Consider the following 57,671-nt stretch of genomic DNA (forward strand, 5'->3'; position numbering starts at 1 on the left):
CCAAAGAGCTGGCGAAAAAGCTTGCTGTGTTGCGCCAAGCGAACTCAATCACGATGCGATTTACCGTGAAAGAGCTGGTTTCTTTTGGTCGGTTTCCTTATTCAAAAGGCAATCTCACCAAAGACGATCATGCGGTTATTGCACAAGCCATTAACTATTTAGACCTTCAAGATATTCAAGATAAATACTTGGATGAGTTAAGTGGCGGTCAGCGTCAGTTGGCGTTTATCGCCATGGTGATTGCTCAGGATACGGACTACGTTTTCTTAGATGAACCGCTGAACAACTTGGATATCAAGCACTCATTGCAGATCATGAAGGTGATTCAAAGGCTTGCTCATGACATGAACAAAGCAATGGTGGTTGTGATTCACGATATCAACTTCGCGGCGTGCTATTCCGATGTCATTCTGGCGCTTAAACAAGGCAAAGTGGTGGCAAGTGGCGCGGTTGAAGAGGTGATTAAGGCAACAACATTGGAAGACATCTACGAAACACCATTTAACATCATTGAGTTAAATGGCAAACGCATGTGCACTTACCATTAATCTGAACCAACTTGTTGCCTTTAACGAACTGCAATAGATAGGCGAGCTTACTTAGTGAGCTCGTCTATGATTGGACAGCGACTTTTTGCATCGCCAGGACAAGCCGATACCCAACCTTCCAACTGTTTTTTAATTTCCATCAGGTGAGCAATTTTCTCTTCTACTTCGCGCAGTTTATCCATCGTTCTTTCTTTCACTTCGCTGCTTTTACGGTTTGGATTATGCGCAAGCTGGACGAATTCTTTACATTCTTGAAGTGAAAATCCTGCGTTTTTTGCTCGTGAAACTAAGTTAAGTTCTTGAATATGATTATCCGAATACTCGCGATAGCCAGAATCACTGCGTGCTGGTGGAGAGATGATCCCTTTGTCTTCATACAAACGAATCGACTTTGATGACAGTCCAGTTAGCTTCGCGACAGCGCCAATATTCATGTTTAACCTCCACATTCGAGATAACGCCGATGCCGTTAATTGTCGTTGTGTATCAGCGCGTTAAACATATTGTTTTTACGCAGCGTTTGATTTGCAACCCGATGGCATTGGCTTGATGTTTAACGCGAGTATATACCCATGTCGTTGACGATATATACCCCAAAAGTGCGTAAGTAGGTTGGATAGACGCATTGTTGAGCGTTCCCGTCACTCTTTTACGATCTCATGGGGCGGCACACCGAACACTTTTTTAAACGCATTAGTGAAATTAGAAGGATGGTGATAGCCCGCTTCGTACGCGGCTTCAGTAATCGACACTAAACCACGCTCCAAATGTACTCTTGCGATCTCAAGACGACGATAACGGATATAACCATTCACCGTCATATTGAGTGACTGTTTAAAGCGGCGTTGTAGGTTAGACACACTCATCGAGAATACCTCTGCAATGTGTTCGAGGCTCAACTCTTGTCCAAGGTGCGTTTCGATATAGCTGACAATGTTTTCCACGCGTGAATCACTATGACGTTCGGTGATTTTATCTCGGTAACTGTTGGTGTTTTGAGGGCAAAAATCCTGTGGCATTTGTTGTGTTGCGTGAAACAGAATTTGATAAATCAAACTTTCGATTTCGAGCTTGTCTTGGAAACGATGCGGTGTATCCCGGTTGGTGAGTTCGGTGGCAAGAATAGTTAACGCCTGATTAAGCTCTAGGTGGTAAAAGGCTTGGTGCGTTTCAAAGAAGGCAGTACTGCAACACGACTCTTCCGTACGGGACTCTAACCATTGCGGCTTTACAAGAATATTAATCTTGTTGATCTGATTGTTTTCAATAAGCGAACGACGAAAGTTAGCAGGATGAATGAGATTCACCACCACGCCTTGAGGTGTATCACTGGCATCGAGATCGAACTGTAAATCGTCGTAACCGAAAGAGAGTTTTCCTTCGAGAAGAATGGTTATCAACAACGAAGTGTGCGCGGTAGAGACGATATTGGAGTCAACCAATTCAATGCAGCGCCCACCATGCACAAAAATCTGGTCATTGTACTGATAAGACAAAAACTTCCCTTCAGCCAGTTGGGTCTGGCATGGTTGCCCTTGCGTCACAATTAACTGCTTTTCCGTGGCTTCCAGTTTTTGGGTCATAGCTATTTTGCCAAGTTTAGTTCGTTTGGCGGTGACTTCCTGCATTTGACGTTTCCTCATAACACTTGTGCGATTTCGCATAACTGAATCGCCTTTGTATTTATAAAACACCTGCTTATTATACCTGAGAATTATTATCATTAATATTTAGGAATGTACTTATGGAAAGCCCAGCTTGCTCATCAATCAAGCTTTCAAGCCTTTGCCTTGCAGTGGGAATGGCATTGGCAAATCCCGTTTTAGCTCAAGAACCTGACTCTCATTTCGAAGAAGTCGTGGTATGGGGAACGAAAGTTTCCAGCAATACCGAATCGATGTTCGCGGACGATATGTCATTAAAGCAGGCCGATCATATGTCGGATCTACTGCGTGATATTCCGGGCGTTGATGTGGGTGGCACTCACTCAGTCAACCAGCGCATCACGATTCGCGGCTTGGGTGAGACTGACTTGGATATCCGTCTGGATGGCGCGTCACAACACGCGAGTATGTTCCACCACATCGGTAACTTAACGCTGAACCCCGATATTCTTAAGTCGGCAGATATTCAAGTGGGTAACAACTCAGTGACGCAAAATGGGTTGGGTGGTTCGGTGTATTTTGAAACCAAAGACGCACGTGATTTGCTTCGTTACGATGAAACTTTTGGCGCGCGTGTATACGGTGGTTTTGCATCTAACGACAATCAACAAGGCTCATTAACGTTATACGGTTTGCTGTCAGAAAACATAGATGCAATGGTTTATGGCCACTATGTGACGCGTGACGATTTCAAAGATGGAAACGGCGACAAGACGTTCGGCTCGGCAGGGGACGTTTACAACATTCTTGCGAAGCTTGGTTACGAGTTTAATGACATTCACCGCTTCGAACTTTCCTACGATATGTACCGTGACAGCGGCGATTACAGTCCTCGCCCTGATATGGCAGGTAGTGCAAACAATGGCTTGTCGAGCAAGTTGCTGATCCCAACGGATTACGATCGCGATACCGTCACGCTCAGTTACGAGCTAAGAGGGGAGCAGCACCAAGGTAACGTGACGCTTTACAACACCGAAACCGAAATCAAACGTGATGAAACGGTTATGGCACCGCGTTGGCCTTCGAACCGCTTGTCAAAGAACACGGCTAAGAACCAAAACCTCGGCTTAAATGCGAAATTCCAATCGGATTTTGCTCTCGCTCAGTTTGATAACCGAGTGACTTATGGCTTTGACTACATGGATAAGACGTCATCTAGTTACTACGGCAGTAGCAAGTTTATGGATGAATCGGCTGTTTCAACGGCGCTGTTTGTTGAAGATCAGTTCTTCTTTTCGGATGCCTTCTTTATTACTGCGGGTCTGCGTTTTGATGATTACAAACGTAAAGCGGAAACAGGCACAAGCAATTTTGATGACGTGACTTGGGCATTGGCTGCAGAGTGGGCGGTGACACAAGACTGGACACTGTTTGCGAGCTCGCGTTCACTGTTTAAAGGTCCAGAGTTGATGGAAACGTTCATCGCGTATCAAGACGTTGCGTACCTCGATGAAGGCATGAAGGCGGAAACGGGCCAAAACACCCAAGGTGGTCTGCGTTTCAACAAGACGTTGGATAAACACTTCTTCGGAGCCAATGTGACGGTTTTCCAAACAAATATTGATGATTACATTGCTGATAAATACCAAGATGCGACTCAAACCTACCTGATTTACAACATCGGTGACGTTGAGATCAAAGGCTTTGAAGCCAGTGCGTCCTACGGGTATGACAAATTCAACAGTAAGCTTTCTTACTCGCAGTCTGATACCAAAAACAAGAACACTGGCGGCCCAGTTGCAGGTGGAAATGGTCGCAGTATCGACATGGGTGACAGCATTGCTTTAACGCTGGATTACCAATCTGATTCGCTAGAAACCATCTTTGGTTGGACATCCATGTTTGTACTTGAAGAAGACAATGTGTTTGATGGCCAGCCTGCTAAAGATAGCTACGATGTGCATAATCTGTACGCTCAGTGGGTGCCGTCAAACGTTGATGGCTTATCGGTAACGTTCGGTATCGATAATATCTTCGATGAGGTTTACACATCACATGCGTCACGTTCGGGCACGGTACGCGGCTTCACGCTAGATGATTACGAACCAGGTCGCAACTTCAAGCTTTCAGCGGCTTACCAATTCTAAAACCTATTCATAAGGCTCTCGAAAGAGGGCCTTTTTACACGAATAAGCAAAGTGACAATATGATCAAAGAAACGACCCAGATTGAAAGTGAACACGCGAGCAAATACTTAGTGACGCTATGCCGACATTTCGCACGTAAAGTGCCTGCAACGTGGGATGAACAAAGTGGCTTGGTAACATTCCCTGCTGGAAAGGCAGAATTCAGTTTAAATGGGCTCTGTCTCATTATTGCGTGTGAAGCGGATTCTGAAAAGCAGTTGGAGCAAGTGAAGGGCATTATCGAATCGCATGTCGAAATGTTTTCACGTAGAGAGACGCTCGAGCTTGATTGGATTCGATAAAAACGAATTTTAGACAATAAAAAAGCCCGCAGTGTATGACTTGCGGGCCTTTCAAAATACGAGTTTTATTGGGCTTTTTCAGGCTCTAGGCTTTTTTTTTCCTGCTGCATTTTAGCTAGGAAGTACACGTTAACACATGCAATAAAGCCGTTTGTTAGCACTACTGGCCACGAATCAATCATCAGTCCGTAAGCAGTGAACAGTGCACAGCCGATAAAGTTAAGGATACGAAGCTTAACAATATCTTTCATAGTTAGCGAAATTGCGACCATGATTGAAGCTGCGTAGCCTAAAATCTCAACCATATTCATTTCCATTATTTGACCCTCTTTAAATCTGCCGAATTTGTCGGTACCAATTCTTCTCATCTTGAGATTAGCGAGGAAGCTCCATGCCTCGAATGGTCTTTATTTTTGTATTGGCCGTACTATATCAATGGAAAAACCGTGATGAAAGCCTCAAATCAAGGTTAAGAGAAGGTTAGCGATTACGCAAACGTTTAGGGAGAAAATTACTGATAACTTTACTTATTATGTTGATTGATAATAACGATGGGATTGATAGCTCAAACGCAGTTGAATATATGGGCATATTATCCTAATATTGCAAATGAGAATTATTTTTATTTGTGTCGTTTTTATGATGTATTTTTCTGCTAGTTTAGTTGTTTTATGCGCTGTTGCGCTTCGGACAAAACCTAATTCATGGTGTGTAGGTTTGCACATGGCTTTACACATGATGTTAGCCCTGTTTTTCCAACCTATTTATCTCGTTCAGTATCTAATTGTGACGTTCTTTTCTTCTCCTTTACTAATAAAGTTATCAACTCGCTCAAGTCTCTACAGTATTTTGTTTGCGTTTTTACCGCTTTTGATCGCAACTGGCAGTATCGCTTTTAGTTAAGTGACTTTGATAACTCCGTTTTTTATCAGACCGACTACACTTGTTTAGAAATAAGTGACGCATTTCATATAATTAATTGATATTGCGCCGCTAGGATATGTGTCCCATTTTTGTGACAGATAGTAACTTTCACTTGTTTTGGGATGTGGAACGCAATAAGTCGATTGTTTAATGAGTTGATAGTTAGTTTAATCAACCAACGATGTGCAAAACACCACATATATTCAACTAAAAACTATGCAATAGGTTAATGGGAAACGTTGGCCATTAGCGGAGGTCAGATGAGTACGCAAACCGTGCCGCAAAACGCGATTGTAAATGCTGTCAAAGGGGAAGTTTTGGTATTGGATCTTACAGGTAAGATCCGAGTGGTAAGCGCCGGAGATGCGTTAAATACAGGGGATGTCATTGTCACAGAAAACAATGCGTCTTTGGATGTTCTAATCAATAACGAGCTCTATCTTGTCGACCAAAACTGTGTCGCGTGTCTTCCCGAGCCTTCATCAGAACAACCGGAAACTTTGGTTCAAACCCCGGTTGATGGCCAAATTGCTTTCGACCCGACGGCGATTGATAGTGCTAATTTTGACGCAAATGATGTTGCTGCTATCCAACAAGCGATTTTGGAAGGTGCCGACCCGACGGCAATTCTTGAAGCAACGGCCGCTGGTGGCGATGCGTCTGGCTCGGCAAATGCTGGCTATGTGACGGTTGAATACAACAACCCAGAAATGCTTGCCTCTACGTTTTTCGAAACCTCTGCAGCACGCACTGGAGTGCAAGATCGCGAAGAAACCGATGACATCAACGTCACCATTTTTGCTGATGGTGGGCAATCTCTTGAATCGGAAGTAACCGAAGGTTCGATTTCCCTTACGACTTATCCTCAATCTATTGCAACCAGCGTATCCGTTGAGGCGGGCGATCTCCCGCTTGACCCTAGCTCATTTGTTCCATCTGCTGCTTCACTAGAATCGCTACTGGCCGAATTGAACACCGATATTCAATCTGGTGGTAAAGCTGTCGAGTTCTCATACGACGAAGCGCAAAATGCCATCATTGGTGTTCAAGATGGCAATGAAGTCCTACGTATTGAAATTGAAGCGACTTCGCTAGGTCGTGATATCGAGTTGGAGGTGACGACCACCATAAGCCAAGGCATTGACCATGTTGCGTCTGTAGATGACGGGCAGGTGTCGATTGTTGGTGACCGCATCAGTATTGAGTTTGAGATGACGGGCACTGATATTGGTGGTAACAGCATTCGTACGCCAATTGATTTTGTCACGACGATTATCGATGGTGATAATCCAGCGCCGCAAGACATCTCGTTTGAGAATGAAGAATCTTCATCGACGCCAATTACGGGGACGTTTGTCGAAATTGGCAGTGACCAGTTGGCTTCAGTCACTTTTAATCAGGAAAGTTTGTCGCAATTTGATGGTTTGTTAACTGATAACCAAGCGACGGTTGCGACCTTGTCTGAAGATGGCAGTAACATCACGTTAACCGTAGCTGGTACGGGAGAGGTGGTATTAAGCATCACGTTAAACACCGACGGCACGTACCAATTTGAACAGTTCAAACCGCTTGAGCAGACGAATGATAGCGATACGATAGCGCTTTCCCTTCCAACGACGATCGTGGATTTCGACCAAGATACGGTCAGTAATACCTTTGTGATTACAATTGCTGATGGCGATAACCCTGTCATTAACAATGTCACAAGCTTGTCTTTAGACGAGTCTGGCGTCGAGCAAGGTTCTCTACAAGGCATCGCGATTACTAGCGGTACCGGATCAATTTCGGCAGCCGCAGGCAGCGATATTATTGATCACTTCGAAGTAGAACCAACGGAATTTAATGTCTCTGGCGAGTTGCAATCGCAAGGGCAAAATGTACTTCTTGAACTCATTTCTAATGTCAACGGCGTTCGTACTTACGAAGGTTATATTGAGCTTGATGGTGTGCGCATTACGGTATTCGACATCAGTATCGACTCACCGTCTCAAGGCGAATATCAATTCAACCTCTATGAACAGCTGGATCATACTGGCGCAAACGACGAATCGTTAACGTTCACCATTCCAGTTTATGCCGTTGATGCCGACGGAGACCGCTCTTCTTTGACGCTCGGTTCGAATGATGCCAAAGCCGCAGAAATCGTCATAGAAGTTAAAGATGATGCGCCTTCTATTGATGGTGTAGAAGCTTTAACGGTGGATGAAGACGACCTTGCGAGCATCGGCTCGGATCAAAATGATTCTGTTTCGGTTGACGGCAAGTTCACCACGACAGAAGGCTCCGACCGAGTGGTGAGTTATCAACTCGACGCATCGACCAATCCAATTGATGGCTTGACTTCACATGGTGAAGCCGTTGAGCTGGTAGAAACCTCAAATGCCGACGGCAGTTTCACTTACACCGCGACAGCAAACGGCAACTCAGTATTTACGCTGGTGGTGAATGTTGATGGTTCATACAATTTTACGTTGGAAGGCCCAATCGATCACGCTAGTGGCAGTGATGCGTTAACACTGAATTTCCCGATTACAGCGACGGATTTTGATGGCGATACCAGCACCATGGTTTTGCCTGTCACCATTCAAGATGACGTTCCTACGATTGAGAATGTCGTGCCTCTCACTGTGGATGAAAATGACTTAATTACGAATGGTGGACAATCAAACGCACTGTTGGTTGAAGGGCAGTTCACGACCACGCAAGGCTCAGATGGTGTGGTTCAGTACCAGCTTGAAACAGGTTCAGACCCGCTAAACGGTTTGACCTCCAACGGTCAAGTTATCACGTTGGCCGAAGTCAGTAATGCCGACGGTAGCTTTACCTACACGGCGACGGCAAACGGCAATCCGGTATTTACGTTACAGGTAAACAGTGACGGGAGTTACTCGTTTGAACTGCAAGGGGCTGTTGATCATGCTCCAAATAGTGACACCTTAACGTTGGACTTTTCCATCATTGCGACGGATTTTGATGGCGACATGAGCAAAATTACGTTGCCAGTCACCATCGTTGACTCATTGCCAGTTGTAACGGATTTTGAAGCGATCAGTGTTGATGAAGACGATCTGGTTGGTATCGGTTCTGACCAAAACGACCCAGTTTCAATTGATGGCCAGTTTACGACCACTGAAGGTGCAGACAGAGTCGTGAGTTACCAGCTTGACTCGAATGCGACACCTGTTGATGGATTAACCTCACAAGGCGTAGCCGTCACAATGACGGAAACGGCTAATTCTGATGGCAGCTTCACCTATACGGCAACAGCAGGGACAAATCCGGTTTTCACATTAACCGTCAATCCAGACGGCAGCTACAACTTTACCCTTGAAGGTGCGATTGATCACGCAGCAAACAGCGACAGCTTAACGCTCAACTTCCCGATCACAGTGACCGATTTTGATGGAGACACGACTTCCGCCGTTATTCCTGTCACGATTACCGATGACCAACCGACTATCACAAATGTTGAAGCAATCAGTGTTGATGAAGACGACTTAGCGAACATCGGTTCGGACCAAAATGATTCACTTACGATTGATGGTCAGTTCACGACAACGCAAGGTTCTGATCGCGTGGTGAGTTACCAGTTAGATACCTCTGTAGATGTGGTTGCAGGGCTCACCTCGCAAGGCAATCCAGTGACGTTGATAGAGACTGCCAATCCTGATGGCAGCTTCAGCTACGTTACGACCGCTGATGGCAACCCTGTCTTTACGTTGGTAGTGAAAACGGATGGCAGCTATAACTTCACACTGGAAGGCCCAATCGATCACGCTATTAATAGCGACGAGTTAACACTGAACTTCCCAATTATTGCGACTGACTTTGATGGCGATACAACTTCTGCCATCATCCCAGTGACTATCGTCGACGACAAGCCAGTCATCACGAATGTGGATGCAATCCAAGTTGATGAAGATGACTTGACGGGGATTGGTTCAGACCAAAGTGATGCACTTTCCATCAACGGTCAATTTGCAATAACGCAAGGTTCTGATGGTGTCGTTAGTTATCAATTGGATGCTTCTGCCGACCCTGTCGCAGGGCTGACGTCTCAAGGCATCGCGGTAACGATGACTGAAACGGCCAACCCAGACGGCAGTTTTACTTATCAAGCCACCGCGGGTGGTAACGCCGTCTTGACCTTGATTGTTAACGCAGATGGTTCTTATAACTTTACGCTAGAAGGCCCTATCGACCATGCCAATGGTAGTGACGAGCTAACTCTGAACTTCCCAATTATTGCGATCGATTTTGATGGTGACACCAGCTCAGCGGTGATCCCAGTGACCATCGTAGATGACCAACCAACTATCACAAACGTCGATTCTATTACGGTTGATGAAGACGATTTATCGGGCGTTGGTTCTGCTCAAGATGGCGTTGTTTCTATTGACGGTAAATTCACTACAACAGAAGGCTCTGATCGAGTGGTGAGCTATCAACTTGATTCCTCGACGGATCCTGTTGCTGGCCTTACCTCACATGGCGAAGCGGTTGTACTCGTAGAAACGGCAAATGCTGACGGCAGCTTCACTTACACTGCGACGGCAGATGGCAATCCAGTATTTACGTTGGTAGTGAATGTGGATGGCTCTTACAACTTCACGTTGGAAGGCCCAATCGATCACGCTATTAATAGCGACGAGCTAACGCTGAACTTCCCAATCATCGCAACGGACTTTGATGGTGACACCAGCTCTGCGGTGCTCCCAGTGACTATCGTCGATGACCAACCGACCATCACAAACGTCGATGCCATTACAGTGGATGAAGACGATTTAATGAGTATTGGCTCTGCTCAAGATGGCGTTGTTTCTATTGATGGCAAGTTCACCACAACGGAAGGTTCTGACCGAGTGGTGAGCTATCAACTCGATGGTTCGATGAACCCTGTAGCAGGATTAACGTCGCACGGCGAAGTTGTTGATTTGGTTGAAACAGCGAATGCAGATGGCAGCTTCACTTACACCGCGACCGCTAACGGCAATCCTGTCTTTACGTTGGTGGTGAATACCGATGGTTCATACAACTTTACGTTGGAAGGCCCAATCGATCACGTGACTGGTAGTGATGAACTGACGCTGAATTTTCCAATCATCGCGACCGATTTTGATGGCGATACGTCATCGGCAACCATCCCTGTAACCATTGTTGATGACCAGCCAACAATTAACGATGTTCAAGCGATCACCGTTGATGAAGATGACCTCGCGCAGATTGGCTCGGCTCAAGACGGTTCAGTATCGATTAACGGACACTTCACCACCAATCAAGGTTCTGACGGTGTTGTGAGCTACCAATTGGATGCCAGTGCGACGCCTATTGATGGGCTTACTTCGCAAGGTGTTGCGGTGACATTGAGTGAAACGGCAAATCCAGATGGTAGTTTCACTTATACGGCAACCGCAGGAAGCACCCCTGTCTTTACGTTAATTGTTAATCCAGATGGCAGTTACAACTTTACGCTCGAAGGTCCAATTGACCATGGGAGTAACAGTGACGAACTGACGCTTAACTTCCCAATCATCGCGACGGATTTTGATGGCGATAGTAGTGTCATGGTTTTGCCTGTCACTATTCAAGATGATGTTCCTACGATTGAGAATGTCGTGCCTCTCACTGTGGATGAAAATGATCTCATTACGAATGGTGGGCAATCAAATGCGTTGTTGGTTGAAGGGCAGTTTACAACCACGCAAGGCTCAGATGGTGTGGTTCAGTACCAGCTTGAAACAGGTTCAGACCCGCTAAACGGTTTGACCTCCAACGGTCAAGTTATCACGTTGGTTGAAGTCAGTAATGCCGACGGCAGCTTTACCTACACAGCGACGGCAAACGGCAATCCGGTATTTACGTTGCAGGTAAACAACGATGGTAGTTATTCATTTGAACTGCAAGGTGCTGTTGATCATGCTCCAAATAGTGACACTTTAACGCTAGATTTTTCTATCATTGCGACGGATTTTGATGGCGATACAAGCCAGGTCACGTTACCAGTCACAATCGTTGACTCGTTGCCAGTAATCTCTGCTGTTGATGCTATCAATGTTGATGAAGACGATCTGGTCAATGTTGGCTCAGACCAAAACGACCCAGTTTCAATTGATGGCAAGTTTACGACTACTGAAGGTGCAGACAGAGTCGTGAGTTACCAGCTTGACTCGAATGCGAAACCTGTTGATGGGCTCACCTCGCAAGGCAATCCAGTGACGTTGATAGAGACTGCAAATCCTGATGGCAGCTTCAGCTACGTTGCGACAGCAGATGGCAACCCTGTCTTTACGTTGGTCGTGAAAACGGATGGCAGTTATAACTTCACACTGGAAGGCCCGATCGATCACGCTATTAATAGCGATGAGCTAACGCTGAAATTCCCAATTATTGCGACTGACTTTGATGGCGATACAACTTCTGCCATCATCCCAGTGACTATCGTCGACGATAAGCCAGTCATCACGAATGTGGATGCAATTCAAGTTGATGAAGATGACTTGACGGGGATTGGCTCAGACCAAAATGATGCACTTTCCATCAACGGCCAATTTGCAACAACGCAAGGTTCTGATGGTGTCGTTAGTTATCAATTGGATTCTTCTGCCGATCCTGTTGCAGGGCTGACGTCTCAAGGCGTCGCGGTAACGATGACTGAAACGGCCAACCCAGATGGCAGTTTTACTTATCAAGCCACCGCAGGTGGTAACGCCGTCTTTACCTTGATTGTTAACGCAGATGGTTCTTATAACTTTACGCTAGAAGGTCCAATAGACCATGCCAATGGTAGTGACGAGCTAACTCTGAACTTCCCAATTATTGCGATCGATTTTGATGGTGACACCAGCTCAGCGGTGATCCCAGTGACCATCGTAGATGACCAACCAACTATCACAAACGTCGATTCTATTACGGTTGATGAAGACGATTTATCGGGCGTTGGTTCTGCTCAAGATGGTGTCGTTTCTATTGACGGTAAATTCACCACAACAGAAGGCTCTGATCGAGTGGTGAGCTATCAACTCGACGGATCGACGAACCCTGTAGCAGGATTAACGTCGCACGGCGAAGCGGTTGTACTCGTAGAAACGGCAAATGCTGACGGCAGCTTCACTTACAGTGCGACGGCAGATGGCAATCCAGTATTTACGTTGATAGTGAACGCTGATGGCTCTTACAACTTCACGTTGGAAGGCCCAATCGATCACGCTATTAATAGCGACGAGCTAACGCTGGACTTCCCAATCATCGCAACGGACTTTGATGGTGACACCAGCTCAGCGGTGATCCCAGTGACTATCGTCGATGACCAACCGACCATCACAAACGTCGATGCCATTACAGTGGATGAAGACGATTTAACGAGTATTGGCTCTGCTCAAGATGGCGTTGTTTCTATTGATGGCAAGTTCACCACAACTGAAGGTTCTGACCGAGTGGTGAGCTATCAACTCGATGGTTCGATGAACCCTGTAGCAGGATTAACGTCGCACGGCGAAGTTGTTGATTTGGTTGAAACAGCGAATGCAGATGGCAGCTTCACTTACACCGCGACCGCTAACGGCAATCCTGTCTTTACGTTGGTGGTGAATACCGATGGTTCATACAACTTTACGTTGGAAGGCCCAATCGATCACGCAACTGGTAGTGATGAACTGACGCTGAATTTTCCAATCATCGCGACCGACTTTGATGGCGATACGTCATCGGCAACCATCCCTGTAACCATTGTTGATGACCAGCCAACAATTAACGATGTTCAAGCGATCACCGTTGATGAAGATGACCTCGCGCAGATTGGCTCGGCTCAAGACGGTTCAGTATCGATTGACGGACACTTCACCACCAATCAAGGTTCTGATGGCGTAGTGAGTTACCAATTGGATGCCAGTGCGACGCCTGTTGATGGGCTTACTTCGCAAGGTGTTGCGGTGACATTGAGTGAAACGGCAAATCCAGATGGTAGTTTCACTTATACGGCAACCGCAGGAACCAATCCTGTCTTTACGTTAATTGTTAATCCAGATGGCAGTTACAACTTTACGCTCGAAGGCCCAATTGACCATGCGAGTAACAGTGACGAACTGACGCTGAATTTCCCAATCATCGCGACGGATTTTGATGGTGACACCACTTCTGCCACGATTCCTGTGACCATTGTTGATGACCAACCAGTGATCACAAATGTTGCGCCAATTACGGTCGATGAAGATGACTTGAACAACATTGGTTCTGATCAAAAAGAAGCGCTTTCCATAGACGGTAAGTTCACTACGACTCAAGGCTCGGATAGTGTCGTCCGTTATCAGCTCGATGTGAATGCGATGCCTGTTGATGGGCTTACTTCGCAAGGTATTGCCGTAACCATGACTGAAACTGCAAATGCAGATGGCAGTTTTACTTACACAGCAACCGCGGGTGCGAATGCTGTGTTTACGCTCGTTGTAAAACCGGATGGCAGTTATAATTTTACCCTTGAAGGGACACTTGACCATCCAATCGGTGCAGATGAGCTAACGCTGAATTTCCCTATTATCGCGACCGATTTTGATGGCGACACCACGAGCGCGACGATTCCAGTCACGATTGTTGATGATCGACCAACACTCGATGGTATCGACGCAAACAGCGTACTAACAGTCGACGAAGATGATTTGCCAACCGTGGGTTCTGATGGCAATGAACCAACGAGTATTATTGGTAAGTTTGTCGCGACAGAAGGTGCGGACCATATCGTCGAGTACCATATCGTTGACTTGAAGACGCCAGTTCAAGGCTTAACGTCTGGTGGGCAATCACTGACTCTCGTTGAAGTTTCTAATTCAGGTGGCGTATCCGTTTATGAAGCCATTATTGATGGAACAACAACACCTGCATTCCGAGTGACGTTGGATGTTTCTGATGGCAGCTACAAGTTTGAACTACTTGAGCCACTCGATCATCCAACCGCGAATGGTCAAAACGACATCGTCATCAACCTTCCTATCGCAGCGACGGATTTTGATGGTGATGTTTCGAATACTCTCACGTTGCCGATCACTGTTGTGGATGACGTACCAACCATCGACGGTTTGGCTCAGGGTAGTGAACAGACCGTCGATGAGGACGACCTACCGCAGGGTACTGACCGTACTCAAGACACCATCATCGGTGGTACCTTCGATGTAACAGAAGGGGCAGACCAAGTCACCTCGATTCAACTGAGTGATTTGACGACGCCAGTTAGTACATTGATGTCTGGCGGAGAGGCAATCACCTTAGTCTTAACGTCCAGTACTGGCGGGGTGAATGTTTATCAAGGTATCACGGTTAATTCTCAAGAAGTGGTGTTTGAGTTAACTCTGAATGCGTTAAATAGCTCCTATGAGTTTGATCTTAGAAAACCACTTGATCATCCTGATGGCAATCAGCAAAACAACATTATAATCGAACTGCCAATCACCGTGACTGACGGTGATGGCGATGTATCACCAGTGTTCACGTTACCGATTACGGTGGTAGACGATGTACCCGTGGTAACGAATATAGACAGTTTACAAGTGCATGAAGATGATTTGCCGCTGGGCTCAGACGAGACCAAGGAGCCTCTAACGGTTTCTGGTCAGTTTGAAGTGACCAGCGCGGATGGTATCGACTCATTTGTTCTGGATCTCAATTCCAATCTACTGCCTGCACTTACTTCTGGCGGCGAGAGCATCGCGATTACTCAAGACGCTACAGCGTCAACGAGTGATGCTTTGGTTTATGTCGGAAAAACCGCTGGTGGCGACACCATTTTCACGCTGACATTGCATCAAGACGGACGCTACGATTTTGAATTGTCTGGCGCGCTCGATCATGCGACGAACTCTGATGACCTGACCATCAATCTGCCGATAGTGATTACGGACGGCGATAACGACTCCGTTAACGCGACGTTGCCAGTCACTATTTTGGATGATAAGCCGACAATTGAAGCTATTCGTCCTGGAAGTCACTTGTCCATTGATGAGGATGACATTCCGAACAAAGGGTCGGATGGTCAAGGTGATCATATTATCGGCGGACATTTTGATGTCGTTGACGGTGCAGATTCTATCGTTAGCTTCCAATTGGAGGATCTTGTCTCACCTGTTGCTGGGTTAACGTCAGCAGGTCAGCCACTAGAGCTTGTTGAATACTCAAACGCGAATGGCGTGATTGAGTACCGTGCGTACGTGCAAGGCACTACCGATATCGTGTTTAAACTTACGTTAAATGCTGGAGAAGATAGGTATCAATTTGAATTATTTGCTCAGCTAGACCATCCAAATGGCAATGGTGAAAACGAGCTAGTGATTGATTTCCCTGTGAATGCCACGGATTTTGATGGTGATGTGTCGAACACGATTAGTTTGCCAATTACCGTTGTTGATGATGTGCCGTCTATCACTGGGGTGGATAACAGTAGCCAGTTGACGATTGACGAAGATGATTTACCTGCTGGCTCTGATACTTCTGGCTTACTAGTGTTAGATGGACACTTTAACGTTGTTGCTGGCGCTGATGAAATCGTCAGTTATCATGTTTCTGACTTAGCTGGCGCGGTCGCTGGTTTGCAGTCAAATGGTCAAGATGTGGAACTAAGACTGGTCTCTGAAGCCGACGGTGTAAGCACCTATGAAGCGGTGATTGTGGGCACGAACACGCAGATTTTCACCCTAACGTTGGATGCAAAAGACAATAGCTACCAATTTGAGTTAGTGGGTCCTGTGGATCATCCTGCTGGCGCGGGCGAAAACAGCCTAACGTTAGATATTCCTATTTCTGTTACTGACTTCGATGGTGATACATCGGCATCTGTAAACTTGCCAATTACCATTGTGGATGACGTGCCGGAAATCAAAACGGCGACGCCGTTGTTCTTAGATGAAGATGACTTGCCTTCAGGCTCAGAGCTGAGCAAAGACAGCCTAGAGGCAAGCGGCAGCTTTGATAGCGTAGAAGGTGCGGATACGATAGTTTCTTACCAGTTAGATTTGTCTGGCAACCCAATCAGCGGGGTAACGTCAGGCGGACAAGCGGTCACGCTCGTACAAACTGGTGTGAATAACAACAACTACACTTACCAAGGTCAAACGCCAGATGGAAAATCGGTATTTACTCTGGTGTTAAATGCTGACGGAACATACAAATTCACGCTAGAAGGCGTACTGGATCATGGTGTTCAGGGCGAAGATTTACTGACGCTCAATCTGCCTGTGTTTGCTACGGATGTGGATGGCGATACCGCTGGTATCAATCTTCCTGTGACGATCACAGATGATGTTCCAACGATTTACGATAGTTCCATCACTCGCGTTGAAGGGCAAGGAACGCGAACCGTTCAACTGTTCCAAGATCCTGTAGAAGGCGACTTAAATTATGGTGCAGATGGTAGTGAGCTGACCTCATTTAGCGCAGACGATTCAGGTATCTATTTCAAACAGAATGGAATAGATATGACAACCGTTGATCTTAACGGCAGTAATCAAACGGTTTTTGTACATAAAACCTTAAACGGCGTTGACACTGAAATTGGACGTTTGATTGTTCGAACTGATGGCTCTATTAGCTTTAGACCAAATGACGATCTTGATCATACCGATGCGGCTTCAATCGATTTCACAGTTCATGTTATGGCTACCGATGGTGACGGCGATACGAGTACCGCCGATCTCGACATCTCCGTGACAGACAGAAATGCACAAATCGATACCTCATCGGTGTTGTCTTTCGAAGATAAAGGCCGTGACGGTTCTATCCTTGGTACTGAGAATGCCAATACGCAAGATAACTTATCGGGTCTAGATACTACGCCAGCGAAAGTCGATCTAGTGATTAACTTGCACGACCTCGATAGAAATGAAAGTCTAGGCGATATCACGATTCGCGATGCGAGCACGCACAACGGCACGTTCTATTATCGAAATGCCAATGGTGAGTATATTGAACTTACGCCAGTCAATGGCTCTGTTGTGTTGGACGGTTCGAATGTCATTCAATCATTCAATGGTGAGTTCGTTACGCTTGAGAACCTCTATTTTGTACCCGACCGCCATTTTGCGACAGGCGATAGTGGCATAGATCCACGTATCCGAGTTGAGATCCTTAATAACGGTGTGTCTGACCACATCATCAATGGCAGGCTCAACATTCAAGTGGAAAGCGTTGCAGACATCGCGACGTGGACGGCAAACAGTACCTTTAACTACACGGTTGATGAAGATGGTAACAACGTTTCTCTGAACATCAGCGCGCAAACTCAAGACAGCAGTAATCCAGAAAGCATCGTGTACGAACTTGTCTTTACCCAAGGTGAGGGCAACGCAACGCTAGTTTACTCAGATGGCAGTGCCATCGCGCAAACGGGTGGGGTATACCTTGTTGATGCAAGTCGAATTGGCGATGTTCAAGTCGATCCAATTGATAACTTCTCGGGTGAAATAAAAATTGATGTCACTGCGATCACCACGGAGAGCGTGAATCCACTGACAGGTAAAGAAACGGCTCGCTCAGAAACGGAAACCATCGTCATTGATGTCTCTCCAGTCGCTGATGCTGGCAGCTTTACCGTTAATCGCATCAATATTTTCGAGGATAACGCTCGCACTCAAGATACGGTCGATCCGGTTACTGACCACGATCCACTTCAATTAAGCGAAGTGATTTCAATGAAACCATCCGCGGATATGGATGGTTCAGAAGAGCTGTTTGTTCGCATCTCGAATTTCTCTATCGACGGCGTGACGCTTGTTTGGCTCGATGGTGTGAATCCTTCACAGATTGTTGAAGTGACGGATGGCAACGGCAATGTGCTGTATTACGAAATTCCTGAGTCACAGCTGACGAATGTAGAAGTGCTGCCACCACTGCACAGTAACGACGATTTCACCTTCAACGTAGAAGGCATCGTAAAAGACAACGCATCGCTATCAACAGGTTCCGCGCAAGATGTACTTTCACTCGGGAACAAAACCGTCATTGTTGATGTGAAAGGCGTAGCGGATATTCCAATCGTTGAACTCAATGATAAGTCAGGTATTTGGCAAGAGTTTGATGATGGTAACGTACGTGGCGTTCAAACATTTGTGGATGAAAATGGCCAAGTTGATATTTCGTTCAGCATTCTTTCTGGAGAATTCAAAGACAACCCTAACGACCACTCTGAAACGGTAACGGTACTGCTTTCCAACATTCCTGATGGCGTTGAGATATTTGATAATGATGGCAACTCGGTCGATTTAACGTTCGTTGGGTACGATGGTAATAACCAGCCAATCTATGAAGCGAATATTACGCAAGCAAACATCAACTCGGGCATTGTGATTAAACCGGAAGCATCGTCTACCGAGAATATTCACATTACAGCAACCACGATCGTTACTGAAAACGATGGTCATACGCGCACCTCAACTGGGGAAATTCGTGTGATTGTTGGCCCTGTGATTGACGCAAGAAATAACTATACCGTGGTTTCGGAAGGTGACGAAGATACGCGCTTCAACATCGACTGGAAACCAACGACCAGCCAAAGTCCAGATGCCGATGAGTTCTTCTCAGAAGTGACGATTTCTGGCTTCCCTCCGAGTTGTACCGTGTTCGTGGATGGTGTAGCGCAAACGCTCGTCGCTGGTACGTTAACATTAACACCGCAAGCCAATGAATCGGAGCAAGACTTCTCTGCTCGCGTTACGCAGAGTGGTTATGTTCAAGTTGAGTTGGAACAAGATTCCAGTACCGACTTTGATTTGAGCACAACGTTGACCGTGAAAGAGATTGACCATGAGTACGTTGATGCGGCAAATCCAGGACAAGGGATTGCAGAAGCGGTGATTACAGGTTCGGTTCACGTTCAAGTGAATCCGGTTGTTGAACCAGAAGATACCTCTGGTGCGATAGGCGATCAAACGCGCTTGCTGGTCACAGAAAGTAATGGTACTGCGATAGACGTTGTTAAATCGGATGCGCAAGGTGCAATCGACTTTACAATCAACACCTCTGCGGGTGGCCAAGCTGGTGCAAACATCATTAAATATCAAGAGTTTGATGCTTCTTCGGATGAGGTGGTAACTGAACTGGTTGTTCAGTTGCACACGACCGATCCTGCCATTCTTAACCAGCTAGTCATTATCGGAGCACTGAATGAAGGTGACGGCCGTTGGACGATCATTGATGAGGAGAATTTCTGCATCAAAGCGCCATCTGGCCTTGATTTGACGCCGAACGACGACACTGACAATGGTGATAACGGCGGTTTATCGCAAATTGGTTTGACGATTTACGCGCGTGTGAATGACTTAGGTGAAGATTCGGTTGAAAAAGACGCAACTGAAATAAGACAAACGGACGTGATGTTGGAGTTTCCAACGGTTCTTACTCCGCAAACCAGTGTCGCGGCCGAAATTGACGTGACCGATGACGTACAAATTGAAGGCTCAGAAGACAACTTTGTCGATCTTGGTGCTCAGCTTACTTCCAAGATTGATGTGATCAATCCTGATGGTGTGGAAGACGTATTGACCATCGTCATTGACCCATCTTCACCTGGTATTCCGCCGGGCCTAATCATTACCGGTACGGACGTTGATTTCATTAACGGCAAATACGTATTCCAAGCGGATATCGACGCAAGCGGAAACATTGTTGGCCTTGAAGGCTTAACGATGCGCGTGGCTGAAGATTATGCTGGCGACTTCGTTTTGCCAGTGAGATTTGTGACTAAAGATACGGGCTCTGCAGATGAAAAATCGTCCACAGAACTGATTCCGGTGCAAATTCTGCCAGTTGCTGACGTGCCAAGCTCGGCAGGCGACCAGCCGTTGGATCGCAACATCACGCCAGATGTCACAGTCGATATTACTGGAACACTTGGTCTTGATGCGAACAAGCAGCCTGTTGATGATCTCAATAACGATGTTCCAACCGCTGATGGTGTTGGTTATGAAGATGGATTAATTCAGCTTAATTTGAACGTCGATTTTGCAGATGGCTTCAACAACACATTAGGCGGTAGAGAAACGTTAACCAACATCAAGTTGACGCTTGATGACACGACACTGGGTGAGTTTGTCGATAGCAATGGCAATAGTTTGGGCACGAGTATCGAATTCAATGAAGCCGATATTTTAGCGGGAGCGTTGGATAACGTTCTGTTCAAACCGAGTGAAAACTACCCGGTTGGTGGTGGTCAAAATACGGTGAAAATTAACATCGAAGGCGAAATCACAGACGTTGCCGTGTTTGACCAATCGACATTGATCAATCCGGGCGATAACGTAGATGTACGCACCTTTACCGACGACGTAACATTTGAAGTCACGCCTGTCGTGGATGACATCGTGATTACGGGAACCGATCCAAGTCAGCCTATCGTCGTGACGGGTGATGAAGATACGTTGATTTCACTCAACCAGTCAGGTACTGGCGTTACGATCAGTCTGACCGACGATGATGGCTCTGAAAGCTTTGTTTCACTTAAGCTGACTGGTATTCCGAATGACTTTGTTGTTGAGTCTAATTCATCCGATTACATTGTGAAAAACGCAGGTAATGGCGAGTGGAGCATTCAAGTTAAAGACTTGACGCAAACTTCCATCGACTTGAGTGATATTCAAATTAAGCCGCCAAAACACTTTAGTGGTGAAGTTGAAATCGGTATCTCTGTCTTCATTCAAGAAGAACTGTTGAAAGTGCCTACCGAGCGAAACAGCAACTTTACGTTAGTCGTTAACCCGATTGGCGACGACGTGGATGTTAACCCTGATACCCAAGTCTCAGGCAACGAAGGCGAAGACATTACCATCAACGTGAATGCGCTGGTGGTGGATAACAAAGAGTCGATTGGCGACGGTGCAAATTATCAAGAGAATGATCCAGAAACATTGAGGATTGAGATTTCAAACGTACCAGATGGTGCGAGCTTGTCACTTCCAGATGGAACGACATTTGTTGATCAAGGTAGTGGTGTTTTTGTCCTTGAAATCAATGCACAAGACCTAGATCAAATCGTCTTTAACTCTGGTGATAGAAACGACAATTCTTGGGCTGGCTCGCTTCATTTTAAAGTGCAAGCGGTCGATACCGGCCTGGACGGCAGCCAAAGCTTGGGTAATGCGGAAGAGTTTGATGTGTCTGTCGATGTTACAGCGGTAAACGACAGACCTGACTTCGTTAATGTTGTCGATGTGGAAACACCTGAAGACAACGCCTTATTGCTAAATAGCTTCGGTATCTCTGATGTCGATGCGGTACTTGATAACCCGAATGCAGAGTATGTTCTTAATGTAGCGGTAGATAGCGGGTATCTCGCATTGAACGCTAACGTTATCTCGAAATATGGTTTGACGGTTCAGGGTGACGGTACAGGAGCAGTTGAGCTAAAAGGTTCAGTCGCAGATCTCAACGCCGCCATTGCAGAAGGATTGATTGAGTTCAACCCTGATCTCAACTTCTTCGGCGATGTTACTGTGAACATTACAGTCGATGACCAAGGTAACGAAGGCATTGTTATTAGTGGTGTTGATGACACTTTAAACACCAACAGCAGCAGTTTTGTGATTGATGTTACAGCCGTGAACGATGCGCCTGAAACGTCGCCAGTTACCTTGACCAGTATTGGTGAAGACAGTGGTGTATTTGCAATTTCTGCATCAGATTTGCTTGTGAATGCCACTGATGTGGAAAACGACAACTTGACGGTGAGTAACGTTCAACTTGTGGACCCTAGTTCTGGCTCTTTGGCGTTTAACGCAGCCACAGGGAATTGGGAATTTACGCCAGCGCCGGGTTACAACGGCCCTGTCGAGCTGACTTACGATATTACGGACGACGGCACAACAAATGGTGTATCCGATCCTAAGACGGTATCGGGTTCTGCATCTTTTGAAGTGTTCGATGTAAACGATGCGCCTCAAACATCGGAAGTGACGCTTTCTTCGATAGAAGAAGACAGCGGCGCTGTAAGCATTACCGCCTCGGAGCTATTGGCAAACGCGACCGATCCGGAAAACGATAACTTGGCGGTCAGTAATGTCACGCTTGCGGATCCATCAGCGGGAACGATCACTCAGATTAGCGCGACGGAATGGCGCTTTGAACCATCAGCAAACTTCAACGGCGACGTGAGTTTTGTCTATGACATTACTGATGATGGCACAACCAATGGAGCACCGGATCCAATCACAATCAGTGGCTCTGCGGTCATGAACGTTCAAGCGGTTAATGATGCTCCAGAGATTGATGGGTCATTAGTAACCAGCACGATCTTCGAATCGGCAGGTCAAAAAATATCAGGCATTACGATAGCGGATGTGGATTTCACGGGTATCCATGAGAACGAGATCATGACGATTTCGCTCAGTGCGAGTGAAGGTGATGTCAGTGTTATCGCGCCATCCGGCAGTGGTGTGACGCAAGGTGTTGGTTTAGCGGGTGAAACCGTGTTGATGGGAACGTTGTCCCAACTTAATGCGGTGTTGACTTCGACAGATCCAAATGTCGGTGTTTTTGTCGATGCAAGTGACGTGAACAGTTCAGCGATTTCATTGACGGTTACAGCGGACGATAATGGAATTTACTACGAGAATTCCACAGGAACGTCGCTGCAAACCACCGAAACGTTTGATATCAACGTGACACCTGTGGCAGACAAACCGACGCTTGCCTTGGACGCGAACTTTAATTACATCCAGCGCATTACTGCTAGCCAAAGTGCGAGTTTTCAGGGCGTAGCGTTAGTCGGCATTATTGCTGCACTGACGGATTTGGATGAAGTCTTAGCGTTAGAGGTGACAGGCGTTCCAAGAGGCGCCACGCTAACGAGTGATGCGACCACATCGAGCATCAGTTTTGATAGCGCGACTTCTACTTGGACAGTGCCTGCTGATGAAATTGATACGCTTCACATCGATAATGTGCGCCAGGGTGATCACGATATCACGCTGACTGCGGTTTCAACGGAATCGAATGGCGATCAAGCGTTCTCAGACCCAATTGACATCAGCATCAATGTTACGTCCAACAGCCGTGACATCGATGTTTCTTCTGAAACGGAAGATAATCTGTTACTTGGTAGTGATCGCGGAATTTCCCTCATCGGCGGGGCGGGTGATGACCGCATTATCGGTGGTGACGGCGATGATATTCTCATCGGTGGTCTGGGTTCGGACATCCTAACGGGTGGCGGTGGTAACGATATCTTTAAATGGACTCAAGATACCGTTGACGAAGGTGCAGTGGATACCATCACCGACTTTACGCTTAATGAAGACACGATCGATCTTAAAGACGTGATTGCGGATTTAAATGACCCAATGGCAGGAATTGATGAGTTACTTGCGCATATTCAAGCGGACTACGATGCCACGACAGACAATGTCTCTTTGAGCATTACTACTGATGCGAACGTTCATCAGACTATTGTGGTTGAGAACTTAGGTCAGGCGATAGATTTCAATGGATTAAGCTCAAACGAGATTGTTGAATCGCTTCTTAATCGAGGTGTTATTGATAACGGATAAAGTGACTTGAGAAATGAAAAGTGCGGCGGTTAGATTTGACCGCTGCGCTTATTAGCGTTTGGTGTTCTTCAATATCTGGAAAGGGAGTTAGGTATAATTTTTATCTTGGTTTCTTTAGACGTGAATGTCGAGAAGGCTGCCAATTACTTCGTTATTTTTCTCCACAACGGACGCACCAATACGGTTGTAACTTGCGGCTTGAGTAACTTCGATAAGAGGTTCGATAACAGTGGCATGTGCGGCTAGGGAAGGGTTCGCGGCGAAAGCCACGTTTTTAGCGAGTTCGACTTTATTGAATGATAAGTCTTCGCCGCCTTTTACGAAGGTTTGTTGAATCTCGTTTGCAGCTTTATCCGCCATCTTGTGCGACAACTGCATGATTTGTTGACCGGAGTGAATCCCTGAAACTGGCATGATTATAATTCCACTTATTATGCTGCTGTTAGCATAGGAAGTGTTTATAAAACGTGCAAGTGATTTATATCAATAACTTAATCAAACAAACAGTTTAGATAACATTTCACGCTCTTCAGTGGAGAGCAATGGCTTTTCCTTTTTGTTCAGCGTCATGCTGATTTCGCCTTGCAATGTTTTTAACTGACTTGCCGTCAGGTCTCCAAGCTTCTTCTTTAGCTCTTTAAATTGTTGCGCTTTCATCTCTGTATCCTCGCTGTACTCAGGTTTATCCTTCATGTCCTGTCTAACGGCCTCCGTGGCCACACAACATACTTATTCAATAGAATTAGATTAGAATTTGATCGATGGTTTTTTGTCCGAGTATTGTCAGGGTGCGTTAAGTGATACGTAAGACTTTTCCTATGAAAGGTAATTTTACCTACTTCGGGTTATCTAAAATTAAAAAAGGGAAGCAAAAGTGCTCCCCTAATTGCATAAAGAACGCGTGTTAAGTCACATGCACCTTTAAGTTAGTCTCTCTAAGGTCGAGTTAGTTCACACGAACGGCAAATTTGCTCGCCAGCGAGTGAAGCTCAGGCAACATGCGATAAATAAGGTGGAGTTGTTGAAGCACCATACGCGCCGAGCTGTCATCCTCATCGCGCCATTCGTTCAAACGCTGCTCAAGTCCAGCATCGTCAATATTGGATAAATCGCACTCTTCGCAATGTTGGTGTAATTGTTGATGCAACACATCCAAATGCTGGTGGATACAACGGTGAGCATCCAGAACCAGTTTATGAATGGATTCATCTTCGATGCGAGTACGATGGGCACCTAAAGCAGAGATGTAGCTGAGCATGGCGTGGTTGAGCGTCAGAAAGCGGAAGCTCTCATCGACGGCTGCGCGATACTTACCTGGTTCAGCAAGCATTGTGCTGATTGCTGACGTCAATGTCGCATCATTATTGTGAGCCTGACGACGAGCAATGCGGTAGCTCAGGTTGTCTTTCTTACCGATACGATATTGGCCGATGATCTGATCCAAATACTGTTTATTCGCATCTATCGCATCAGACATCACTTTATGCAGTCTTCGCGATTGCCAGTCAGGTAAAATGAACATCACAGCCGCGACGGCTAACGCGCAGCCAATCAGTGTATCGGCAAGCCGAGGAAGCACCACTGCGTAGCCTTCACCTAACTGGTTGAACAGGAACAAGACTAACAAGGTGATAAATCCGGTCGCGTAGCCGTAGTTGTTCATCCTAAATGCAAAGAACATCACGCCCGAAACAACGATAAACACCAGCTGACTTTCTTGAGAAGGGAAGAACGTTAGCAGCGGTACGCCAATCAACAACCCCGCTAAAGTACCGATCACACGAGCCGTAAGTTTTTGGCGCGTCGCACTGTAGTTCGGCTGGCATACAAACAGCGTTGTAAGCAAAATCCAGTAACCGCGGTCAATATCAAACAGCTGAATGATGCCGTACCCAATAGTAAGCGCAATTGACATACGCAACGCATGTCGAAACAGCATCGAATCTTTATGAAGGTTAGCCGAAATGCGTTGCCACATCGCTTTCAACGTATGTGGGTTAGTATCGGCAAGCGTGTCTTCTTCTAGGCGTTCGGCATCTGGGTTATTGATGTTGTTTAGCTGCTTTTCAACCGTAGCGAGGTTATTGAACAGGTAAGTCAGCTGCATTAACAAACGCTTCCAATGACCTTGTTGCTGCTCTTCCAAATACGCCAGTGAATTTTGTAGTTCTGCCAAAGCCAGAATCGACTCATCGGTGTGAGTGTATTCGTTGCCGAGTTGAATGGCTTGAGCAATATCCCGGCAAGCTTGCGCTTGTGTCTCAAGAAGATATTTAAAGCGGAACAGTACGTCTGAACGCTCGAACTCCGTTGCCAAATCTTGGTAGCGGTAGTGGCTCGAACTCACGCGTTCGTGAATGTCTTGCGCGATAAAATAGATATTCAAGAATCGGTCACTTGGGCCGTCTACATGACCACGCTTGGAACGGGTGAGTAGCGTTGCTTTACACGCATTGAGTGCGGTGACCGTTGCAGCATTAAGGCGAGCCGCTTCAATACGCATTGGTTGCGGTGCAAGGTTCGTGACTGGGTGGAAAAGCTTGGCTTTGGCATCGAGATAATTAGCAAGCGCAAGAAACACGTTTGCGAGGCTTAATTGCACTGGCTGCAACGGCCAGAACATTTGCCAGATCATCGACATAAAGTAATACCAAGCGGCACCAGTTAGCAGTAACAACGGCTGGAACCAAATATTCGTGCTTTCGTGCGCACCGAGCATGGTGTAAATGGCGATCAGCAACGAACCAAATGCGATACTGGCATACTTTGGCCCAATTGCGCCAAGCATGATAAAGCCAAACGTGGAAATAAACAGACCCGTGGCAAACAGCCAAGGGGTATGAAACAGTATTTCAATAGAGAAGGCCGCAACCGCGAAACAGATAAACGTGAGAATCAGAGCTTTGATTCGTCCCATAAAGCTGTCATCACTTTCCGCTAGTGCAGCGGCAATCACACCTAGTATGAGAGGTGTGATCAAGGTGTTTTGTCCGAAGTACCAAGCAGGAATAACGACACCCAACAGGGTGATCAATATAAGAATGCTGTAGTTAATGGTTTTATTTGCCCAATAGAGGCGAAATTTAGAAGCTGCTTGCACAATGCGCCTTACATTTCCGATAAAAACGGAGAAAAATTCCCAATTTCACTCAAGGATGACGGCGTTAGAAAGTTGACGTTCTCACGGTTAACGCTCACCAATTGAGCCTTAAAACAAACGGCTTTCACGGGCGCTATCATCTTGAAGTTGTTTGGATATGTTACCAAGCTCACTATAGCGTGTTTATGATTTAATTTAAGAAAAAATCACGCTTGGTTATGAAATCGACAGAAATGTCATTGACTTAAGAATGCAGAGCAGTTTTCGGATGCGAAAACCGTCTAGAGTTTGGGTTTATAGCGTTGAAGTAATGACAATTATGTTCACAAAATCAGCAGTAATGTGAATTTTATTAAAGAATCAAGGAAGATGCGTATTTAGGTGGCGGTCGCTGCTACAATTTGAAGCCCTAAAATGATATAAATCGACAACTTCTCACTTAAAAGGCGCACGTTTCATGCAGCTTACTGCCACCAGCAAAGCACAGTTTTTTATTCAAAATGAGTATTATCATGTCGAAATAAAAGAGAACAGTGTTTTATTAAGCTCAATTGGCAGTGAAGAGCATATTCCTTTCACCGTCTGGAACGGTAAAGTCAACGTGAAACGCGGCCTGTTTTGGAGCTCGCTTCAGTTCTTTGCTCACGAGCAAGATGGCAAGCAACAAAGTTGGTTAGTACAAGGTTTACCTTGGCCTCAATGTCGTAAGTTTGCGTTAGAAGCTGTGCGTCAATATCAAGAGTGGCACAACACTCAGTGCCGAAAACTGGCGGAGTACCTTCCTAAATGGGAAGAAGAGTTGTACCAGCTCAAACACCTTCCTGCCTATCTTTCTCATTCTCAAGTTATGGCGTGGGTAGAGAAACTCAATCAAGAACTAGCAGAAATCAAGACCAGCCTAGACGAAGCTAAAATGCGCATGCCTAATCGCATGGGTGAAATTGAGCCTTGGTTGGTTGACACCTCTCATACGCTGGGAGAACGCAATCACGAATGGTTGGAAAACGAACGTCCTAATTGGGAAGTCTTGTTCAACCGCATTGAATCGTCTCCGCTGAACTTGTCGCAACAATACGCAGTGTTGCTCAATGATGATCACAACCTTGTTTTGGCTGGGGCAGGCTCGGGCAAAACCAGCGTATTGACTGCAAGAGTGGCTTACTTACTTCAAAGCCATCAAGCTCAAGCGGAAGAACTTTTGATGCTTGCGTTTGGCCGAGATGCCGCGAAAGAAATGAAAGAGCGTTTGGTTGATAAAGTCGGCTTGGCGGCAGAAGGCGTAAGAGTCAATACCTTTCATCAACTCGGCTTGTACATTCTTAATCAAGTCGAGCAGCAGCCTGTCGAAATTAGCCCTCTTGCATTAGACGATAACCAACGCACGGCTTGGTGTGTCGACTGGTTGAAAAAGCACTGGATGACACCAACAAATTTCAAACGTTGGCAAAAGCATTTAGATAAATGGCCTATTGCTTACCTGAAAGGTGATGATGAGTTGGGTAGCCATTCGGAAAATCCGAAGCTAATTGCTTGGTTGGATTCTCAATTGTCGCATTTAGCTGCTGTTGGTTTAACGAAAAAGCAAGTGCAAGAGAAGTTGGTGGATCACCAAGACTATACGCGCCTCAATAGCGAATTAGCACTGTGTTGGCCGTGCTTTTCTGCATGGCAAAAAATGCTCAAAGAGAGCAATCAAGTCGATTTCCCAACCATGATAAGTCGAGCAACGGATTACGTGAATAAAGGGAAGTTCGTATCGCCTTGGCGTTTTGTTATGGTCGATGAGTATCAAGATATCTCTCCAGATCGTTTGGCGTTGATCGAAGCGTTATGTGAATCAACAGAGAAGCAGCCTGGCGCAACCTTGTTTGCCGTAGGCGATGACTGGCAAGCGATTTACCAGTTTGCGGGCGCAGATGTGGACTTGATTACTGGGTTTAAAGAGCGATTCGCTCACTCTACGGTACATCACCTAGACACAACCTATCGTTTCAATAATCAAATTGGCGATGTAGCGAATACGTTCGTGCAGCAAAACCCATCACAATTACCGAAGACGCTCAACAGCCACAAACAACGCAAGCAAAAGAGCGTGCACACAGCGCCAAGCAACCAAGTTGAGAAAATCCTCGATCAATTGAATCAACAAGCGAAACAAACTAAGTCTGTATTGCTGCTTGGCCGTAACCATTACCACAAACCCGATTTGTATGATGACTGGTTAAGACGATTCCCGAATCTAGATATTCGTTTTATGACTTGTCATGCGAGTAAAGGTCGAGAAGCCGATTTTGTGATTATTTTGGCTGTGGATGAAGGGCAGTTCCCAGCTAAGAAGAAGCAGATTCACATCGACGGTGCGTTGACCGAGTCCAAAGACAAATTCCCGTATGCCGAAGAGCGCCGACTGTTCTATGTCGCGATTACGCGTGCAAAAGAGAAAGTGTGGATCACGCATACGGGCGCGGGTTCTGCATTTGTGCAAGAACTCGTAAGTGGCGACTACCCAATCGTTACCTCACGTTAAACACACTTTTTCAACCGTTAAAAACAACAAAGGCGATACTCAGTATCGCCTTTGTTTTATCTATTCGATTACGTCGATTTACATGCGTTCTGCAAGGTAAGCTTCGTAATCTGGCACTTCGATGTCGACTTCTTGTTCTAAAAGAGGAGAGTCGAAGAGGAATTTTGCCGTTGCACGGTTAGTCGCAACTGGGATGTTCCAAACACTCGCGATACGAAGTAGGGCTTTCACATCAGGGTCGTGAGGTACGGCGTTTAGTGGATCCCAGAAGAAGACCAATACATCGATTTTACCTTCCGAAATCAATGCACCGAGTTGTTGGTCGCCACCCATCGGGCCGCTGATCATACTCTTAATTGCTAAGCCAGTTTCTTTGCTCAGCATGTGGCCAGTTGTGCCTGTAGCGTACAAGAAATGGCGTTGCAGCTTTTCTTTATTCTCTTTTACCCAGCGAAGGAGCTCAGGTTTGCAATTGTCGTGGGCAACCAATGCCACGTGTTTATGCGCAGGCATGGTACGAGTCGTTTTTTGCATCAAGTTATTCCGATTTTATGATTATGAACTGGTTATCTATCAATAAAACACTTTTTTAGTGCATCAATCAACAGCCTTTATGCTGAATGTCGGCCTATATTCTGACGGAGATAACGATTCTTCAATTGTGTCATCGTGAAGCGTCTTTGGCGTCAGTGGTTTGATGATTGGCGATGCCTGTTTTTCATACGGTTGATGGCGTAAATAGTGAGCCGCTTGCATGACAGACAGGCGGCCTTGCTGCACCATTTTGTCTGTCGGAGCAAAAAGCACTTTATTGCGCAGAAGACCACGATACACACCGTGACTCAAATACACCGATACCAAACCAATATCATGGGTTTTATCTGCGCTGCGCAATTCACTGATGGCTGCTTCTATGGCGACCGCACTGCCGACGATGTAATCAATGTTCCCCATATCAATCACGCGTTGCACCAGGTTACGCTGTAACTCTTTGTCGTTGTCTGCCCAAAAGGAGTCAACGATGTGGATGTCGCTGTTTTTGATAGCTTCATAAAACCCTGTTGTGACAGGCTTAGTGCCACCACGAGTACGCGGGCCAAGCAGTAGGGCAATATTGGTTTTACCTGAGCCTTTTGGATGGCGCTCGGCTAAGTACTTACCGGCCTCGTAACCCATCCAATACCAATCGACACCGACTTCGCCTTTGAGCAGTGTGCTCTGTTCATCATCAAGATCGAGTTGGTTGACTGTTGCAAATACGGGCGTGTTGCCGACCCAACTTTTTAAGTTGTGTTCATAGGCGTGAGGATCAACCGTGCCTAAAATAATGGCATCCGCACCCCATTGGGTACACAGCGTAAGTTGCTGCTCTTGACGACTTTTATTTGGGTAGCCACCTGCTTCTAATACGCGCAGGTTGACGCCTTGTTTCTCTGCTTCAGAGACCATTCCATAGTTTACTGATAACCAGTAAGAATCCTTTAAATGAGGGTAGATCGCACAGATCTTTTCAGCGGCCACAGAAGGCAGTGAAGCGCAAAGTGACGCTGCCAAGACTGAATGCTTGAAAATTGTACGAATTGAGCGTTGATTTATAACCATGAAATGAAGTTCGTTGGCATAGATTAAGTAAACACTGCAAAATATAACGTAATATGTCGCCGAACACGAACATTAAGGTCATGAAAATATGTTGCTAGCAACCGCAAGCATCGGTCGTAAACTTCTGTTGTCATTCATCGCGATGGCAATGCTGGTCATGTTATCAGCATTGATTGGCGTATCCGGCTTTTCGCTGGTGGCAAAAACAGAAAGGAACGTGGTAGATGCCGCGATCCCCGCCATGATAGAAGCGCGACAAGTCTCGGAATTGAGTACTCGAATCATTTCATCGGTGCAAATGCTCTCTAATGCGCAAAATGAGCAAGAGAGGAAAGAAGCCGGGCGAGTGTTGTTCGAACAACTTGAATCGCTGTTGACGCACATTAAAGAGCTAGGCGGTGAGTCGTTTGATTCAAAACTGCTCGATGCACTTGAAAGCAACGTTCAGAATGTGATCAATAACCTCGCAGAGCTTGGTGTCACGGTTGAAAGAAAGTTGTGGCTCGCGAAAGAAATTGATACTCGTGTTGAAGAAATGCGCCTGCTGAGTGAAGAGTTGGAACAGCTCACTCGCACTCAAGTGCAAAACACCAGCACGATTGCGGTTGCTAACGTAACCCACATTTATGACCTGTTAGAAGCGAACAAAAAAGACCAAGTCTATCAAGCGCTCGATGCTTTGGTTGAAGTCGATCTTGACCTAACCGAGCGTCTGCACGAGCTGCATCTTCTCGCATTTAAAATGCTTAATCAAATAGAAGAAGCACGCACTCTGACCAACGTTGATCGTATCCAACAAATCCAGACGGCGTTTGAAAACAATCTTAAGATCATGAAACGCCGCGTCTTAGCAGTCGAAGACCCAACACGTTCAAAACAGATGAGCCAATTGCTCACCGAGCTCGGTAAGCGCCAAGTGGTATTTACCATTTTGCTGCAACAATACGAAAACAACGAACAATCTCAACAGTTGATGCAAAAAACGCTGGAGCTGTTTTCTGAATTGAACAGCACCGTAAACAAGCTGGTGGACGATTCCAACAAAACCACCACGTTTGCCGTTGACCAGCTGACCAATACCCTGAAATTTGCCCAATGGTCGCTAACGGTGATCTCGATTGTCGGTTTGATTGTGGTTGTGCTTATCCTTTGGCGAGTGGTGTACGTGTCGGTAGTGAAACGTCTGGCGGAATACTCTGCTGCGCTGCTTTCTGTTGCCCAAGGTAACTTGGCTGTTGAGCTAGAAGTTAAAGGCAAAGACGAACTTGCGCACATGGGGCAAGCAATCATCACCGCTCGCAATACCGCCCAAGCGCTCAAAGTGGTGGCAGAAGGGGAGGCAAAAGCCAAACGAGAGCTGGAAGAGCACAAAGAACACCTTGAAGAATTGATTGAGCAGCGCACTTCGCAGTTGAGACAAGCAAACCTGCGCTTGAATGAAGAGGTCGTGAACCACGCTCAGGCGCGTAATGAAGCCGAGCAGGCGAGTCGTGCGAAATCGGCCTTCTTAGCGACAATGAGCCATGAAATTCGAACGCCGATGAACGGCGTGCTCGGTACTGCTCGTTTGTTAATGGATTCTGGTTTAAACCCAATTCAAAAGCGTTACGCGGAGATCATCAACCGCAGTGGTAAAACCTTGCTTGCCATCTTAAATGACGTTCTGGATTACTCGAAAATTGAAGCCGGCCATCTTGAGATTCGCCGATTGGGCTTCGACCTACATCAAATGGTTGAAGACACGTTCCAACTGATGAACAGCCGAGCACAAGAGAAACAACTGCTGTTCTCTTACCACATTGAAAGTGACGTCAGCCGATACTGGAAAGGGGATGTAACGCGCATTAGCCAAGTGCTGAACAATCTAGTGGGTAACGCGATCAAATTCACTGAAGACGGTGAAATTGATATTTACGTCAGCCTGAATCCAGAAGACGAATCGCAAGTGCTATTTGAAGTCTCAGACACAGGTATCGGCATTTCGAAAAAAGATCAGAAAACTCTGTTTGATGCCTTCACGCAAGCAGAAGGAGGTCTGAACCAAATCGGTGGTACAGGGCTTGGTTTGGCGATCAGCAAACGCATCGTAGAAGCAATGGGCGGCGTGCTAGAAGTCGACTCAGAAGAGGGCGAAGGCAGCCGTTTCTGGTTCTCCATCCCACTTGAAGAAAGCGAACCTGTTGAAATCGGTGTTGTGGCGAGCGCTCGCTGCAAGGTGAAAGCGAAAGTGCTGTTGGTCGAAGACAATGAAGTAAACCGCGTGGTGGCGGAAGGTTTCCTCCAGAGCATGGGGCATCAAGTTGTGATGGCGGAAGATGGCCTGCAAGCTGAACGAATCATTGATAAACAAGATTTTGACATCGCGCTTGTTGACATCAATTTACCTGATTGTGACGGCACGGATTTGATTCAACGCTTAAAACGCATCGAACGTAACAAGCCAGGTGACAAAGCGCTGTCACCGACACCTATGATTGCGGTGTCTGCTCATGTTTTTGCGGAAGAAGTGGAGCGCTACTTGGCAGCGGGTTTTGATGGTTACTTGCCAAAACCGGTTGAGAAAGAAGCCCTTGCTACGTTGATTCAGGATGTTCTGGATGGCAAACAATTACTGCTTCCGCAAAGTGGAGAATGCTTACCTCTGAGCGAAACGAGCGATACCAATCTAACTATTGAAAATCAGGTCGAACAAGACCACCAACAACGAGAGGAACCAGAAATGGTCATCATTAATCCAAGCGTGATCCAGTCTGACATGAAGATTTTAGGTAGAGAAAAAATGCTGCATATCATCGACTTGTTTAGAAATACCAGTGCGGATGTACTTGGACAGTTGGTTGAGTCAGCAGAAAAAAATGACAGCCTAGCAGTGAAAAATCTCGCTCATAAACTAAAAGGCAGTGCGGGGAGTTTAGGTCTTACTGCGTTAATGAACACTTGCCAAAGTATCGAGATTGCTGCTGAACCGCTAGATACATACAACGCTCAGCAAGGTTTATTGGACGAGCAAGTCGCTGCGTCAGTTAATGCACTTGATGAGCTGATGGCAAAATAAAGCTCTGCGTTTTAAACCTAATCCCAAACCTAAAAACAAAAACCTCCGGTAAATGCCGGAGGTTTTTTCTATTTGGTCATGTCATCTTCCCACTCGAATCGAGTGTCTAAGGCATAAGGGTCATCATCTAATGGATGTTCCACTTTGCCACGCAAGTATTCGAGTTGATGCTCAAGCATGTTGACCGTCTCGTAGTCTCCCTCTGAACAAGCAACGTAAATTTGTTGCTCCAGAGCGGCAATGTTGTCTCGGATACCCATGAGAACCCCCTTAAATCATCATCGATTCTCAAAACGATTATAGTCAAGTAATCCAAATTCGATCGGTTGATTTGTACGGTACCAATTGTGGATACGATCGCTAAACGGCCAGAATTTTTCCGAGCTACGGCGAATCGCAAAATTATCCAACAACTTAACGTAATCGGCTTCGTTTTGAATCGCGCTAAACTGATCGACAAATTCTTTTACTTGGTTTTCATTAAGGGAGAAAAATGCTGCTGGGTAGCTCCCGACAACGCCACGCACGATTGTCATATCGTCATTGGCGAAGTCTCGGTTGCTTTCTTCATCAAACAAACTCGAAATATTAGTGTGCGCATTGTTGTGAAGTAGGGTGAACAGTTCGTCCTTACCTGACTTACTACGCACCATCAGCATCGTGATTTGTGGGACGGTTTGTAGCCCTTCACCACGCACTTGACCGATGCGTTTTAGCTCTTTTTCCGTTTTATCTGAAAGCGCAGTATCGGTAATCTCATAACGCGGTAACAGCACTGGCGATAAGCGTTTGCGCATCATGTTCAGTAGCTCGGTTTTTGGATCGTCCGTTTTGTAAACAACGCTGGTCGGTTGATTAAAAGGCTTCACGTTACGTTGCAAAAAGTCACTAAGCTGAGGGCTTTGATCTTGATACCAGCTCGATTGAAGCTGGTGACGCATATCCGCAGGCAGCAAGGTAACAAAGTTACTCTCGCCTTCAAGACGTAAGAAATCCATGAACATACGCGTCATCAACTGGTGACCAAAGTTACCGTATACGTCAAACCCTGCTACCAATAGGTAGTGAATACGCTCTAGCAAAGCGTAATCTAAGATCCAGACTGTTTTTGGCTGCTCGCCAACCAACCCTTGAACTACAGATGCACTGTCGAAATGACGGAATACTGTTAATGCTGCATTTGGGTTGGTACCGTTACCGTCCCAAATGACGTCAGTCGATAGGTTTTCGCCATGCTTAAACCAATTGTTCGTGAACTCAGATTTCGCTTCAAGATAACGCGCTTGTTGGCGTGCGTACTTAACCCAGTTCGTGACTGGAAGCGTATTACTTTCTTGTTCGGCTGGCAGTTTTAAGTTATCTGCTTGTGAACGGTAGAACTCGTTAACCTCAGGAATGTCAGCTTTGTCTGGGTCTAAGAAGAATACCCAGAAGCGATCATTGATGACGTTAAGTGCAAGCTGACCACGACAAACAGGGCCTTTAATGTACGCCATTATGGTGTTTTGCGCGTTATCAAGCATGAATTTGAAGCGAGACCTCACTGGCATATCAATGAATGCCGTCATCGGGTTAGCTGCAACTTCTGGCTCGTAGCTAGGTAGCTGAGTAACGGAGTAATCCGCTTCAATAAACCACTTTTTCCAGTTGCTGATGCGCTGTTTGTTGAGCGCAAATGGCATGTGCGTTTTGTCAACAATAGTGCCTTGTTCTGGAATGATTCGGTAGTAAACGCGTTCAACGCCCGGATCGTCGTAAGGGCGACGAGTGGAAATGCGCTTCACTGGTTGTCCTGGCGGCGTTGCGGAGCGCACGAGGGTAAAGAAGCGCGGTTTTTCGCTCAACTCAGAAAAGTACAGATGCGACAGGAACAAGTGCTCGTAAATATAACGCGACATCAACTGGTTCTTGAGGTCTGAATGGTTGAGCAGTGTTTCGTATTGATTGATTTGCGCCTGCTCTTGGTCACTGATTGGCGTGTGCATATTCATGATCGCGCCGTTTTCTAGCCAAGTCATCAGCGTGTGGTATTCGCTGTTGGTTAGATTCGGCATACCAAATGGCATTCCCCAGTTTGGGTTGTCTTTTTCGTACTGTTCGTACTCTTCAATTGTCGGGCAGGTTTGCTCACGATCAATCGAAAAATCAAAACCTTCTAATTGCACTTGGTCTGGCAAGGGATGGCGCTCTTTCTGTTGCAATAAACGAGCGATAAGGCCAGCTTCAAGGTTTGCCGCCATGCTTTGGTCGCGTTCATTCAAAACAGGGTGGAAGCCAGCGTCGCGCCATTCTTGGGTGGTTTCTGCATCTTCAAACAAGCGAGTAGGTGCAGCAGCTGTCAGGCGAGTGCCTTCATAAACCAATGCTTTCGATGCTCCGCGGTCGATCCCTTCTACCGATGAGAGTTTTAGCTGACATGGCGCATCGTAGCAGGCGTGGCAAACCACACAGCGGTTATCGACGATAGGTTTTACCTCGCGTTGGAAGAAATCTGCCTGCGGCGTTTCAACGCTGGCAGTACGCTCACGAACCAACTGAGGGCCGAACAATTGGTCAAAGTTCAGGCCAGCATAAGTAGCACAACCAGCAAACAGACTGGCAATGCAGAGTATAAAAATTAGACGCAAATTCATTGAGTTATTTTGAGTAAATTGAATTTGCATTAATTAAAGCAAATTAAGTGACGAAATACCAAAAATCGAGACAAATAGCCGCGCTTTCTTTACCTATTTATGGATTTAAATAGATAACCCTTACGGTGAATTGTCTGAATTTGATCTGGTGGCATGCCTACGGCAATCAAGCGTTTTCGCATTCGACTGATGTGCATATCCAGCGCTCGGTCATGCTCAGTGAACGGACGTTGCAAAACGGTTTGATAGAGGAAAGGTTTGGTCAGTACTTTATCTTGATGCTGAATGAGCGTGCGCAGTAGTTCAAACTGAATGGGCGTGAGTTGGATATCCGTCTTCTTTGGCTGGCTTTGAATCGTAACAGACTGCGTGTACTTATCGAGTGTAAGTACATGATTTTCTGAAGAAGAGTGACCACAATCTTGGCTATCAGACGTTAAGGTTGGCAAAACTGTCAAGGTTGCTTGATCGCTCACATTGATATCTAGATTAATAATGAAATTGCGAACCATTATCATTAATGATCAATCAAAAATCAATTCAATATATAAAGAAGATATTCAAATCGATGATAAAAAGTGGTTGGTAAATGTGCTCATTGTCCGGCACAAACTTCATTGTTATAGCAACGCTATGCCAATTGAGATGAGATTTGGTTATATCTTGTATAACTTCAATCGTTTTTTCAGCAGGCATACCATAAAGAAAGTTTTTAACGTGAAGGAATAAAAAACGTGAACTTTCGCAAAAATACTCTAGTACTCACGATGCTTGCAACGGCAGCTCCGATTGCCGCACAAGCAGCTTCTAAACCCAACATGTTGGTTATCATGGGTGATGACATCGGCTACGGTAACATCTCTGCTTACAACCAAGGCATGCTTGGCTACAACACACCAAACATCGACAGAATTGCGCAAGAAGGTGCGCTTTTCACTGCGTACTACGCGCAGCAATCTTGTACTGCGGGTCGTAGTACTTTCATTACTGGTCAAATGCCAATCCGTACCGGTTTGACGAAAGTAGGTCTACCGGGTGCAGAGCAAGGTCTTCAACCGCAAGACATTACAATGGCGACGGCACTTAAAGATATGGGCTACGCGACAGGCCAATTTGGTAAAAACCACCTTGGTGACAAAGATGAAATGTTGCCAACAAACCACGGTTTTGATGAGTTCATGGGTAACCTTTACCACTTGAACGCGGAAGAAGAGCCTGAAAACCCTGATTACCCGAAAGATCCTGCGTTCCGCAAAAACTTTGGCCCGCGTGGCGTAATCCATTCTTATGCCGATGGCAAAATTGAAGACACAGGTCCTTTGACGCGTAAGCGCATGGAAACGGTCGACCAAGAAACGTTAGACGCGGCAATGAACTTTATGGAGCGTCAAGTTAAAGCGAATAAGCCGTTCTTCTTGTGGTACAACGCAACGCGCATGCACATTTGGACGCATGTGAAAGAAGAAAACCGTACAACAGGCTTGGGTGAATACGCAGATGGTATGGTAGAGCACGACAACATGGTTGGTGAGTTGCTAGATAAACTGGATGATCTGAAAGTGGCCGACAACACCATCGTGATTTACACCACCGATAACGGCCCGATGAACGCGACCTGGCCTGATGCAGCATTTGGTCCTTTCCGTGGTGAGAAAAACACAGGCTGGGAAGGTGGCTTCCGCGTACCAGCAATGGTTCGTTGGCCTGGACACATTGCACCAAATACGAAGTTAAACGACATCTTTGCGGGTGAAGACTGGTTCCCAACACTGCTTTCTGCGGCTGGTAACAACACCATCAAGCAAGACTTGCTGAAAGGCTACAAATCATCGTCTGCTGAACGCACATACAAAAACCATTTAGATGGTTACAACCAAATGAATTACTTGATGGGTAAAGACAAAGAATCTGCTCGTGATGAGTTTTTCTACTGGTCAGACGATGGCGACTTGCTGGCAATGCGTGACAAGCGCTTCAAGCTTCACTTCAAGATCCAAGAGCATGAAGGTTGGGATGTTTGGACGAAAGAGTTCACAAACCTACGTATACCAATGATCTTCGACCTTAAAGTTGACCCACTAGAGAAGGGCGACCAAGGCTTCGGTTACGAAACATGGCAGTTCAACCACGTATTCTTGCTTGTTCCTGCTCAAGCGAAAGTAGCGAAAGTTCTGAAATCATTCAAAGAGTTCCCACCACGTCAAGAGATCCCAAGCTTCTCGGTTGATAAAGTGATGGAACAAATGAAGAACCTAAGTAAAGTTCAACAAGCGAAAGGTTAATCCTAAGCGTATTTGAACCCCCAACGGTTCGCAATGATGATCTATCTTGGTTGTCGGCGCGAACCGTTTTTTATTTTATCTATTTCGCAACCCTCTAATCGTTTGTTATCTCTTCCTGCCATTCCTTGCGTTAGCGAACCTTCTCTTATCTAAACGCCTTCAGATCTTTGTTGTCGCCGTGTGAATATGTTCGCGGAAATTATTAAACCCCATTGCCTTTATTCTCATTTTGAATATTCGCAAATCCGGAGGTTGTGAACTATACATTCTGTTGCAGGAAGCACTTTTCTAATACACACAGAGGTTTATATGACAGCGAAATATGGCGTTAAACGCCGATTAGCGATTCTTGCCGCGGCTTTAATTGGTGCGACAAGCAGCAGTATCGCGGCAGAAAAACCTAACATTCTCGTCATCTGGGGTGATGATATTGGCCAGTCCAATCTCAGTGCGTACACCTTTGGCTTGATGGGATACAAAACACCAAACATCGATAGCATCGCGAAAGAGGGCATGATGTTCACTGATTACTACGGTGAACAATCTTGTACTGCGGGTCGCTCCACTTTTATTACCGGCCAGACTGTGCTCAGAACGGGTCTAAGTAAAGTCGGGCTTCCTGGTGCTGACCTAGGTTTGAAAGCGGAAGACGCAACTATTGCGGAAATGCTTAAACCAATGGGTTACATGACTGGTCAGTTTGGTAAAAACCACTTAGGGGACAAAGACGAACATCTTCCTACTAACCACGGCTTCGATGAATTTTTTGGCAACCTTTACCACCTGAACGCTGAGGAAGAACCGGAAAACGTCGATTACCCTAAAGATCCTGAGTTCCGTAAGAAGTTTGGCCCACGCGGTGTGATTCGTTCGTACGCTGACGGCAAAATTGAAGATACAGGGCCTCTGACTCGTAAGCGTATGGAAACTGTAGACGAAGAGACGTTAGATGCGGCACTCGACTTCATGGATCGTGCCGTGAAAGCGGAAAAACCATTCTTCGTTTGGTGGAACGCAACCCGCATGCACTTCCGTACTCACGTGAAGCCAGATAACCAAGGTAAAACCGGCATCAGTACTTATGCTGATGGTATGGTAGAGCACGACAACCATGTTGGTCAGCTACTGAAAAAAGTGGATGACTTAGGCATTAAAGACAACACCATTGTCTTCTACTCAACCGATAATGGCCCACACATGAACTCGTGGCCAGATGCGGGTACAACGCCATTCCGTGGCGAGAAAAATACCAACTGGGAAGGTGCGTACCGTGTTCCTGCAATGGTACGTTGGCCAGGTAAAATTAAAGCGGGTTCTGTCTCGAATGACATCATGCACCACATGGACTGGATGCCTACATTTGTAGCCGCCGCTGGTGATGACAACATCAAAGAGAAACTGCTAAAAGGTTACAGCGCGGGTGATAAGAAATTCAAAGTTCACCTAGATGGTTATAACTTCCTGCCATACCTCACTGGTAAAGAAGAGAAAGCACCGCGTGAAGAGATTTTCTACTTCTCGGACGATGGCGATTTAACTGCGCTTCGTTACAACAAGTGGAAATTGGTCTTCATGGAACAACGTGCAAAAGGTACGTTGCGTATTTGGGCTGAACCATTCACCAAATTACGTGTGCCGAAGATCTTCAACTTGCGCATGGACCCTTATGAAGTTGCGGATGTTACCTCCAACACTTACTACGATTGGATGCTTGATCGCGCCTACATGTTGGTACCAGCACAAACGTACGTTGGTCGATTCCTAGAAACCTTCAAAGAGTTCCCGCCAAGGCAAAAAGCCGCAAGTTTCTCGCTTGATCAAGTGATGGAGAAACTGCAAGAGAACCCGAATAAGTAGGTTTGTTGCACGATCAAAACTCCAAATCGAGAGGCTCTGAGGAGCCTCTTTTTTTGCGCACCGTTTAAGTTTTTCTTAAAACTCATGTAATTACTTGTCCAAAAAGAAAAAGTCATCCTACAGTTGATGAAGAACAAAATTAGAATAACAAGGATCGTTATGACTCAGTGGGCAAGTTGGAAGCAGGCAATAGTGAGCCTTGCTATGCTCGTCAGTTTTTCTCTGTTTGGACAGCAAAACGCCCAAACTCCACCAGAAGTTGTTCAAGCTCAGTTTATTGGTAATGAAACGTGCATCGATTGTCACCAAGTCGAAGTGGAAGCGTGGCAAGGCTCGCACCATGATATGGCGATGCGCCATGCTGATTCAGAATCCGTACTGGGTAACTTCGACAATCAAGCCGTTGAACATCAGGGCAAAGCAAACCGTTTTTATCGCAAAGGCGATGGATATTGGGTCAACATCCAAGGGCCAGATGGACAGTGGCATGATTACAAAATCAGCTATACGTTTGGTTGGGTGCCATTACAACAGTACATGGTGGAATTTGATGATGGACGCATACAACTGATTCCTTTTGCTTGGGATTCGAGAAGTGTGGAACAAGGCGGGCAACGTTGGTTTCATTTATATCCAGGCACGACCACAACCGATGAGTTTTACTGGGCCAATACAGGGCAAAACTGGAACTTCATGTGCGCTGATTGCCACTCAACCAACTTGAAGAAAAACTACGACGCGCAAAGCAATACGTATCAAACAACGTGGTCGGAAATCAACGTCAGCTGCGAAGCGTGTCATGGCCCGGCAAGTCTGCACGTGGAAATGGCGAAACAGGCCAAGGAAAATGGAATGCCAATTGCCACCGCGAATCATTATGGTTTTTCTCGCGATCTTTCAGCCGCAGTCAAAGAGTGGGTCTACAAAGAAGGGCACAGTACGCTTCAGCCAAAAGACATCGTGCCAACCAACCAAGTTCAAACTTGCGCTCAGTGCCACAGTCGACGTACCCAGTTGAATGAAGAAGCGGATCACGTCAAAGGTGCGTTTCTTGATAAGTATCGTCTGAGTTTAATTACCCCTGAGCTCTACTATCACGATGGCCAAATTTACGATGAGGACTATGTCTACGGCTCGTTTTTGCAATCGGCCATGGCAGAGAAAGGCGTAACGTGCACAAATTGTCACGATCCACATACCGCCCAACTTAAAATCCCTGAAGAAGCAGTATGTGCGCAATGCCATGTAGCGTCAGATTATCTGCCAGAAAACCACACCTTTCATCAAGCGAACACCGAAGCATCGAAATGCACAACGTGCCACATGCCGGAGACGACTTATATGCAGGTAGACCCGCGTAGAGACCACAGTTGGCACGTTCCGCGCCCAGATTTAAGCAAGCATATTAATACGCCCAATGTTTGTACTGCTTGTCATGATGATAAAGATGCGAAGTGGGCCGATGAGCAGATTGGTCAATGGTTCCCAAAATCAAAGTATCGCAACACTCAGCACTTTTCGGTCGCATTTTATGCAGACGCGATAGGTCATAGAGGTGGTTCAGATGCCTTGGCTTATACGGCTCAAGATTCTTCCAACAGTGACATCATTCGTGCATCGGCTTTAGAGCGAATGGCAGGCAATACTGGCCAGAATTCGTTGGTTGCGCTTGCTCGCGCCGTGAAACATGAGAACGAGATGATTCGACTGGGTGCTGTTGCTGGCTCGGCAGGGTATGACTTTAGTGACCGTTGGCAGATTCTACAGCCGTTGCTTAGTGATCCAGTGTTGTCGGTGCGAACCGAAGCGGCTGCTGCGCTAGTCAGTCATTATGGGGAAATGAATCCGCTACAAAGAGAGAGCATTCAAAAACCGTTAGATGAATACATGGACATTCAACGCTTTAATGCCGATCGCGGATTTGGGCGAACTAACTTAGCCAATGTATATCGCAGTTTGGGAGAGGCTAATAAAGCGATCGAACTGTATCAACAAGCTATCGACATCGAACCTTATTTCGAAAATAGCTACGTCAATTTAGCGGACATGTATCGCCGACAAGGTGATGAAGCCAAAGCTTTACAAATTCTGCATGCGGGAATGAAAGCACAACCGAAATCAAGTTCGCTGCCTTATAGTGCGGGGCTTGCGCTGTTAAGACAAGGCAACAGCAAACAAGCTAAACAGTATTTAAAACAGGCTGCAGAAACCGCGAAAGATAACGCTCAGTATTGGTATGTGTACGGTTTAGCGTTGGAGAAATCCGACGTATTAGAAGCGAGTCAGGCGTTAAACAAGGCGTTTGAAGTTGGTGGCGACCCACGGCATCTTTATGCCCAGTGCGAAGTGTTGGCGAGAAACTATCGACAAGGCGGCGTTGCATTTGCCTTTGAACAGTGCACCAAGCAGCTTGGTGCACATGCTCCTGAGGAAGTTATTCAACAGCTCAAAGCGACCGTGACTACAAAGAAATAGGTTCGTAATGCGCGGCTGCTAGGTGCGTTTTGATTCTCTCTCGCAATGCAATATGAGCAGGGTTGTTTAACTCACGTTTATGGTAGACGAACTTGTAAGGGATAGTGCATATAGAAATGGGGCAAGGCAGAACTTGAAGCTTAAGGGCTTTGCTCCATTTGTTCGCAAAAGATTGAGACACTAGACCTAAACAATCGCGTTGTGCGACGTACAACGCCATACCAGCAAGCGAAGATGTGACGAGATCCACTTTTCTTTCCAAAATGGTTTCTTGAGCGAGTTGCTCAAAACCCGACATGTTGTTCCATTTGCCTGAAAACAAACAGTGAGTTTCATCATAAAATTGTTCTTTGCTCAAAGTGCCTTGGATTCGAGGGTGTTGCTCTCGACAAATAATGACGGCCTTTTCTTCGTACGCCTCCTCCATAACAAACGCCGCATCTTTTGTGACCACTGTGTCAATTACAAGATCTACTTTTTGTTGTCTTAAAAGCTCAAACAAGATGTATTTTTCGGGAGGTGACTCGTAAAAAATGGCATTTTTTATCGGGCTCATAATGTGCAGTAGAATCTCTGAACAGCACACCTCAAAGTGCTTCTTCTCCGTGATAGCATTATCAATAATACTCACCGCTTGCTCAAACTGAGGCAATAGTTGATACGCCGCGGATGTCAGCGTAATTCCCCGTCCTTTTTTCACAAATAATTGCTTATCTACGACTTGCTCTAAACGCTTTATTGCAGCGCTCACAGCAGGTTGCGTAAGCCCCAATTGTTCCGCGGCTTTTGTATAAGATTGGAACTCCGCGACAACAAGAAAAGTTTGGATCAAATTCAAGTCCATAACGTTACTCATAAATTTAATTTATAGGTTAACTAATTTTGACTGCATTTATCGCCTGAAATTAGTGCTTTATCTTATATCAACAATGGTATTGAAAAGCGAATACCATTTTTTACGCACTAGCGAACTCTTGGAGATAATATGAAAAATGCGACCAAAACGAGCAGTAAAAAACTCGTACTTAACGCATGTACGTTAGCATTAGGCGCTGCATCTGCAGTTGCACACGCAGCGGACAAACCCAACATTCTTGTCATCTTTGGTGATGATGTTGGTTACTGGAACCTTAGTACCTACAACCAAGGCATGATGGCGTACAACACGCCAAACATCGATAGCATTGCTAAAGAAGGTGCGAAGTTCACTAACTTCTACGCACAGCAAAGTTCGACAGCAGGCCGTTCTGCATTCATCACTGGTCAAATGCCAAAACGTACTGGTCTATCAAAAGTGGGCTTACCAGGCGCTCCGGAAGGTATCTCGGAAAAAGATCCAACGATTGCAACCATGCTTAAGCAAATGGGTTACGCAACCGGACAATTTGGTAAGAACCATTTAGGTGACCGAGACGAACACCTTCCTACCAACCACGGTTTTGATGAGTTCTTCGGCAACCTATACCACTTGAACGCGGAAGAAGAGCCAGAGAACGTGGATTACCCTAAAGATCCAGAGTTCAAGAAAAAATTTGGCCCTCGCGGCGTTATCCATTCTTACGCTGACGGCAAAATTGAAGATACCGGCCCTCTAACTCGCAAACGTATGGAAACAGTAGACGGTGAGTTCCTAGAAGCGGCTGAAACGTTTATCGATAAGCAAGTTAAGGCAGACAAGCCATTCTTCGTTTGGTTTAACACCACTCGCATGCACAACTTCACGCACGTTCCTGAAGAGTACCAAGGTAAAACCGGTGCTGGTTTCTACGCTGACGGTGTGAAACAGCACGATGACCAAATCGGCGAACTACTGAAAAAAGTGAAAGATCTTGGTGTTGATGACAACACTATCATCGTTTACACCACAGATAACGGCCCGATGGTTGACCTATGGCCAGACGCAGGTATGACGCCATTCCGTAGTGAGAAGAATACAGGTTGGGAAGGCAGCTTCCGTGTTCCTGCTCTTATCAAATGGCCTGGTCACATCAAAGCTGGCGAAACCTTTAATGGCATGATGTCTCTTGAAGACTTCTTCCCAACATTGGTTGCAGCAGCAGGTGACACTAAAGTTAAAGACGAGCTACTGAAAGGTAAGAAAGTTGGCAAGATGAACTACAAAGTTCACCTAGATGGTTACAACCAATTGCCATACATCACAGGTAAGTCAGACAAGTCTGCTCGTAACGAATTCGTTTACTGGAGTGATGACGGTGACTTGGTTGCGTTACGTTACGGTAAGTACAAATACCACTTCATGATCCAAGAAAATGAAACGGGTATGGATGTATGGCGTAAACCATTCACTAAACTTCGTGTTCCATTGATCTTCGATTTGAGCATCGACCCATTCGAACGTGGTGACCAAGGTATGGGTTACTCTCGTTGGATGTACGAGCGTTCATTCCTAATGATGCCAGCGGTAGAGAAAGTGAAAGAGGTAATGGGTACGTTTAAAGAGTTCCCACCTCGCATGGAAGCAGGTTCATTCGTACCTAAGTCTTCTAAGTAATAAAGTACATCGATAATCCATAGCGCTCTTCGGAGCGCTATATACCCAAATAGCTTCCCGTTTACTGCACTACGCTTACGAGGTTATTTGGGTATATTTAATAGTGAGAAACGTATGAGTAAGATTTCCCCTCGCCATTCTACTACCATGCCTATTGTTCCTCTTAAAACGGCTTCTAAAGCACCGGTTTCGGGCGCGTATGACCGTCGATTCCATGTGATGGCAAAGCCGGGCGGAGCAAAATGCAACATCGATTGTCAGTACTGCTTTTATCTGCATAAAGAAAATCTACTGCACCAAGAAAAGCAGCCAAAAATGGACGACGCAACATTGGAAGCGTTCGTGAAAAGCTACATCGAAAGTCAGGATGGCGAAGAAATTGTATTCTCATGGCAGGGTGGGGAGCCAACGCTGCTTGGGTTGGACTATTTCCGCAATGTCGTAGCTCTGCAAAAGAAACATCAGCCGAAAGGTGTTCGCATTGAAAACGACCTTCAGACCAACGGCATTTTGCTAAACGATGAGTGGTGTGCGTTTTTAAAAGAGCACAACTTCCTAGTTGGCTTGTCGATTGATGGGCCACGAGAGCTACACGACAAATATCGCAAAACCCGCAGCGGTAAGCCGACGTTTGATCTGGTGATGAAAGCGGTAGATAAGCTCCAAGCGCATGGCGTGAAATTCAACGCGTTGGTGACGGTGAATCGACACAATGCGAAATACCCGCTCGAAGTGTATCGATTTTTAACCCAAGAATTGGGTGTGACATACATTCAGTTTGCACCGGTGGTTGAAGCGAACGACTTCCAAACAACCGCACCGCAGTTTTGGAACGAACAGATGATCCCAACCAAAGGCAGTGATCTGGCGAAACCGGGTCATCCAATGTCTGTTGTGACGGATTGGTCGGTCGACCCTGAAGACTGGGGACGCTTTTTAATGGCGACCTTTGAAGAGTGGGTGAATAACGATCTTGGCCGTGTACTGGTTAACCTGTTTGAAACCGCGGTAGCGCAAGTAATGGGGAAACCGTCTCAGCTTTGCGTGACAGCTGAGTTTTGTGGCAAAGGCTTGGCGATTGAGCACAATGGCGACGTGTTCAGTTGCGACCACTATGTGTACCCAGAATACAAACTCGCCAACATTCATGAACACTCATTGAATGACATGGCCTTCTCTACACGACAATACACCTTTGGCATGGCAAAACGCGAATCTTTGCCGACGTATTGTAAACAGTGTCCCTACTTGCCTTATTGCTGGGGCGAGTGTCCGAAAAACCGTCTGATCAAAACGCCGAATGGCGAGGCTGGACTAAACTATCTGTGTTCGGGAATCAAAATGTTCTTTGATTACGCGTTACCGATGTTGGTTGGTCTTGCACAGCTTCTCCAATCTGAAGAACCGCAAAGATAACATAGTGAATATAACCTTAAGTTATTTCATTTGTTCTTATACTTAACTATTGAAAAGACGGCTTAAACCACTGAAAAGGTACCCTATGAACCACGCACAACAAGCGATAAAAGAACTCATCGAACAAACAGAAAAAAGCGTCATTGGACAAAGCCACGTGGTTCGAGCTTTAGTCATCGGGTTATTAACGAACGGGCACATTCTTCTAGAAGGTTTGCCGGGAACGGCAAAAACACGTTCTGTAAAATCGTTGGCGAACTTGTTAAACACCAGTTTTGGTCGAATTCAGTTTACGCCAGATCTTTTGCCATCGGACGTGACGGGAACCGAGGTTTATCAAGAGTTGGATGGCAAGCCGCAACTTCATTTTCAACCAGGGCCAATTTTTAACAGCATAGTGCTTGCCGATGAGGTCAACCGTGCGCCAGCCAAAGTACAAGCCGCACTGCTTGAAGCCATGGCCGAAGGCACAATCACGGTAGGCGATAAAACTCACGTATTGCCAGACTTGTTTATGGTGCTTGCAACGCAAAACCCAGTAGAACAAGAGGGCACGTACCCGCTGCCAGAAGCGCAAATGGACCGTTTTATCATGAAGGTTACCGTCGATTACCCAGAAGACGACGCTGAACGTGACATCATTCGTTTGGTGCGCAGTGAAGAATTAGGTGCGGAAACCAGCAGCGAAATTATTACGCCAAAACACATCGAGCCAGACGTGGTGCTAGAAGCGCGCCGTCAGTTACCAAACATCGTGGTATCAGACCTAGTGGAGAACTACATTGTCGCGTTAGTGATGGCGACTCGTAAGCCAGAGCGTTATGCCGATTCAAACTTAGCAAAATGGATTGAGATTGGCTCTAGTCCTCGTGCTTCCATCGCACTAGACAAATGCGCTCGTGCGTATGCGTGGATGCAAGGACGTGACCATGTCACTCCTGATGATGTGCGAGCCATGGTTCCGTCTGTACTGGGCCACCGTTTTTCTTTGACCTACGATGCACTAGCAGACGGAGTCGATCACCAACGCGTCGTGCAAGAGCTGCTAGATTGTGTAGAAATTGGGTAAGCGGGAGGCATTATGGCTAAGCCAACTCTTGCGCCCAAATCACAGGGGATGGATCCCCGTTTGTACTGCGATTACGCTCGCTTAGTACGTCTGCAAGCACAAGCAGAATCATTCAGTTTACTTCCTCATCTAAAAGCGGGCAGCGTACTCTCAGGCCGCCACAATTCGCTGTTTCGCGGTCGTGGATTGAACTTCGAAGAGCTGCGCCATTATCAATTGGGTGACGACATTCGTAACCTGGATTGGAAAGTCACGATGCGCACAGGCAAACCGCACGTGCGAAGCTACACCGAAGAAAAAGATCGCAACGTGATCGTGTGTGTCGACCAGCGCAGCGCAATGTTTTTTGCTTCGACGCAAGTCATGAAATCGGTTGTCGCGGCAGAAATCGCGGCCATGTGCGGGTGGCGTGTGTTAAAAGATGGCGACCGAATTGGTTTTGTCATTGCATCCCAACAGGCGTTGTTTCACAGCAAGGCGCAGCGTTCGCAAAACGATCTTCTGGCTCAACTTAAGCGTCTCGCTAAAGCCAATCAATCGCTCAATGTGGACTCCCGCAACTCCGAAAAAGTGACGTTCAGTCAATGGATTGAGCTCATTAAACGCATGAAGCTCAAACAATCCACTTTGATTTTTATCAGCGACTGGAGCGACTGCGAGGAGCACCATCTTGACCACCTTAAACAGCTACAACAGCACAACGATGTTCTCGCCGTGATGGTCAGTGACCCATTAGAACAAGCGCTACCAGACGATTTGGCAAAATCGAAATGGGTGGTTGGTGATGGGCAGTATCAACTCAATTTAGACAGCCAAGCAAAGGTAGAGGCCGCGAGCGCAAAGCTTGAGGCTCGAACTAGCTTACAGCGTCAATCACTCTCTCAACTTATGGCGATGAAACACCTTCCGCACATCGAACTCGATACGACAGGCGAGCACATTAAACAATTTCAAAAACTGGTAGGAGGGCGTTAAATGAGTGGTCTTCCTACGCCTCCGAGTACCTACATACTCAGAGAGCTACATGATGTGGCCGTGCCACCAAGCGTGAGTTGGTATCCGCAAACTATTGGCTGGAAGATTTTAGCGGCGGTTGCGCTCATTGCATTGGTGTATGTCGCGTATCGTTTGGCTCAACAGTGGTGGTGTAACCGCTACCGACAAGAAGCTCTGCTGGCGATTTCGCAAATCAAACCGAGCGACAAAGGCATGCCTAAAGCATTGTTCTCTGTGCTTAAAGTTGTGTTGATTCATGTTGATAGCCGTAACGCGAAATTGTTTGATACCGCCTTTTTGCGAAAGCTCGATGCGCTATATCCGCAAACCGGAGATTCTCAAGCAAACTCGCAAGTGGTCTTTAACGATGAGCTTTCAAAGCGCTGGCTACAAAGTATTGTTGACCCAAGCGTTATGCTAACCAACGAAGAGCGAGTAACGCTTATTGCTCGTGCGAAAAACTGGGTGGGTGAACACCGCTGTGATGCTCAAAAAAGCGCGGCAAAGAAATATCCATTATTGAAACGCAAAGCAAATCAGGGAGGTCAACATGAATGATCTTCTTGCATCGCTAACTGGTTTGTCTGGTTTTGAATTTGCTCACCCAATGTGGTTTCTGATTTTGCCGCTGCCATTGGTGGTGTACTACTTGGTGCCTGCATATCGCACTAAGCAAATGGCGATCAAAGTGCCGTTTTTTAGTCAGTTGGTGGAAGCGATTGGCGAGACGCCGTCAGAAGGTGCAAGCCAGTTAACCCCAAGCTGGTGGCAACGAGCAACGTTAATTCTCTCATGGCTTTTGGTGGTGTGTGCGATGGCAAAACCCACCGTGTTAGGCGAGCCTCAAGTTCGCGAGAGTTTAGGGCGCGATGTTATGGTGGTGGTGGATCTTTCGGGTTCCATGGCTGAGCCTGATTTCACCTCTCGTACAGGTGAAAAAATTTCTCGCCTTGATGCGGCAAAAGAAGTGCTGACGGAGTTTGTTCAGTCTCGTAAAGGTGACCGATTAGGCTTGGTACTTTTTGGTGATGCCGCTTTTGTACAAACGCCATTTACCGCAGACCAAAAAGTGTGGCTCGAACTGCTTAACCAAACCGATGTGGCGATGGCAGGGCAGAGTACCCATCTTGGTGATGCGATTGGCTTAGCGATTAAAGTTTTTGAGCAAAGCGATAAGTCGCGTGGTGCTTTAGAACAAGATCAAAACCGTGAAAAAGTCGCGATTGTATTAACCGATGGTAACGACACGGGCAGCTTTGTCGAACCGATTGATGCGGCGAAAGTTGCGAAAGCCAAAGGCGTGCGAGTGCACGTGATTGCGATGGGTGATCCGGAAACGATAGGTGAAACCGCGTTGGATATGGACACGATTCATCGCATTGCAAAAGAATCCGGCGGTGAAGCGTTTGAAGCACTCAACCGTGATGAACTGTCGGCTGCCTACGACGAGATTGGCAAACTGGAACCTCAACTTTACGAAAGCACCACATACCGCCCAAAACAAAGTCTTCACCATTACTTGATGGCGTTAGTGGTCATCATGCATTTACTCGCGTTCAGCGTCGCGACACTCAAAAGAAGGGCTGCAACACGATCATCATTAGGAGAGAGCGATGTTTGATTCTCTTAGTTGGACGCAATTCTTTACGCAGTTTCATTTTATTCGACCGTTGTGGTTACTTGCTTTGATCCCCATGTTTTTCTTGGTGTGGTTGCGCTGGCGAGAAGAAAGCAAACCAAGCTGGAAGGATATTCTGCCCGAACATTTACGCAATGCTTTGACGATAGGCGAGCGAGGTTGGCGCAAGCAACTGCCGCTTAAGCTCTTGATGCTGATTGTGCTAATCGCCATTGTGATTTGTGCAGGCCCAACATGGCAACGTGAATCTTCTCCCTTTGGTGAAGATAAAGCCTCTCTGCTTGTGGTGCTTGATAATAGCGACTCGATGCTGCAAAAAGATCTCCCACCAAGCCGCCTTGAGCGTTCCAAACAGAAAATACGCGATTTGTTAGTTGCGCGAAAAGGCGGAAAAACGGGTTTAGTCGTGTTTGCGGGCAGTGCTCATGTGGCGATGCCTGTGACTCAAGACAGCAAAGTATTTGACCCATTCTTGGCGGCCATTACGCCAGAAATCATGCCCGTGCAAGGTAAGCTTGCTGAAAAAGCCTTGCCGTTAATTGATCAACAATTGCGAGGTCAACCAGGCTCCACCGTTTTGTTGGTGAGCGATGGCGTGAACCCGGCCACGATTAAGCAATACCAAGCGTATTTTGCAGGTAAACCTTATCAACTGTTAATTCTTGCTGCGGGGAATACAGACATCGTGAGTAATAACCCGATGGATTTGGATTCTCTGCAAAAACTGGCCAGTCAGACCAACGGTCGATTGGTGGAAGTGACGGTCGATAACAGTGATATCGAACAACTGAATCGATACGTTGAGCGCAATATGCAGCTTAATGGCGAATCTTCAATGCCTTGGAAAGACATGGGTTATCAACTGCTGTTCCCAATCGCGTTGATCATGATGCTGTGGTTTAGAAAAGGGTGGTTAGTGCAGTGGTGCGTGATCGTAATGGTGAGCGGTACACTGTTGATGCCGACCAGTGCAATGGCGGAGAACATTTCTGTGAAAGCCGAGCAGCCACAAGTTGTGCAAAAAGTGAAGACCTTCGACAAGGTGGCGCAATGGTGGTGGGATTTGTGGCTGACGCCAGACCAACAAGGACAGCGTTTGTTCAACCAACAAGCGTATTTAGAAGCTGCAAAACACTTTGTCGATCCATTACGTAAAGGCACGGCGTACTACTACGCTAGCGAGTTTGAGCTCGCGCACAGTGCGTTTTTGGAAATGCAAAACGACCCGTCCGAAGAGCTTAGAGATTACGGTCTTTACAATGCGGCGAGCGCATTGGCACGTCAGCGAGAATATTTGGCTGCTCGTGACTTGTTAAAATCCCTAGCCAGTAAGCCAACGTTGAGCGAGTCGTTAAGACCTGATGTTGAGCACAACTTGAAAGTGATTGCTGGCATCGTCGATGAGATAAATCAGATGAGTGAAAGTCAAGCCGGAACAGAGCAAGAGGCGTCAACCGAGCTAGGCGACAACCCTCAAACCGCAGAAGGAGCGGATGAACAAACGTCAGCGGAGTTGATGATTAAAGAGACGTTAAGCGCAGACGACATCTTAAGTAGCCAAGAATTAGCCGACAAGTGGCTAAAGCGAGTCGAAGCGGATCCGAAGTATTTCTTACGCGCTAAATTTCAAATTCAATTACGCTCGCCAACAACGGGTAGCTCAAATACGACAACGGAAAACAATACAGAGGAGGCGGCCCAATGATGATGAATGTCCATCGCGTTACCTCTTTTGCACTTCCTGCAAGGATAGTGGCATGGTTAGTGGTTTGTTTGAGTCTGTTCGTAAGTCGTCACGTTTTCGCTCAGGATATTTACGATCTTCAACGCAATCATGGTGTTGAGTTGCAAGCGTGGGTTGGTCAACAACCAACGGCTGGAGAAAAGCGTAAAACGCCAAGTTTTAGTGTCAACGAGCAAGTCATTTTAACCATCGAAGTGGCAACGCCGCGCTGGTTTACGGGTGGGACGCGAATTGGCAGTATTGAAATGCCCAATGTTATCGCCAAACAGCGTAATCAGTTAGCCACTAACTTCACTGAGCACAAGGGCGGACAAACTTGGTCGCGTCAACGCTGGGAAGTGACTTTGTATCCACAAGCATCTGGTGATTTTGTGATTCCACCTGTCGCTGTGGGCGTTCAGGTGTCGGCGCCGGACGGCGAGAAGGTGTCAGGCACACTTTACACGCAGCCGATTAAGTTCAAAACTGTCTTGCCATCGGGATTGTTGAGCGGTGACACGCCTTGGTTTTCTGCAACGCACGTAGACGTAAAACAAGAGTGGGAAACCTCCACTGAGTCACTCAAAGTTGGGGATGCAATCACGCGTAAAATCACCATTTCAGCTCAAGATTCGCTATCTGTGTTGCTACCAGACTTGTTGAAAGGAGAATCAACAACCCGTTACCAAGCGTATCCTCAACCGCACCGTCTTACAGATACGCAAACACGTGGTGATTACCAGTCAACACGCACAGAAGAGAGCGTGTACGTGATTCAACAAGGTGGTGAATTAACCCTGCCAGATTATGAGTTCCGTTGGTGGAACAGTAAGACTCAGCAAGTGGAAACGGTGGTGTTAGAGGGCAAAACATTTGCCGCGAAGCACACGTTGAAATCCTTCATCAAAACGTATTTTGCATGGATTGTTTCCACGCTTGTATTGTTGGGTTTTGTGACTGTTTCATTGGTAGCCATTAAACGTTACTACCGCAACAGACCGACACCAGCATGGTTGACGTTCCACCGTTTGTTAAAGGCTAAACGTTGGTCTGAAGCAAGGACCGTATTGTACAAACAATTGCGTTTAAATACGGCAGAGCTGGAAATGACCAAAGTCGATTCGAGTGAATCGTGGCAAAAAAGTGCGTCGCGAATGCAAAATGGTGAAAATAGCGCTCATTTAATGAAGTCGATGTGGCGCAAGATCCAGACCAAACAACAACGTTTTAAATTCCGTATTCCGCGAGCGTTACCAGAACTGGACAAAGTCATTGGAAGAGATGGCAATGAATAAAATGGGGCGCTAATATAGCGCCTCGTTTTTATTAGAGAATAGAGTTCAAATGAGCCAAGAGTTTATGCGCCGCGCATTGGAAGTGTCCAAAAATGCGCTTCCTGAATGTCAACCCAACCCGCCGGTTGGCTGCGTGTTAGTGAAAGACAATCAAATCGTTTCAGAAGGTCATACTCAAGCTATTGGTGGCAACCACGCGGAAGTAGAAGCGCTGAATGCATATCAAGGCTCGTTAGAATCGGTGACGGCATACGTTACGCTAGAACCGTGTTCGTTTGTAGGTCGCACGCCAGCTTGTGCGGTGACATTAGTGAAATCCGGTATTGGCAAAGTCGTCGTAGCCATGTTGGACCCAGATCCGCGCAACAGTGGTCGAGGTATCGAGATTCTAAAACAAGCCGGTATTGAGGTAGAAATTGGTTTATGCGGCAAGGAGGTCAGCGAGTTTCTTACCCCATATTTAGGCAAATCTTAATGTAAGCTTTGGCCTGCACGTTAGCAGCCCACTTATGCGGTGAATGGAGTACGTCAAAATTGAGTTAAAACTCATTAAAACAGGTCGTACCGCCCATTTCTTGTACTTAGCTACGTTAACTATCATGCTGTTAGATTAAAATAGAAAAAGTGATTTTCGAAAAATTTAATAGCATGAAACCGACCGATCTTAATCTCATCCCCATTTTTATCGCCATCTACGAAGAGCGTAATTTGTCTCGGGCGGCGGCACGTTTAGACATCACCCAACCCGCGGTGAGTAAAGCGCTAGCAAGATTGCGCGATATCTACGACGAACCATTGTTTCACCGCAGTTCTTCTGGTGTTGAGCCAACATCGTTTGCTGTCGATATTTATCCGGCTATGGTTGCGGCGATAAAGAACTTTACCTCGACGCTGTCGGCATCGGTTGAGTTTGATCCTAAAGTTTCCAATCGCATTTTCTCTATCGCTTGCGTGTCGATTTTAAGCTACGAGTTACTGCCACAGTTGATGAAGCAGATTCACGAGTTAGCGCCGAATATCGCTTTGGAAGTGCACCCACTGTTTACTGAGGATTACGAAAGTGATCTACGCTTACAACGTTATGATTTAATTATCGATTTAGCACCACGCGGGAGAACGGTCTTGAAAGTTGAACCCGTGATCACTGAGCGTTTGATGGTGGTGTGTAACAAAGATCACCCTCGTATCGCTGAGAGCATTTCTCAAGAGCAGTTTTTTGAAGAAGAGCACGTCGCAGTATCGCAGTGGCAAAGCCGAAAAAGCATGCTGAGTGCAGAAGATATTGTTGATTTGGACAAACGCAAAATCATGTATCGAGCCGCAGGAGCACTGGAAATGTTGCCGGTTATCTGCGGTAGCGAATACATTGGTTTGATGCCAGAATCGATGATTAAGTTGTTCAGTAATACCTATCATGTGAAAGCACTGCCGTTTCCATTTGATGTAACAACTTACGATCTTTGCACCATTTGGCACCCTAGTCGCACTAATGAAAGTGCGCATCAGTGGTTGCGCGCGCAAATCAAACACGCAGGGAAAGTCATCAAGAAATAGGAAGTCCATATGAAGACAATACGAGCGATTCTAAACGGCAAAAAAGCCGGTAATCCTGAGCTAAGAGACGCCATCATGAAAATGAGAGACAGGGGCGTAGATGTGCAAGTTCGCGTCACTTGGGAATCGCAAGATATGCCGCGTCTCGTGAAAGAAGCGGTAACGGATGGTATTGAGCGTATTGTTGTTGCGGGTGGCGATGGCACTGTCAATGAGGCTGCTTCGGCGCTTCTCCACATTGATCATGAAAGTCGCCCTGAACTTGCCATTATTCCGCTTGGTACGGCCAATGATTTTGCGACCGCGAATCATATTCCAGATTCGATTGCTGATGCATTAACCTTGGCAGTGGAAGGGCAAGCGCTGTCTGTTGATTGCGTTAAGGCGAACGATCGTTGCTTTATCAATGTTGCGGCGGCAGGTTTTGGCGCAGAAGTGACGGCAGAAACGCCTGTTGAGTTAAAAAACTTCCTCGGTGGTGGGGCTTACACACTGACTGGCGTTGTGAAGGCGCTCGGCTTCAAACCTTATGATGGCAGCATCATTATCGAAGGGGGTCGCTACGATGGCGAAATGTTGTTAGGGGCATTTTGCAACAGCCGCTTAGCTGGTGGCGGTCAACAGCTCGCTCCCAATGCGATGATTGATGATGGTTTGATGGACTTAACGCTGGTTCGTCCGTTTTTACCGCATGAATTGCCCAAAGTCATTGAAGAGATTAACAACCCATCCGAGAAAGGCGAGTTTGTGAAACACACCCGAGCCAGTTGGTTGGAGATCGATTTTCCGAATCCTCTACCACTTAACTTGGATGGCGAACCGTATCATTCCCGTAAAATTCGATTTGAAGTGCAGCCAAAGAGTTTGAAGTTGGTGCTACCTAAAGATTGCCCGTGCGTGACGCACTAAGTCCAACCTTATGAGATGAGCAAAACAAAGCCACCGATGGGTGGCTTTGTTTTATCACTATTTTTACTGTTTCAACAATAGCTCCTTGGCTAGAGGACTTTCGTTGTTAGGGCTCGTTTATAGCTTTTGGATGGTATCTACGTCGATTTGCATGGTGGTCCATTCTGAATCGATTTCGCCACGAATTGCCACTTTGTCGTTTGGTGTCACGTCTAAGCCCATCCATTCTTCGTTGTCGATCTCTACTTCGATTTCGCCAGTGCTGTCTTTGAACAAGTAAGTCTCGTTACCTAGTGATTGAATGATGTGCCCAGTGAGCATTACGGCGCTGTCTTCGGTTGCGTTTTGCGCATCTTTCACTGTGTTGATTACGCTGACTTCTGGGCCATTAAAAGCGGCGAAAGCCGAGCTTGAAAGTAGGGCAAACATGGATGCCAAAATCATTTTTTTCATTATCGTTTCCTTAAATTAAAAGTAGTAAGTTGTGCCTACGTTAAAGGATGCTGTGTTTGCGTAGCTGTCTAGTTGGTATTTTGCGTTTGCGCCAATGGTGAGCTTTGGGAACACTTGGTATTCCGCACCCACAGAGAACATTGCGCCGAACTCGTTATTTTTCTCTGCGCTATGGAAAAGCGTGTTGGTCATTTCCACATCGTCGTTCGCGACAAGCTCGTATTCTTGATGTTTAGAAACCTTGGCGTCGTATTGTGTGTAAGTTAGACCCGCTTTGAATTTGGTTGTCCATTTATCACTTAATGCGTAGCTAAACACTGGAGCCAACGACACTTGTTTGGCTTTGATTGACGCATCCCAATCCATTTCATGATGGTAATCTTTGCCATCGACTGGCTTGATACCTAGGTTTTTTGAATGACTATCATCAAGGTCAAACTGGCTGTAACCCAGTTCCAATGCCCAGTTGTCATTAAATGCGTAACCGACAAAGCC

Annotated in this window: 34 protein-coding genes (2 of these 34 cut by a window edge); 20 read left to right on the forward strand and 14 right to left on the reverse strand. The window is 46.3% G+C overall.

The window, feature by feature from the left end:
- Positions 1–548 carry the 3' portion of an iron chelate ABC transporter ATP-binding protein VctC gene (gene vctC / locus BIW15_RS10545; protein WP_025623710.1) on the forward strand. The gene continues 208 nt to the left of window position 1, outside the view, so the window shows 548 of its 756 coding nt (coding positions 209–756); its start codon lies off the left edge, out of view; the stop codon is at positions 546–548.
- A gap of 47 nt (positions 549–595) precedes the next feature.
- Here vctC and cueR read toward each other — a convergent pair whose 3' ends face one another.
- Positions 596–982, reverse strand: coding sequence for a Cu(I)-responsive transcriptional regulator (cueR, locus tag BIW15_RS10550; protein ID WP_005486235.1), 387 nt, complete (start codon positions 980–982; stop codon positions 596–598).
- A gap of 207 nt (positions 983–1,189) precedes the next feature.
- Positions 1,190–2,176: a helix-turn-helix domain-containing protein gene (locus tag BIW15_RS10560; RefSeq protein ID WP_179115266.1), complete on the reverse strand. Its 987-nt coding sequence runs from the start codon at positions 2,174–2,176 to the stop codon at positions 1,190–1,192.
- A gap of 116 nt (positions 2,177–2,292) precedes the next feature.
- On the opposite strand from BIW15_RS10560, the gene BIW15_RS10565 reads away from it, so the two are divergent.
- Both BIW15_RS10565 and BIW15_RS10570 read left to right on the forward strand, forming a co-directional pair.
- Positions 2,293–4,299, forward strand: coding sequence for a TonB-dependent siderophore receptor (locus tag BIW15_RS10565; protein WP_029823029.1), 2,007 nt, complete (start codon positions 2,293–2,295; stop codon positions 4,297–4,299).
- Between the two features lie 59 nt (positions 4,300–4,358).
- Positions 4,359–4,640 (forward strand): DUF2218 domain-containing protein, encoded by a 282-nt coding sequence (locus tag BIW15_RS10570; RefSeq protein WP_005482124.1) that lies wholly within the window; start codon positions 4,359–4,361, stop codon positions 4,638–4,640.
- A gap of 65 nt (positions 4,641–4,705) precedes the next feature.
- Here the strand turns inward: BIW15_RS10570 and BIW15_RS10575 are convergent, their stop codons facing one another.
- Positions 4,706–4,957 (reverse strand): YgjV family protein, encoded by a 252-nt coding sequence (locus BIW15_RS10575; RefSeq protein ID WP_005454365.1) that lies wholly within the window; start codon positions 4,955–4,957, stop codon positions 4,706–4,708.
- 867 nt (positions 4,958–5,824) lie between these two features.
- Here BIW15_RS10575 and BIW15_RS10585 point away from each other — a divergent pair.
- Positions 5,825–24,079, forward strand: a complete 18,255-nt coding sequence (locus tag BIW15_RS10585) for a retention module-containing protein (RefSeq protein ID WP_077280974.1) — start codon at positions 5,825–5,827, stop codon at positions 24,077–24,079.
- A gap of 114 nt (positions 24,080–24,193) precedes the next feature.
- On the opposite strand, the gene BIW15_RS10590 is transcribed toward BIW15_RS10585, so the two are convergent.
- The 3 genes from BIW15_RS10590 to yccS form a co-directional block, all read right to left on the reverse strand.
- On the reverse strand, positions 24,194–24,493 hold the full coding sequence (locus BIW15_RS10590) for a hypothetical protein (protein WP_020841972.1): 300 nt from the start codon (positions 24,491–24,493) through the stop codon (positions 24,194–24,196).
- Positions 24,494–24,574: 81 nt separating this feature from the next.
- Positions 24,575–24,772, reverse strand: a complete 198-nt coding sequence (locus BIW15_RS10595) for a hypothetical protein (protein WP_017448124.1) — start codon at positions 24,770–24,772, stop codon at positions 24,575–24,577.
- A 253-nt stretch (positions 24,773–25,025) separates the two neighbouring features.
- Positions 25,026–27,179 carry a YccS family putative transporter gene (gene yccS / locus BIW15_RS10600; protein ID WP_005454352.1) on the reverse strand — a complete coding sequence of 718 codons (2,154 nt, stop codon included), beginning with the start codon at positions 27,177–27,179 and terminating at the stop codon, positions 25,026–25,028.
- A 457-nt stretch (positions 27,180–27,636) separates the two neighbouring features.
- On the opposite strand from yccS, the gene helD reads away from it, so the two are divergent.
- A complete protein-coding gene (gene helD, locus BIW15_RS10605; RefSeq protein WP_015313109.1) occupies positions 27,637–29,706 on the forward strand; it encodes a DNA helicase IV in 2,070 nt (689 codons plus the stop codon).
- Between the two features lie 78 nt (positions 29,707–29,784).
- On the opposite strand, the gene BIW15_RS10610 is transcribed toward helD, so the two are convergent.
- Positions 29,785–30,240 carry a methylglyoxal synthase gene (locus tag BIW15_RS10610; RefSeq protein ID WP_005454351.1) on the reverse strand — a complete coding sequence of 152 codons (456 nt, stop codon included), beginning with the start codon at positions 30,238–30,240 and terminating at the stop codon, positions 29,785–29,787.
- A gap of 63 nt (positions 30,241–30,303) precedes the next feature.
- The gene (gene torT, locus BIW15_RS10615; RefSeq protein ID WP_256856984.1) at positions 30,304–31,353 is read right to left on the reverse strand and encodes a TMAO reductase system periplasmic protein TorT; all 1,050 of its coding nucleotides are present in this window, start codon (positions 31,351–31,353) and stop codon (positions 30,304–30,306) included.
- 43 nt (positions 31,354–31,396) lie between these two features.
- On the opposite strand from torT, the gene torS reads away from it, so the two are divergent.
- Positions 31,397–34,363: a TMAO reductase system sensor histidine kinase/response regulator TorS gene (torS, locus tag BIW15_RS10620; RefSeq protein WP_025539843.1), complete on the forward strand. Its 2,967-nt coding sequence runs from the start codon at positions 31,397–31,399 to the stop codon at positions 34,361–34,363.
- Between the two features lie 68 nt (positions 34,364–34,431).
- Here the strand turns inward: torS and BIW15_RS10625 are convergent, their stop codons facing one another.
- The 3 genes from BIW15_RS10625 to BIW15_RS10635 all read right to left on the reverse strand — a co-directional run bounded on the left by BIW15_RS10625 (position 34,432) and on the right by BIW15_RS10635 (position 37,472).
- Complete coding sequence (locus BIW15_RS10625) at positions 34,432–34,623, reverse strand: hypothetical protein (RefSeq protein WP_005454225.1); 192 nt, start codon at positions 34,621–34,623, stop codon at positions 34,432–34,434.
- Between the two features lie 18 nt (positions 34,624–34,641).
- Positions 34,642–36,996, reverse strand: coding sequence for a fatty acid cis/trans isomerase (locus BIW15_RS10630; protein ID WP_025508770.1), 2,355 nt, complete (start codon positions 36,994–36,996; stop codon positions 34,642–34,644).
- Between the two features lie 89 nt (positions 36,997–37,085).
- Complete coding sequence (locus tag BIW15_RS10635; RefSeq protein WP_077280993.1) at positions 37,086–37,472, reverse strand: winged helix-turn-helix domain-containing protein; 387 nt, start codon at positions 37,470–37,472, stop codon at positions 37,086–37,088.
- A gap of 291 nt (positions 37,473–37,763) precedes the next feature.
- Between BIW15_RS10635 and BIW15_RS10645 the strand changes: the two genes are divergently transcribed.
- From BIW15_RS10645 to BIW15_RS10655, 3 genes are all read left to right on the forward strand, one after another.
- Positions 37,764–39,278 carry an arylsulfatase gene (locus BIW15_RS10645; RefSeq protein WP_242420158.1) on the forward strand — a complete coding sequence of 505 codons (1,515 nt, stop codon included), beginning with the start codon at positions 37,764–37,766 and terminating at the stop codon, positions 39,276–39,278.
- 309 nt (positions 39,279–39,587) lie between these two features.
- A complete protein-coding gene (locus BIW15_RS10650) occupies positions 39,588–41,135 on the forward strand; it encodes an arylsulfatase (protein WP_025610029.1) in 1,548 nt (515 codons plus the stop codon).
- A 159-nt stretch (positions 41,136–41,294) separates the two neighbouring features.
- The gene (locus BIW15_RS10655; protein ID WP_077280977.1) at positions 41,295–43,610 is read left to right on the forward strand and encodes a tetratricopeptide repeat protein; all 2,316 of its coding nucleotides are present in this window, start codon (positions 41,295–41,297) and stop codon (positions 43,608–43,610) included.
- Here BIW15_RS10655 and BIW15_RS10660 read toward each other — a convergent pair.
- On the reverse strand, positions 43,597–44,454 hold the full coding sequence (locus tag BIW15_RS10660) for a LysR family transcriptional regulator (RefSeq protein WP_005454101.1): 858 nt from the start codon (positions 44,452–44,454) through the stop codon (positions 43,597–43,599). The genes BIW15_RS10655 and BIW15_RS10660 overlap by 14 nt on opposite strands.
- 141 nt (positions 44,455–44,595) lie before the next feature.
- Between BIW15_RS10660 and BIW15_RS10665 the strand changes: the two genes are divergently transcribed.
- The 11 genes from BIW15_RS10665 to yegS all read left to right on the forward strand — a co-directional run bounded on the left by BIW15_RS10665 (position 44,596) and on the right by yegS (position 56,723).
- Entirely contained in the window at positions 44,596–46,122 is a 1,527-nt protein-coding gene (locus BIW15_RS10665) for an arylsulfatase (RefSeq protein ID WP_005454209.1), read from the forward strand.
- Positions 46,123–46,236: 114 nt separating this feature from the next.
- Positions 46,237–47,538, forward strand: coding sequence for an anaerobic sulfatase maturase (locus tag BIW15_RS10670; RefSeq protein ID WP_025499466.1), 1,302 nt, complete (start codon positions 46,237–46,239; stop codon positions 47,536–47,538).
- 85 nt (positions 47,539–47,623) lie between these two features.
- Positions 47,624–48,607, forward strand: coding sequence for a MoxR family ATPase (locus BIW15_RS10675; protein ID WP_005376549.1), 984 nt, complete (start codon positions 47,624–47,626; stop codon positions 48,605–48,607).
- Between the two features lie 12 nt (positions 48,608–48,619).
- A complete protein-coding gene (locus tag BIW15_RS10680; RefSeq protein WP_005486539.1) occupies positions 48,620–49,582 on the forward strand; it encodes a DUF58 domain-containing protein in 963 nt (320 codons plus the stop codon).
- Positions 49,583–50,161: a DUF4381 domain-containing protein gene (locus tag BIW15_RS10685; RefSeq protein ID WP_077280978.1), complete on the forward strand. Its 579-nt coding sequence runs from the start codon at positions 49,583–49,585 to the stop codon at positions 50,159–50,161.
- Entirely contained in the window at positions 50,154–51,224 is a 1,071-nt protein-coding gene (locus tag BIW15_RS10690) for a VWA domain-containing protein (protein ID WP_005477545.1), read from the forward strand. Before BIW15_RS10685 ends, BIW15_RS10690 begins: the two co-directional genes overlap by 8 nt.
- A complete protein-coding gene (locus tag BIW15_RS10695) occupies positions 51,217–52,947 on the forward strand; it encodes a VWA domain-containing protein (RefSeq protein WP_077280979.1) in 1,731 nt (576 codons plus the stop codon). The genes BIW15_RS10690 and BIW15_RS10695 overlap by 8 nt, the downstream gene beginning before the upstream one ends.
- Positions 52,944–54,260, forward strand: coding sequence for a BatD family protein (locus BIW15_RS10700; protein WP_077280980.1), 1,317 nt, complete (start codon positions 52,944–52,946; stop codon positions 54,258–54,260). Before BIW15_RS10695 ends, BIW15_RS10700 begins: the two co-directional genes overlap by 4 nt.
- Before the next feature lie 49 nt (positions 54,261–54,309).
- Complete coding sequence (locus BIW15_RS10705) at positions 54,310–54,735, forward strand: bifunctional diaminohydroxyphosphoribosylaminopyrimidine deaminase/5-amino-6-(5-phosphoribosylamino)uracil reductase RibD (RefSeq protein ID WP_005454234.1); 426 nt, start codon at positions 54,310–54,312, stop codon at positions 54,733–54,735.
- A gap of 173 nt (positions 54,736–54,908) precedes the next feature.
- Positions 54,909–55,814: a LysR family transcriptional regulator gene (locus BIW15_RS10710; RefSeq protein WP_005454286.1), complete on the forward strand. Its 906-nt coding sequence runs from the start codon at positions 54,909–54,911 to the stop codon at positions 55,812–55,814.
- A gap of 9 nt (positions 55,815–55,823) precedes the next feature.
- Positions 55,824–56,723, forward strand: a complete 900-nt coding sequence (gene yegS, locus BIW15_RS10715; protein ID WP_029851199.1) for a lipid kinase YegS — start codon at positions 55,824–55,826, stop codon at positions 56,721–56,723.
- Between the two features lie 117 nt (positions 56,724–56,840).
- Here yegS and BIW15_RS10720 read toward each other — a convergent pair whose 3' ends face one another.
- Both BIW15_RS10720 and BIW15_RS10725 read right to left on the reverse strand, forming a co-directional pair.
- Positions 56,841–57,176, reverse strand: coding sequence for a YgiW/YdeI family stress tolerance OB fold protein (locus BIW15_RS10720; RefSeq protein WP_005454158.1), 336 nt, complete (start codon positions 57,174–57,176; stop codon positions 56,841–56,843).
- A 15-nt stretch (positions 57,177–57,191) separates the two neighbouring features.
- On the reverse strand, positions 57,192–57,671 hold the 3' portion of the coding sequence (locus tag BIW15_RS10725) for an AcfA family outer membrane beta-barrel protein (RefSeq protein ID WP_029851201.1). It continues 168 nt past the right edge of the window; the window shows 480 of its 648 coding nt (coding positions 169–648); its start codon lies beyond the right edge, outside the window — the gene reads right to left on this strand; its stop codon occupies positions 57,192–57,194.

This window comes from Vibrio sp. SALL6 (assembly GCF_002002385.1).
Lineage (GTDB): Bacteria > Pseudomonadota > Gammaproteobacteria > Enterobacterales > Vibrionaceae > Vibrio > Vibrio parahaemolyticus.

Excerpts from the sequence above, each read along its gene's own strand:
- cueR (WP_005486235.1), bottom strand. The coding sequence starts at position 982 with ATGAATATTGGCGCTGTCGCGAAGCTAACTGGACTGTCATCAAAGTCG.
- BIW15_RS10560 (WP_179115266.1), bottom strand. The coding sequence starts at position 2,176 with ATGCAGGAAGTCACCGCCAAACGAACTAAACTTGGCAAAATAGCTATG.
- BIW15_RS10565 (WP_029823029.1), top strand. The coding sequence starts at position 2,293 with ATGGAAAGCCCAGCTTGCTCATCAATCAAGCTTTCAAGCCTTTGCCTT.
- BIW15_RS10570 (WP_005482124.1), top strand. The coding sequence starts at position 4,359 with ATGATCAAAGAAACGACCCAGATTGAAAGTGAACACGCGAGCAAATAC.
- BIW15_RS10575 (WP_005454365.1), bottom strand. The coding sequence starts at position 4,957 with ATGGAAATGAATATGGTTGAGATTTTAGGCTACGCAGCTTCAATCATG.
- BIW15_RS10585 (WP_077280974.1), top strand. The coding sequence starts at position 5,825 with ATGAGTACGCAAACCGTGCCGCAAAACGCGATTGTAAATGCTGTCAAA.
- BIW15_RS10590 (WP_020841972.1), bottom strand. The coding sequence starts at position 24,493 with ATGCCAGTTTCAGGGATTCACTCCGGTCAACAAATCATGCAGTTGTCG.
- BIW15_RS10595 (WP_017448124.1), bottom strand. The coding sequence starts at position 24,772 with ATGAAGGATAAACCTGAGTACAGCGAGGATACAGAGATGAAAGCGCAA.
- helD (WP_015313109.1), top strand. The coding sequence starts at position 27,637 with ATGCAGCTTACTGCCACCAGCAAAGCACAGTTTTTTATTCAAAATGAG.
- BIW15_RS10610 (WP_005454351.1), bottom strand. The coding sequence starts at position 30,240 with ATGCAAAAAACGACTCGTACCATGCCTGCGCATAAACACGTGGCATTG.
- torS (WP_025539843.1), top strand. The coding sequence starts at position 31,397 with ATGTTGCTAGCAACCGCAAGCATCGGTCGTAAACTTCTGTTGTCATTC.
- BIW15_RS10625 (WP_005454225.1), bottom strand. The coding sequence starts at position 34,623 with ATGGGTATCCGAGACAACATTGCCGCTCTGGAGCAACAAATTTACGTT.
- BIW15_RS10630 (WP_025508770.1), bottom strand. The coding sequence starts at position 36,996 with ATGAATTTGCGTCTAATTTTTATACTCTGCATTGCCAGTCTGTTTGCT.
- BIW15_RS10645 (WP_242420158.1), top strand. The coding sequence starts at position 37,764 with ATGCTTGCAACGGCAGCTCCGATTGCCGCACAAGCAGCTTCTAAACCC.
- BIW15_RS10650 (WP_025610029.1), top strand. The coding sequence starts at position 39,588 with ATGACAGCGAAATATGGCGTTAAACGCCGATTAGCGATTCTTGCCGCG.
- BIW15_RS10655 (WP_077280977.1), top strand. The coding sequence starts at position 41,295 with ATGACTCAGTGGGCAAGTTGGAAGCAGGCAATAGTGAGCCTTGCTATG.
- BIW15_RS10660 (WP_005454101.1), bottom strand. The coding sequence starts at position 44,454 with ATGGACTTGAATTTGATCCAAACTTTTCTTGTTGTCGCGGAGTTCCAA.
- BIW15_RS10665 (WP_005454209.1), top strand. The coding sequence starts at position 44,596 with ATGAAAAATGCGACCAAAACGAGCAGTAAAAAACTCGTACTTAACGCA.
- BIW15_RS10670 (WP_025499466.1), top strand. The coding sequence starts at position 46,237 with ATGAGTAAGATTTCCCCTCGCCATTCTACTACCATGCCTATTGTTCCT.
- BIW15_RS10675 (WP_005376549.1), top strand. The coding sequence starts at position 47,624 with ATGAACCACGCACAACAAGCGATAAAAGAACTCATCGAACAAACAGAA.
- BIW15_RS10680 (WP_005486539.1), top strand. The coding sequence starts at position 48,620 with ATGGCTAAGCCAACTCTTGCGCCCAAATCACAGGGGATGGATCCCCGT.
- BIW15_RS10685 (WP_077280978.1), top strand. The coding sequence starts at position 49,583 with ATGAGTGGTCTTCCTACGCCTCCGAGTACCTACATACTCAGAGAGCTA.
- BIW15_RS10690 (WP_005477545.1), top strand. The coding sequence starts at position 50,154 with ATGAATGATCTTCTTGCATCGCTAACTGGTTTGTCTGGTTTTGAATTT.
- BIW15_RS10695 (WP_077280979.1), top strand. The coding sequence starts at position 51,217 with ATGTTTGATTCTCTTAGTTGGACGCAATTCTTTACGCAGTTTCATTTT.
- BIW15_RS10700 (WP_077280980.1), top strand. The coding sequence starts at position 52,944 with ATGATGATGAATGTCCATCGCGTTACCTCTTTTGCACTTCCTGCAAGG.
- BIW15_RS10705 (WP_005454234.1), top strand. The coding sequence starts at position 54,310 with ATGAGCCAAGAGTTTATGCGCCGCGCATTGGAAGTGTCCAAAAATGCG.
- BIW15_RS10710 (WP_005454286.1), top strand. The coding sequence starts at position 54,909 with ATGAAACCGACCGATCTTAATCTCATCCCCATTTTTATCGCCATCTAC.
- yegS (WP_029851199.1), top strand. The coding sequence starts at position 55,824 with ATGAAGACAATACGAGCGATTCTAAACGGCAAAAAAGCCGGTAATCCT.
- BIW15_RS10720 (WP_005454158.1), bottom strand. The coding sequence starts at position 57,176 with ATGAAAAAAATGATTTTGGCATCCATGTTTGCCCTACTTTCAAGCTCG.